Raw genomic sequence first — 57,671 nt, forward strand, 5'->3', positions numbered from 1 at the left:
CCGCCCGCAGGCCTCGAATCACGGGCGTCTCGGGCCAAGGGGGCTCGGAAGGAGAAGGAGGGGGGGAAGACGGGGAAGGTCGAGCCGAAAGGGGCGGCAGCGTTCGCCTCGGCGGGGGTGGTGAAGGGTATGGCAGGACAAGCGAGGGTGTTGCAGGGGCAGGCGGAGTTACCGCTGGCGGAGCGGCGAGAGGTGCGAGCAGGGGCGACGCTCGGAGAGATTTTGCGGGAGCGATTTGGTTTTTCTGGGTTTCGACCTTATCAAGAGGCGGTTTGTCGGGCCGTGACCGAGGGGCAGGATGTGCTGCTCGTGATGCCGACGGGGGCCGGGAAGTCGCTTTGTTATCAGTTGCCGGGGATTGCACGAAGGGGGACGACGCTCGTGGTGAGTCCCCTCATTGCTTTGATGGAAGATCAGGTGGGGAAGCTCCGGGCGCAAGGGTTTGCCGCGGAACGAATTCATTCGGGGCGGGATCGGCTGAGCTCACGGGCGGCTTGCGCGGAGTATTTGGCGGGGCGGCTGGATTTTCTATTTATCGCGCCGGAACGGCTCAGGGTGCCGGGGTTTCCCGAGATGCTGGCGAAGCGGAAGCCGACGCTGGTCGCCGTGGACGAGGCGCATTGCATTTCGCACTGGGGGCATGATTTCAGGCCAGAGTACCGGATGCTGGGGCAGCGGCTGCCTTCGCTCCGGCCGGCGCCGGTGGTGGCGCTGACGGCGACGGCGACGCCGATGGTGCAGGACGATATCGCGCGGGAGCTCGGGCTCTCGGAGGCGTCGCGGTTCATTCATGGGTTCCGGCGGACCAATATCGGGATCGAGGTGGTGGAGCTTTCGCCCGCGGCGAGGGTGGAGGCGGTGCGGAAGCTTTTGGAGCCGAAGGAGCGGCGGCCGGCGATCGTGTATGCGCCGACGCGGAAACACGCGGAGGAGACGGCAAAGGAGCTTTCGGAGCTCGGGGCGGCGGCGTACCACGCGGGGATGGAGACGGGGACGCGGGATCGGATCCAGTCGGCGTTCCTGGGCGGGGAGCTCGAGGTGGTGGTGGCGACAATCGCGTTCGGAATGGGGGTGGACAAACCGAACGTGCGGACCGTCGTTCATATGGCGCTGCCCGGGAGCGTGGAAGCGTATTACCAGGAGATCGGGCGCGCCGGGCGGGATGGTTTGCCTTCGCGGGCGATCATGATGCATTCGTTCACGGACCGGCGGACGCACGAGTTTTTCTTCGAGCGCGATTATCCCGATCCGGCGCTGCTCTCGGCGCTGTTCGGGGCGCTCGGGTCGCGGCCGCAGACGAAGGAGGCGCTCTCGCCGCGGGTGGAGTCCGATCCCGAGAAGTTCGAGAAGGTGCTGGAGAAGCTCTGGATCAGCGGCGGCGCGATCATCGACGCGGATGGGGGGATCCGGCGGGGGCGCGAAGATTTCCTCGGCGAGTACGTGGCGCAGCGCAAGCACAAGCAGGAGGACCTCGCCAAAATGGCCCGGTACGCCGAAGGGCACGGGTGCAGGATGCTGCACCTGGTGCGGCATTTCGGTGACCAGGAGGACGACGGGCGGCCCTGCGGGGTGTGCGACGTGTGCGCGCCCGATGCGTGCGTCGGGAGGAAGTTCCGCGAGCCGAGCCGCGCCGAGACGGCGGCGATCCAGAAGATTTTGGACGCGCTCGCCGAGGAGGACGGGCAGCCGATGGGGCGGCTGCATCGCGAGACGTTCGGCGACGCGCTCGATAGGCGGTCGTTCGAGCACCTCGTGAACGGGCTCGTGCGCGCGGGGCTCTGCGAGGTGCGGTCGGACTCGTTCCAGAAGGGCGGGGAGTGGATCGAGTTCCAGCGGGTGTCGCTGACCGAGGAGGGACAAACGCACGGCGGCGAGGCGCCCACGCGGTTCGTCACGCTCGACGAGGAGCCGAAGAAGAAGGCGCGCGGGAAGGCGAAGGGGAAGAGCCGCGGGAGCTCGAAGGCGTTTTGGGCCTGGAAGGCGCGACAGAAAAAGGGTGGGTAAGGATGTGGCCGCCAAAGGGCGCGGTCTGTTAGAGTGACACCGACCTCATGACAGGAGGGCACGCGGGCGCGCGCAAGGTCGGTCGGTACGCCCTCTACGGCGAGATCGCGTCGGGAGGCATGGCCACGGTCTATTTCGGGCGCCTGCTCGGGCCGTCGGGGTTCGCCCGGACCGTCGCGATCAAGCGGCTGCACCCGCAGTTTGCCAAGGACCCCGAGTTCTCGACGATGTTCCTCGACGAGGCCCGCCTCGCCGCGCGGATCAAGCACCCGAACGTGGTGCCGATCCTCGACGTGATCTTCGAAGGCGGCGAGCTGCTCCTCGTGATGGACTACGTGCACGGCGAGAGCCTCGCGCGCGTGCTCAAAAACTTGGAGCGCGAACGATCGCGGCCGCCGCTCCGGATCGTGTCGGGCGTGGTGGCGAGCGCGCTGCACGGGCTGCACGCCGCGCACGAGGCCGTGGACGAACGCGGCGCGCCGCTCGGGATCGTGCACCGCGACGTGTCGCCGCAGAACGTGCTCGTCGGCGCAGACGGGACGACACGCGTGCTCGACTTCGGCGTGGCGAAGGCGATGGGCCGCGCCCAGGTGACGCGCGAGGGCGAGCTCAAAGGAAAATACGCGTACATGGCGCCGGAGCAGATCCGCTCCGGGAGCACCGTGGATCGGCGCGTCGACGTGTTCGCCGCGGCCATCGTGCTCTGGGAGATGCTCGCCGTGCGCAGGCTGTTCAACGGCGACAGCGAGCTCGCGATCATCGCGCAGGTGACGATGAACGAGATCCCGCCGCTGAAGCAGATCGGCGTGGAGGTGCCGCCCGAGCTCGAAGCGGTGGTGATGCGAGGGCTGTCGCGTGATCCAGCCCATCGCTTCCAGACCGCGCGGGAGATGGCGATGGCGCTCGAAACCGCCGTGCCGCCGGCGCCCGCGTGGGAGGTCGGCGAGTGGCTCGCGCAGGTGGCGCCCGACGGGATCACGCGGCGCGCGCGCGAGGTGCAAGCGATCGAGAACGCGTCGATGTCGGACGCGGACGTGCCGCCGCTGTCTTCGCTCGACGGGAGCGTGGAAGCGGGGAGCGTGGCGGCGGCGATGCGATCCTCGCAGGTCTCGGGGATCGCCGTGTCCCATCGGCCGCAAGCGGTGGCGCTGCCCCGATCGGTCGTGGTGATCGCGGCCGCTGTGCTCGTCGCCGCGCTCGGAGGCGCGGCCCTGCTCTGGCTCGATCGAGGCCGCGAGGAGCAGGCGACGGGGATCCAGCCGGTCACGCCGACGGTCACGGCGACGACGGCGAACACGCCTGCAAAGCCGCCCGAGCCCACGGTCGCGCCCACGCCGCCGGAGACGAGCGCGGCGACCACGAGCACGCCCGTCGCGACGACGACGACGACGGCGGCGACGCCACGCCCGACGGCGAAGGGCGCGGCGACCGCGACGACGACGAGCGGTAAAACGGCGCCCCGCGCGGACGGCTGCAGCCCTCCGTACACCATCGACGCGAAGGGCATCCGCCGCATCAAGCCGGAGTGTTTGTGAAGACCCGAGCCCTTGTTTTCCTGGCCGCGGCGACGATCCCGCTCGCGGCCCCCGCCTCCGCCACGACGAAAAAAGAGTGCGTGGCCTCGTACGAGCAAACGCAGTCGCTGCGCAAGGAAGGCAAGCTCGCGTCGGCGCAGGAGGCGGCGCTCGTCTGCTCGCACAACGACTGCCCGCGCGTCGTGCGCAAGGACTGCACCGAGTGGCTCGCCGAGATCGAGAAGAGCCTGCCGACCGTGGTGCTCGTGGCGCGCGACGAGAAGGGCGACGAGACGGCCGACGTGCGTGTGTTCGAGGGTGACAAACTCGTGCGCGAGCGGCTCGACGGCAAGGCCATGCCGATGGATCCCGGCGAGCACGTGCTCCGGTTCGAGCGAGACGGCGCGGAGCCCGTGACCCGCAAGGTGATCGTGCACGAGGGCGATAAGCTCGTGCGGATCGAGGCGTCGTTCAAGAAGGAGCCGAAAGCCCCGGAAGAGAAGCCCGCCGAAAAGGGGAGCGGCGTGCCGATCGCACCGATCGTGATCGGCGGCGTGGGGATCCTCGGGCTCGGCGCGGCAGGCGTGATCGGCCTGCTCGGGCTCTCGGCGAAATCGGATCTCGAAGCGTCGTGCGCGCCGCGCTGCACGGACGCGGCGGTGGATCCCATTCGCACGAAATTCCTGGCCGCGGACATCACGGCGGCCGCGTCGGTCGTCCTCCTGGGAACGGCGGCGGTCGTGTATTTCACGTCGGGGTCACGCGACGAGCAGAAGAGCGCGATGCCCCGGATCGAGTTTGCCCCGACGATCGGCGGCGGATTCTTGAGCCTTCGAGGAGCCTTCTGATGAAGACGCACCTTTTCGCGGCGTTCTTCCCCCTCGCCTCCCTCACGCTGGGCTGCTCGGCGCTCGTCGATCTCGACGCGCTCTCGTCGGGTGGCGGAAGCGGAAGCGGGCCGATCGAGCTGCCGGACGGAACGTATGAATTCGTGGACGACGCGTTCGAAGGCGAATTCGAGCTCGGGTCGTTCACCGACATGGAGTGGGCCGGGGGGCGATTGCGGCTCGAGTCGGAGGCGTATGACGGCGTGTTCCGTTCGCGTGTCTTCGACGCGGGCGAGGCCGTCGACTGGACCACGTTCGCGTGGACCCCGGCGGGGCCGTACCTGAAAGCATTGCCGGATTCCCGGGGCAAGGAGACGGGGTATGCGGAGGGGTCGAGCGACATGTCCGCGAACGTCCTCTTGCTCCACCTCGACGGCACGGGCGCGCTGACCTCGGGGGCCGAGGCGATGGATACGTCCGGCGGGAAAAGCAACGCCGTCGTGAGCGCGCCCTCGGGTACGACGCTCTCGTTCGAGGAGGGTCCGATCGGGCAGGGCCTCGCGGACAAACTCAATACGCACGTCGCGATCGATACGATCATGGGTGATTACGATTTCGATTTCGACGAGGGCGATTTCACCTGGGCGCTCTGGGTCAAGACCTCCTCCAGCTGCGTGGTCAACCGGGTCTTCCTCGGCGTCGACACCGGGTTCGGCGGCCCGCACCTCTGGCTCGGCTGCGCGGACGGGGACGCATTCAACGCCTGTGGCTCGGGCTCGGCCGAGGGCCGCGCGGCGGGCACCTTCAAGTCGAACAGCGACGACGCGTCCGACGGCGTGCCATTCTGCGGCACGACCCAGATCAACGACGGGAACTGGCACCACCTCGCGGCCGTCAAAAAGGGCCACGCGCAGAGCCAGGTCATTCTCTACGTCGACGGGATCGCCGAGGCGACGCTCGGGACCACGTTCCACACGCCCATCTTCCTGACCGGCAGCGACTTCGCGCTCGGCGCTCTGCTCAACGGTGGCTATCAGGCCGAGGGGACGTACGACGAGGTCGCCGTGTGGAAACGCGCGCTCGAGCCGGACGAGGTCATGGCCATGTATCGGCGTGGCGGGGCGCGGCTCGCGTTGCGGGTGCGCACGTGCAGCGACCCGGCCTGCGCGGAGGGCGATCCCTCGTTCGTGGGCCCGGGCGGCGGCGACGGGTGGTTCGTCGATCCAACGGGCACGCTGGGCCCGCCCGGGGACATGCAGCTCGACGTGCCGAGGGCGCGTTACTTCCAGTACGAAGCGAACTTCGAGGGTCTCCGCGAGGGCGACGGCCCGGGCCTCTTCGCCGTGAAGGCCCGCGCGCAGCGCTGATTTTCCCTTTCGCCCGCCGGGGTGTCTAGAAGCGCGGACGAGGTGAGAGAACGCGCCGGAGGGGCGCGCGTCCCGCCCTCGTTCGAATGACGATCCTCCGCCCCGCGTGGAGGATCGAAGGGAGAGATCTCGGCATGAAATGGCTTCGTTACACGCTCTCGAGCCTCGTCTTTTCTTCGGCCCTCGCGCTCGCCGGCTGCGGCGGCAATCCCGAGCCCGAGCCCGTGAACTCGACCGATCCGATCGTCGACGAGGAGATCGTCGACCTCGGTGATCTCCTCGCGCAGGACCCGGACGCGGCCGCGGCCGCGGAGGTGATCGGCGATCCCGCGACGTTGCTCGCCGAGGGCAAGAAGCAGGGCGACAAGGCGCGCAGCGACGTCGCCGCGGTGATGAGCTTCATCAAGGAAGCGGCCCAGGGCGAGCCGGCCAGGAAGGGCGTAACGGCGGACGGCCGGGCGTATGCGCAATGGGTGAAGACGATCCAGGGCGTGGAGATTACGTTCTCCGCCGTGCGCATGACGCAGGATCGGCTGCGGTACCTGGTGCAGGGCAAGGCCACGGACGGCGCGAAGAAGCCGCTGCTCACGGGCATCTTCGTGAAGAAGGGCCCGAAGACGGGCGGCGGTCGGTTCCACGTGAACCTGACGAACGTGAGTGATCTCTACAATGCCCCGGGCGCGGACGGGTCGGTCCATTTCTGGTTCGCGAATCACAAGGGCGACAAGCGCGGCCGGCGTATCGCCTACGTGAACGTGGTTCGTCGGGACGACCCGCAGATGCAAAAGGTCAATTACGGCGCGGACCTCGTGCGGCTCGTGGGCGTGGGCGGCCGGTTCCGGGCCGTGGGCGTGGGCGACGTGAGCGCGGATCTGCCGGGCCAGGAGGCGATCGGCCTCAGGATCCTGTGGAAGGGCGGCGAAGGCGGGCGCGCCGCGGCGGCCGTGGCCTCGCTCGGGCCGAACCCGAAGCTGCTCGGCACGGCGCACGAGTGCTGGGACAAGGACGGCCTCCGCACGGCGTACAAGGATGACAACCCGAACAACAACGCGATGAACCCCGACGAGGGCGACCTCGCAATGTGCGCCGGTTTCGCGGAGGAAGCGCCGCCGGATCAGGGCAACGTGAGCGCGGACGGGCAGGATACGGACCCGGAGCTCGATGCGCTGCTCGAGGAATCGGGCGCGATGGACATCGACGTCGCCGAGGCGGACGCGGCCGACGCGATCGGCCAGTGACGGCATGATGTGGGCGCGCGCCGTGCTCGTGTTTGTCCGGGTATCCCTCGCGATGTTCGTGGCCCTTTCGTTCACGCCGGAAGCCTGGGGCTACGAGCACGGGCGATCCGAGTACGGCGCGCGCCTTCATTTGACTTCGCTTCCGGCACGGGTGCGTCTTGCCACACCCGTGCCGGGTTTGTCCGACGGGGGCCGGGGGGCGATGCTCCGGGCCATGGCGACGTGGTCGCGCGTGGTTTGCGGGGCGAGCGGGTTCTCGTTTGTCGAAGCGAACGCGGGGGAGGATGCGCCGATCGAGGTGCGGGCCGTGCTTTCGGGGTGGCGTCACGGCCCGGCGATTGGAGCACATACGGATGTCGAGAGTGACAAGTTCACCGGGAACATCCAGCGCGTGGTGATCGAGCTCGACGCGACGCGACGGTGGAGCGACGCGGAGAATGTTCCGGCGGATGCGCTCGATCTGGAGACGGTGCTGCTCCACGAGCTCGGGCACGCGGCGGGGCTCGCGCACAGCGGGCAAACCTCGGCCGTGATGCGCGCGGGGCTCAAGCCGGGGCATGCGCCGAGGCGCGCACTCGATCCGGATGACGTGGCGGGGATTTGCGCGTCGTATGCCGCTCCCTCATGGGTAAAGAAGGACGAACGGTTGGTCCCGACGATCCCGCGGGCCCTCGCCCTTTTCGCAGCGATCGGCGCGCTCGGCGCGGGGATCGCCGCATGGAAACGGGGGCGAAAAGCTCGTGTGCTCAGCCGTTCGGATCCGGAATCAGCCCGCGCAGACGCTTGATGCCGTGGTGAAAGTTCACCTTCGCGCTGTCCTCGCTGCAATCGGCGAGGACCGCGATCTCGCGGAAGCTGAGCTCGTGGAAGAGGCGTAGCTCCACGGTGAGGCGCTGCTTCGGCGGGAGCTCTTCGAGCCGTTGCGCGACGCGGCCCCAGACCTCGGCGGCGACGAGCCGGCTCGTTTCGAGGGAGTTCGTGAATGCGGGCAGATCGTCCATGTCGGCGAGCGGGCCTTCCCGCGAGGAGCCGCGGACGTGGTTCAGCGCGACGTGGACCGCGATCCGATACAGCCAGGTGCGGAAGCTCGATTCACGGCGAAAGTCAGCGAGTTTTTCGAACGCATTGAGGAACGCCCGCTGCGCGACGTCCTCGGCGTCCTCGGGGCGCCGGACGTAGCGGCGAACGAGGCGCAGGATCCCGGGTTGGTGCGCCTTCACGAGCGTATCCGCCGCGCTCCGATCCCCCGCGAGGACCCGCTCGACGAGCGAAACGTCGCCCTCTTCTGCCGCGTCGCTCATCGATGTCCTCCTCCGCGCCTGTTCGACGCTCGGGGCTCCGGGTCGCCTGACGGCGCCCTTCGCCCCGAACCCCACGACGCTTGTTCGTTCATGATCCCGCGCCGCAGAATAGCGGAATCGTGCCGCTTTGGCCACGCGAGCTCGACCAGGTCGCACGGGCGCTGCCGTCGAACGTGATGCGGATGTGGATGTCGAGAGCCTTCTTCTCGTGGACGATCTCGCCGCCGGCCGCGGGGCATTCGCCGGCGCAGCGTGCCAGGCCGCTCACCACGGTATGGAAAGCCCGCGCGCCGACGATGGTCTCCCAATCACCGTCGAACGTGACGCATTTCTCCGTGGCATTCCAGGTGACCGTGTAAGAGCCTGCGCGCTCGATTCGATGCCCGCGCGGGCCCACGCCCTCGCCACTCGCCTCGACCACGAGCCGCCGCGTCTCGCCGTCGGCGTCGAGCGAGTAAAACCCCTCGGAATCGATGTCGAGGATCGCCCGCGAAGCGTGCAGATCCCGCGCGGACGCGAGCGCGTGCAGACCACTCGCGCCGACCGAGAACACGACGTCGAACGTGCCGTCGAGATTCGCCGTCTTGAACGGGCCGATGCAACCCGAGAGCAGGTACTTCACCGTGTTGTCTTTGCGCGTCGCCGTGACGCAATCCGTGGGGCGGAAGACGAGGCCCGCCGTCGCCGCCGCTTTCACCGCGGCGAGGTCGGGATAGGCGCTCTTCGGATCGAGGCGCGCGATCGAGGCGACGACGAGCGCCGCTTCGTGCTGCGAAACGTCGAGCGCGTCGAGGGCCTGCTCGACATCGACGCTCTCGTCCTCGCTCTCGGCAGGGCCACACGCGGCTGCCGCGAGGAGGAGGGAGGCGATGGACACACGAGTCGCTCGAGAGGGAAAGACAGAATGTGTCATACCCCTGCTCCCCGCGCCGGGGCGAGTCTCGGCGCGCTCGGAAGGCGTGGTATCTTATCGCGGAATGCGCCTTCTCGCTCGCTTCGTTTCTCGAAAAAGTGCTGGCCTCGTCGTGTCCACGCTCGCGCTCGTCGTCGCGCCGGGACAGGCGGGGATCGCGGCGGCGCAAGCCGAGGAGCGCGCGGTCACGACGGAGGATCGCGCAGCCGCCACGCGCGCATTCGAGGAGGGCGAACGCGCGTATCGAGCCGGTGATTTTTCAAGAGCAGCCGAACGTTTCGAGGAGGCGTACCAAAAAGCCCCGCACCCGGCGCCGCTCTGGAACGCGGCGAGGTCGTGGGACAAGGCCGGCGAGGTCGCGCGCGCGGCGAACGCATACGCGCGGTATCTGCGCGAGGCGCCGGAACGCGCGCCGGATCGCGACGCGGCAGGCAAGGCGCTCGCCGAGCTCGCGACGAAGCTCGGGCGAATCGAGGTGTTCGCGCCCGAGGCCGAGGAGGTGCGGGTCGATGATCAGCCGCTCGAAGGGACGAGCGTGTACGTGCACCCCGGGACGCACGTGATCAAAGGTCGCGTGCGTGGGGTCTCGGTGCAGCGGACGGAGGCGCTCGAAGCGGGTGGCGTGCGCAGCGTGGCGCTCGTCGCGGAGAATATCGGTTCGGCGCCGAAGGAATCGCCGAAGGAGCCGCCGCGTCCGATCGCGAAAGCGCCGCGCCCGCCGGCCACGATCACGACGGCGCCGCGCGAAGGCAAACCCTGGCTCGTGCCGGCGCTCGTCGCGAGCGGGGCCGCGACGCTCGTGAGCACGGGGCTCATGGTGTGGTCGGGGGTCGATACGTTGAGCGCGCGATCGGATTTCGACGCGGCGCCGTCCTGGGACAAACTCGACGAAGGTCGGGACAAACAGTTCCGCACGAACGTGCTGATCGGTGTATCGCTCGGCCTCGGCGCGATCACGGGCGTACTCGGATCGATCTGGCTCGCGGGCCAGCGCGGCAAGGATGTGAAGGTGGGGTTTGGAGCGAAGGACGCCGTCAGGCGATCCGAAGCCCCAAGCGTCGAACTGAAGATCACGCCGCCCGTGCTCGGAGGCCCGGCGTTCGTCGGGGCCACGGGGAGTTTTTGAATGGCGCGATCGATCGAGCGGATCGGTCCGTACGAGGGGATCGCCGAGCTCGCGTCCGGCGGCATGGCGACGACGTACCTCGCGCGAAAGACGGGCGAGGTCGGCTTCGAGCGGCTCGTCGTGCTGAAGCGCGTGCATCCGCATCTGCTGAAGGAGCCGAACCTGAGGGACATGCTGGCCGACGAGGCGCGCGTGGCGGCGTCTATGCGGCATCCGAACGTGGTGCCGGTCGAGGACGTGGTCGACGCGTCGGGCGAGCTTTGCCTGGTGATGCCGTACGTCGAGTCGCTCTCGCTCGGCGCGCTGCTCGACGCGGCCCGGCGCGGAGGCGAGCGGCTGCCGCCCGCGGTGGCGAGCCGGATCCTGCTCGACGTGCTCGCCGGCCTCGACGCGGCGCACGAGGCGAAGGATCTGCGCGGCGAGCCACTCGAGATCGTGCACCGCGACGTGAGCCCGCGAAACGTGCTCGTCGGCACGGATGGGCAAGCACGGCTCATCGATTTCGGCGTGGCCAAAGCGGCGCGGCGAATCACGCAGACGAAGAGCGGGATCATGAAGGGGACGATCGCGTACATGGCGCCGGAGCAGCTCCGGCGTCGCGAGCTCGATCGGCGCGCGGACGTGTTCGCCGCAGGCGTGGTGCTCTACGAGGCGATCACGGGCGAGCGGCTCTTCGATGGGCGAGACGAGGCGGACGTGTTGATCGGCGTGCTCGCGGACGAGATTCCGCGGCTGTCGGAGACGGCGCTCGGCCTTTCGCCCGCGGTCGACGAGGTGCTCGAAGCGGCGCTTTGCCGCGATCCCGAGGAGCGCTTCGCGTCGGCCGCGGCGTTCGCGGAGGCGCTCGAACGCGCGCTCCCGCCGGCACCCGCGCGCGAGGTTGCGGCGATCCTCGCGCGGCTCGGAGCGGCGGAGATCGAACGGCGGCGGGAGGCGGTGCGGGTTTTTCTGGACCAACCGAGGATCGAAGGGGCCATGGAGAACGCGCCGCGGCGGCGATCGTCGTCGCGGGCGATCGTGGTGCTCGCTTCGGCGGCGGCACTCGCGGGAGGCGGTTTCCTCGCGGCTTCCGCGATGCGACGGGCGGCGCCGAGCCCGACGCGGGCGAACGCGGGCGTGGAGGCGCGCGTGGCGTGGGCGCGGGAGGTCGTGGTTGTCTCGACGAACACGGCGCTCACGGAGGCGCCGGGCGGGAGCGGGGCGGCGGCCGCGCCTTCGGCCGAGGCGAGGCCGGCGGCGGGCGCTGCGACCGGTTCGGCGCGGCCGAAGGCGCCCGCGTCGCGATGGGATCTGCACGCGAATCCGTATCGGGCGGGGGAGATCGGCGACAATCGCCGTTGATGCGTGGAAAACTTTTCGCTTGGCTCCTCCTCGGGCTCCTCGGATGTACCGTGTTCGATGGGCTCACGGTGCCCCCGGAAGCGAACGCGCTGCCCGGTTACCTCTCGATCGAGGAGGGCGCGCGGGCGTGTAGCCTGGTCTTTCGTTGTCCGAGGCTCTCCGAGGCCATCGCGCGGTCGATCGGTGTGCCTGCAAGCGCGACGCGGTTCTCGACGTGCCTCGGGTGGCTTTCGGGCCCGCTTCCGCCGAGCCGATTCGGGCTCTCCGCGCAGGCGAGCCTGCTCGGCTGCGTGAGCGAGGCCGGGGGATGCGAGGAGGCGCTCGCGTGCGCCTTCGTCGAGCCGCTGGGCGAGGACGATACGCGGTGCGTGGGCGTGGCGGGCGACGCGTGCGCGTCCGCGGGGATGCTCGTCGATTGCACGAGCCGGTACGCCGAGCGTTGCGTGACGCCGCACTGGGGCGCCGGAAGCGAGTGCAGGCTCGGGCTCGGGAGCGAGGGGCGATGCGCGCTGAGCGGGTGCCTGCCCGAGACCGCGGCGCCGCCGCGCTGCACGTCGGGGGTTTACGTGCGGTGTGATCCGGCGACGAACCTGAAGGTCGCGAAGGATTGCAATACGGTGGGGCTCACCTGCCCGGAAGGCGCCGAGGGCGCGGACGCGCAATGCGCGACCGAGGACGGGGTGTTTCCGTGCGACGAGCCGGGCGCGACGTCATGCGCGCCAAAGGAGGCGCGGGTGCGCGTCTGCGACGGCTCGCTCGCCTCGGAGTTCGATTGCGCGGCGATGGGCGCCGCGTGCATCGCGGAGGACGGGGGCGCGCGGTGCGCGCGGTCCGGGGAGGCGTGCTCGCCGCTCGATCCCGGGATCGACGAATGCAATGGGACGACGATCTCGGTCTGCGTGGCTGGATCGAGGGTCACGCTCGATTGCGCGACCCTCGGGCTCTCGTGCGTGCCGCCGGACGGGACGTCGAGCGGGCGTTGTGGATAGTCAAGGAATACGGAGAATGGCGGCGGCGCGGACGCGGGCCTCGTAGGTGACGAATTCGTCGAGCAGGCGCGAGGCATCGCCGCGGCCGATGAGGTTGGGGGAGAGAATTTCGAGCGCCCTGAGGCGCGAATCATCGAATGCGAGGCGCGCGATCAGATCGTGCGCTTGCCCGACGGTGACGGCGCGATTCCCGAAGACCTCGGCCAGGAACGCGAGGCGGCTGCGTTCGTCTTGCAAGGCCTCCATGTCGGCGATCGTGGTACGGAACTGGATGGCCGAGAGGGGCCGTTCGAGCTCGAACGCGGGCGGCGGATACGCGTTGTGCGAGGGCGGCGGCGGGACACGCTCGACGATCGGGGAGCCGTGGCGGTCGAGGGAGAGGGCCACGACGCCGGGCGTGGCCTGGACATGGCCCTGCCAAACCCTCCGGTCGCCGCGGGTCATGACGACGCCGTAGGCGCGCCCCTCGGGGACGAACATGACGCCGGGGCGCCCCTCGATCGAGCCGATGAGGGTGTTGCCGTCGTAGATCCAGGCGATCCCGCCGTAGGCCGGCGCGATGCGGAGCTCGGTGTAGCGGGGGTAGACGTTCGCGTAACGCCGCGGGGTGGGGGCGGGGCCATATTGCGGGCGCGGGATCGATCGAGGGCCGTAAGGCCGCTCCGCCGGGGGTGCCGTCTGGACTTGCGGCGGCATCTGGACGGGCGTCTGCCATTGCGCTTGCATCTGCGCAGGCGTCCTCATCTGGACCTTTCCGAAGAACGACGCATCGAGCGACGCGTCGATCCCGCCGTCCGCTCGCGCCTCCATCACAGGCCCGAGCAGAGGGGCGCAAAAAGCCAGGATCGTCGCGTACTTCTTCATTTCGAACCTCCACGCAGCCATCACGTCGGCAGCGATTCTTCGACGCGACGCAGCGCGGACGATTCACGCTCGGCAGGACGATTTCGACGTGGACACGCGGATCGTCTGGCGGGAAAAACGAGACCGAATCGAAAACGCGGAGAGGATGGAGAACGGCCGGGCGGGATCTACCGGGGAGGCCTTTGGGGTTGGTCCGCGATATCCACGGGCGGCTTGGGGATCGAGGGGCTCAGGCGCTCGATGTTTTTCATGACCTCTTTCGGGCTGGCAGGCTGGACGACCTGTTTGTCTTGTCGTTTCTGAGGCCATCCGTCGGCGCGGCACCAGTCGTAGTCGATCTCCATGCGAGAGCCGTCGCTGAGCTCGATCTTGGTAATGACGGTCGATTTGCAGGTGTTGACCGTGGCCGCGGCCTCGAACGAGGGCGCGCCGCCCCCGATGAGCTCGCTCTTCGAGATGTAGAAGACCGGATTCAGCTCGTACACCACGCGCTTGATCGAGTCCTTCTGTGCTTCGGGGACGTCGAGCGAGAGCAGGACGTCGAAGAGCGTGCCGCCGTGCGTGTCCGGGCGCTGCACGACCTTCGCGCGCGGCGTCGGGCGCAATCCCTCGGGGACCTTGCCTTCTTCGGCCAGCACGACGCTCTCGGGGGCCTCGGCGGCGGGGGGCGCCCCTGCCGCCGCCCCGGCGGTGGCGGGGGGCGCTGCTGTCCGCTGGCTGCGCAGGTATGCTTCGAGGTCCTTTTTCCGATCCTCGAGGCGGCGTGTCTCGTCTTCGAGCTTCTTCCGCGATTTCTCGACCGCGTCGAGCTTGGCCTGCCCCTCGTTGAGCCTCTGATCGAGCTCGTCCTTGGCCCTCCGCGTGTCGTAGATCTCCACGTTCTTCCGAGAAATGTCGATTGCGAAGTAAACGACGATGAGCGCCGTCAGGAGGACCGGGACGAGCGTCACGAGCATGCTCCTCTGACGCTGCGAGCGCGCGCGCTCCTCGAGCGCCGAGAGCTCTGCTTCCAACCTTTCTTTTTCATCCATGGTCATGGCTCGCCCTTCAAATGAGCCGGTGGAATCGCTCGTCGAGCACCCGCACGAGCTCGTCGTCGCGGTGCGACGCGCAACGCTGATAGCCGTCTTTCAAAAAATGGAGCCTGTCGATCGCCTCGCGATACGACGCGAGCCGCATCGGCAATCCGATCGAGCCCGCGAAGAGGAGCGCGAAGCCGCCCGATACGGAGAGGACCGGGGGCAGCGTGCGGTAGAGGTAGGCCGCGAGGGCCATGCCGAGGACGACGGCGGCGCCGACGCTCACGAGCTGCACGCGGAGCGTGGTGCGGTGCGAGTCGATCGCGCGTTCGAGGTGCTGGATCTTGACGGCGATGCGGCCCTTGCGGGTGAGGCTCGGCGGCGAGGGCTCCTCGGGCGGAGGTGTCTTCGGCAAGGGCTCGGGCCGCGCGCCCGAGGAGACGGCCGCATCCGCAGGGCCGAACCGAAGGGCCTGGGTGTCCTCGCCGCGGCCCGCGTCGGCCCATTCCATGGTTTGCGGGTCGTATTCACGGCGAATGCGGCGCCCGCGGGTCGGGCCCTCGACGACGAGGATCTGGTAAGCAATGGGGAGCGCCCATTCCTTGCGGCCATACTCGGCGACGCCCGCGCTCGCGCAGGCGGCGATGGCGAGGAACCAGCCGTCGAGCTCGCGTACGTCGTGCCAATCGACGTGCTGGTGGCCGTGGAGCGCGAGCTGGAATCGCTCACGCGCAAGCCAGCGCCGCATGCCGCCCGCGTCGGTCATGACGCTGTAATCGGTGCGTCCCACGCCCGCGGGGCTCTCCAGGTGGTGATGGACGACCGCGATCCGAAAGTGGCCCTTGCTCCGCGTGCGCCGAAGGAGCCCGTCCGCATGGTCGCGCTGGCCAATGCCCACGGACCCGTGCTCCTTCTGCGCGCTCGCTTCGAGCTCCTCGCAGGAGTTGAACGCGACGACCTCGACGTCGAGGTCCTCGAAGACGTGGTGATCGACGCGCTTGTGCGGCGGCGTGCCTGCCGCGAAGGGCGGGCGCGTATCGCCATAGAGGGCGCCGCGGATGCGATCGTACAGGGCGTAACGGTCCGCGGGATCACCGCCGCGCAGGACGTCGTGGTTTCCCGGGGCGATCACGATTCGCGCGGCAGGGAGGCCGAGGCCCTCGGCGAGGGTCTTCAGGAACGTGACGACGGGCTCGATGCCGGTCTCGCTGCCGCGGTCGAGGAGATCGCCCGAGACGACGACGAGGTCGGGCGTGAGGCCTTCGTTGCGCAGGTCGTAGAGCAGGCTGCCGAGGAGCCCGCGGCGGTTGTGGGGCGCGACGGCGAGCTCGGTGGCCTCGGTGTTCCAGTAGTGTCCACGCGCCTCGGGCGCGCAGAAATGCAGGTCCGAGATGTGGAGCACGCAGAGCCTCGGCCCACCCGACGGCATGATGCCCATGAAACGCGGGCGGCGGGCGGACGTCAAGGCCCCCCGCCCTGCTCAATCCGCGCAGCAGAGCACGCCGCCGCCCTCGGGGCCGAGCTTGACGACGGCGTGCGCCTCGTCGTACCCGTCATTGGGTCCGCCGCACCACCACGGACCGCCGATCGCGCTGCACACGTTGCCCGAGGTCATGGTGAGCACCCCGCAGTTGCCGTCGTTGGGAATGCCGAGTGTGCCGCAGCCGAAGAGGTCGTTCGCCGTGACGTCGCTCGGCGCGCAGTCCGCGACGCAACTTGCGGCCGTGCAGATGTTCGGATCGGTCTCGGTGCCGAGGGCGCATATCGCGCAGCCGGTCGAGCCCTGCCGTGTCGCAAAGAAGAGGTTCGGTTCGAGGCCCACGCCGGCGCAGCCCCCGGGCGCGTGGGCGGCGGCGTCGTCCGCCCCCTTGCAGACGTGGAAGCCCGGCGCGCAGAGATCTTCCGCGCGGCAGCCCTTGCCGGCCGGGTTCGCGCTCGTGTTCCCGGCGATGCGGTTGCACTCCGGGTCGAACGTATAGATCACGCCTGGGCGGTCCCATCCGCCGGAGCAGCCCGCGATTTGCGGAAATTGTTGCTCGTCGACGAACCCCTCGCGCGTGCCGTCGCTGCAGCCGTTCAGCTTGGCGCAGGCGTCGTCGATGATGCCATTGCAATCCTCGTCGATGCCGTTGCCGCAAATCTCGGGTTGCGGGGCCACGTCCGAGGCGCACGCGAGGGCGCCTCCGGTGCAGACGACGGTGCCGTCCTTGCAGATGCCGGGCAGATCCGTGATGCAATCGGCGCCCGCGTTCTGGCTGTCCTCGTCGATCTGACCGTCGCAATCGTCGTCGACGCCGTTGCAGAGCTCCACGGTGCAGACGGGAGGCCCGCCGCCCGTGGCGCCCGTGCCGCCGCCCGTGCCGCCGCCGCCGCCGCTCCCGAGATCGAACTCCGCGGGATCGGAGCGGGCGCCGCAGGCGAGGAGCAGGGCGGGCACGGCGACGACTGTGACGAAGAGGGACACGCGCATGGGGAAGGCTTGCAGGATGCCTGGATCGTGGGGGGGCCGCAAGAATGCGGGAACCTGGCGCGCGCGGCGGTGTCCACGATCGAGCCGCTCGCCCGAGGCCCACGCATGGACACCCCGCCGCCCCTCCCCCCCGTGAAGCCGTTCGTCCCCGTGCTCTGCCACGGCTTTTCCTTGGCCGCGCACGTGCTGCTGCTCGGCGGCGCGGCGTTCTTCGGGCCGAGGAATTCGTACACCGAGACGCGGATCGAGGAGCACGTCCCGCAGACGCGCATGCTGCTCGTGACCGCGGCGCCGGGGGAGACGGTAACGGAGGAGCGAGGCGGCGAGCGCAAGGTGAGCGGGCCTTGCGACGAGGGCACGATGGAGGCGGTGCGGGAGGATGCTGCGCCCGCAGCGTCCGCCGGGGAGCGCGCCGAGGCAGTCAAAACGGATCTGTTCGGAGACAATCTGCCGGCGGATATGTACGATCCCTACGCGGACACTCCGGGGATCACCCCGTCGAGCTGGTTCGGCGGAATCGGCGGCGGCACGGGAGGGAAATGGGACCACGTGAAGGTCGACCGCGGCAATCGTCTCGATCCAGCGCCGCCGGCCCAGCGTCGCGAGCGCGGGGAGGAGGCGGCCACGAGCCCCGCGGGCGAGCCGCCCAAAACGCGGTTTTGCCCGCCCTCGAAGCACGGCGAGAATGTGGTCTTCTGTCGCGCCACCCTCGCGACCGCGAAGACGCGCTGAGGCATCACGGATGCACGGAGACGTTCAGCCTGGCCCCTTTTCCTCCTCGCGAAGGGCGAGCACCACGCGGCCGTGGATCGTCCCTTCCGCCATGCGCGCGAACACGCTGTTGATCGCCTCGAGCGGCTGCACCTCGGTGGTGGGCCGGATCTTGTCGTGCGCGGCGATCTCCAGCGCTTCCTTCAGGTCCATGCGCGTGCCCACGATCGATCCGCGCAGCGTGAGGCGCTTGAGCACGACGTCGAAGATCGGCGTGGGGAAATCGCCGGGCGGCAGGCCGACGAGCACGCACGTCCCGCCGGAACGAAGGGTCCCGAGGGCCTGACGGAAGGCGCCCGGCGAGACCGCGGTGACGAGCGCCCCATGCGCGCCCCCGATCTGCTTTTGGACCTCGGCCGCCGGGTCGACGTGCAGCGCGTCAATGGCGATCTCCGCGCCGAGTTCGCGGGCCAGATCGAGTTTGTCAGCGCCCACGTCCACGGCCACGACGCGCAGGCCCATCGCCTTCGCATAAGGAATCGCGAGATGCCCGAGGCCGCCAATGCCCGAGACGACGACCCATTGCCCCGGGCGCGCCTCCGTTTCCTTGAGGCCCTTGTAGCTGGTCACGCCGGCGCAGAGGATCGGCGCGGCGTCGACGAAGCCGAGCGCGTCCGGAATCCGTCCCACGTACGCCGCAGGCGCGACGACGTATTCGGCATGCCCGCCGTTGACCGAATACCCCGTGTTTTGCTGCGACGGGCAGAGCGTCTCCCAGCCGGTGATGCAAGGGTCGCAGGCGCCGCACGCGTTGTGCAGCCAGGGGACGCCGACGCGGTCGCCCTCCTTCAGCGTGGTGACGCCGGCGCCGAGCGCGGCGACGTAACCGACGCCCTCGTGGCCGGGGATGAAGGGCAAGGCGGGTTTGACCGGCCAATCGCCGTTTGCCGCGTGGAGATCGGTATGACAAACCCCGCTCGCCACGACACGGACGAGGACCTCGCCCGCGCTCGGCACGGGGACGGGGACCTCTTCGATGGAAAGGGGCTGTCCAAACGCTCGAACGACCGCGGCCCTCATCGTACGTTGCATCATCGCTCTCCAGGTGCGGGTGCCTTTGGAACGATGATCTTGGCAAGGGCCATGCCATCCCCACGAATGCCTGGTTTCGTGGGGTGATGGCCGAGCCTGCGGTTCGGGACGTGCGCCTCTTGCGTGGCGGGCGCAGATGCTGCGTCTCCCGTGGAAGCGGGCTACTCGAAGTTCATCGAAGGCGCGGGGCGCAGGGTCTCCCGCTCCTTGAGCCAGCGTTCGGCGAGCTCGATCTCCTTCGCGCGCTGGTCATAGCCGTCCGGCGGCGTCGCATAACCGTACGCGAGGAAGCTCGCGACGATCTTGCCGAGGGAGGTGGTGAGCGGCTCGTGGCGGAAGCCGAGCTCGGCCTCGGCTTTCGAGGGATCGAGCATCGACATCCATTTGCTGCTGAACGGCGAGACGTCGCGGAGGTTGAGCCCCGCGGCGATGACGTCCGCGGACGGGACGGGTGCGAGCTTCGCCCGGGATCCGAGCATTCCTTGCAGGATCCCGAGAAGCTCCACGAGGGACGGCGTCTCCCGCTGGCAGACGTTGTACGCTTCGCCAAATGTTTGCTGGCGACCGAGGATTTCCACGAGGAACCGCGCGACCTCGCCCGCATAGACGTGACGAACCGGGTGCGTCCCGCCATCCGGGACGATGACCGGACCGCCGTCGACGAGGCGGAGAAGATAACGGTCGAGGCGGCGATAATGGTCGCGCTCGCCGTTCACGATGGGGATACGAACACGCGTGGAGGGGAAGCGCGATTTCTGGAAGGCTTCGACGAGCGCGTCCTCGCAGTCGCGTTTGCCCATGCCGTATTCCCAGTTCGCAAGCTCGTCCTCGTCCGTGGGGCGGGGCATGACCGGGCCGGCATAATCGATTTCCCGCGAAGGCCGCGGGGCGCCGTCGCGCACGAGGTAGACCTGGCCCGTGCTGATGAAAACGTAGTGCCCCACGCGGCCGCCGAGCGCATCCACCGCGCCGCGCGTGTCCTCCCAGCGATAGGCGGCGAAGTCGACGGCCGCGTCGAAGGTGCGGTTTTGCATGAGCCGGGCCAGATCGGCTGTCGTTCGATCGCCCTGCAGCCGCTCGATCCGCGCGCCGAAGGGATCCGGCAGGGTCCCGCGATTGAACAAGGTGACCTGGTGCCCCGCCGCGAGGAGGCGGTGCACGAGGAGCGGCCCGACGAACCGCGTCCCGCCGATGACGAGAACGTGCATGGCCCCCCTTCTAGCAGCGAAACCGAAGACGAGACAACGGAACGGCGGTCGAGAGGTGGATCATCGGTGATCCACCCTGCCACAATTTCGTCGAATTCATTCCACGACTCCTCCGCGGCGACGGCAGAGGTGCGCCAAACCGGCGCGATACGGAAAGGAGGTCTGGCGCGGCCCGTGGCCGCCACACCGGAGGAAAGATGGAAGCCCACGCCTCGTACGTCGATGCCCTCGCGGGCGACGCCCCGCCCGAACCCCAAGGGACCACGCCCCCGCCGCCCTCGTCCCACGCCGCCCCGGAGATGCCCGCAGACGAGGGCGCGCCGTCATTCGCGAAATCGCTGCTCGGCGACGGGCCGGAAGGCGCCGCGGGCGCGCTGCGCGACGATGCGCGGAGGTTCGCCACGGCGCTCGCGCTGTCGGCGCTGTATGGACTCTCGATCGGGACGCGGGACGGCGGGCTTTCGATTTTGAAGCACGCGGCCGCGGTGCCGCTCGCGCCGCTCGCCGTGGCAGGGCTCGGCGTGCCCGCGCTGTTCATCGTACTCACCCTGTTCGATGCGCCGGTCGATCCTCCGGCCGCGGTGAAAGCCGCGGCGCGCGGAGCGGCGACGACAGGCCTCGTGCTCGGCGGGCTCGCGCCCGCGATGGCGCTCTTCGTGACGACGTCGAGCTCGCGCATCGGCGCCGCGTTTTCCGCGGGGCTCGGTTTGATCCTCGCGGGGGCCTTCGGGCTGCGCGCGTTTCTCGGGGCGATCGGGACGCCGCTCGGGCGCGCGCCTGCGGGCGTGCGGACGATGAGCGGGTTCGCGCTCGCCGGCTTCGCGATCTTCGCGACGGCGCTGTCGGCGCGGGTCTGGTGGAGCACGCTGCCGATCTTCGGAGGTGGCCAATGAGCGCCACCGTCCTCGCCCGTTTGCTCCGCGCGCCCGGAGAGATCGCCCGCTCTTGTCGCGACGACGATCCGGAGGTGCGCGCCATCGGCGCGACCTCGCTCGCCTCGATCGCGCTCGGCGCGGCCGCATTCGGTGGCGTGCTCGGGAGCTTCCGCGGCGGCATGCAGATCCTCTACGGAGCCGCGAAGGTGCCGCTTGCCGTGCTCGCGACGCTCGCGCTCGCGGCGCCGGCGTTCCACGCGCTCGCCGCGGTGCTCGGCAGGCCCTGGCCGATGCGATCGATCGTGGCGCTCGCGCTCGCGTCGGCGGGTCGATCGTCGCTCGTGCTGCTCGCATTCGCGCCCGCGCTCTGGCTGATGCTCGATCTCGGCATGGGCTATCACACGGCGGCGATCGTCGCGTCGGGCGCGTACGGCGTGGCCGGGTTCGCCGCGCTGTCCTTGCTCGTGCGGGGGCTCGGCGAAGGGAAAGGGCGGATCACGACGGCGATTGCGTTCATCAGCGTGTTCATCGCGGTCGGCGGACAAACCGCGTGGATCCTGCGTCCGTACCTGGTGCGTCCGCGCGCGATCAACGTGCCGTTCCTGCGAGACCGCGAGGGCAGTTTTGCAGAGGCCGTGCTGACGAGCCTGACGTCGGCCGCGATTTACAGCGATCGGCCGTATCGGATCGATGCGCCCGCGGAGTCCGACGCGTGGGAGCGCGGCAGGAGCACGCGGTCACGCGAGGTCGAGGAGGATTTCGAGGAGGAGGGCGGGCAATGAGCCTGCGGGATCTGTCGGTGCTCTACCTCGTCGCGGGTATTTGCTGCGCGGTGGCGATCTACCGATCGTCGCCCGCGGGAGGCTCGCGCGCGGCGATGTCGGCCGCGCTGGCCGTGCCGCTCTGGCCGCTCTGGGCGCCGATCGCGCTGACCGCGAAGCGCGCTGCGGAGGCGCCGAAGGGCGCGGCGGGCAGTGCGCTCGCGAGGGTGAAAGCCGCGCTCGCGGAGGCGGTCGCGGCGTCGCGGGGGACGCCGCTCGCGAGTGTGCTGCCGGCGGAGGCCGCGGCGCGGATCGAGGCGGAGGTCGAGCGGCGCGTCGAGCGGCACGCAGAGCTCGAAGCGCTCCTCCGCAAGGACGCGTTTGATCTCGGGCGGGCCGAGGCGCGCGTGCGCGAGCTCGAGCACGCCTCGGGATCGAGCCGGGCCCTCGCGACGGCGCGGCTCGACCTCGACAACGTCCGCCGTCTGTCGTCGCTGCGCGACCGGGACGCGCGCGCCCTGGAGGAGCTCTGCGCGCTCGCCGAGGCGCTGCGCACGCAGGTCACGGTGGCGCGCTTCAGCGGATCCTCCGCGGCGGACATCGGTGGTATCGTCTCGGAGGTGCAGGCGCGGGTCGAGGGCCTCGGCGCTGCCCTCGAAGCCGAAGAGAGCCTCCGCGCCGAGGAGCCGATCGAGACGTGAGCAAGCACATCCTGGTCGTCGACGACGAGGCGCGCATCCGCGAGGTCCTGCAGTACGCGCTTCGCAAAGAGGGCTACGAGGTCTCCGTGGTGACCGACGGCCGCGAGGCCATCGAGGCCGTCGCGAAGGGCGGCATCGACCTCGTCATCCTCGACGTGATGCTCCCCGAGGTCGACGGCCTCTCCGCGTGCCGCCACATCCGCACCGAGAGCCGCGTGCCGATCCTCTTCCTGTCCGCGCGCAGCGACGAGATCGATCGTGTGCTCGGCCTCGACCTCGGCGGCGACGACTACCTCACGAAGCCGTTTTCCGTGCGCGAGCTCGTGGCGCGCGTAAAAGCCCTCTTCCGCAGGCTCGAAGCGCCGGGCGAGGCCGCGCGCAAGGTACTCACGCACGGGCGGATCGAGGTCGACGTGGAGCGGCACGAGGCGCGGCTCGACGGCGCGCCCGTGACGCTCACGGCGACGGAGCTCGGCTTGCTCGGCGCGCTGCTCGAACGACCTGGCATCGTGCTCTCGCGCAGCCAGCTCATGACGCGCGCGTACCGCTACGACAACCTCATCACCGAGCGCACGATCGACACGCACGTCCGCAGGATCCGCGCGAAGTTCCGCGCCGCGGGCGGCGAGGACCCGATCGCGACGGTGCACGGCGTCGGGTACAAGGTCGCCGGTGCGTAGGCTGCTCGTCCTGCTCGGCCGCATCCGCGTGCGGCTGCTCGTCGTGAACCTGCTCGTGCTGTTCGTCCCCGCGATCGGGCTCGAATTCGCGCGGATCCACGAGCGAGAGCTGCTCGACGCGCTCGAACGCGACATGTCGAACCAGGCGATCCTCGTGCGCTCGCTCGTCGAGCACAACCTCGGCGCGGGCCGCGCGCTCGGGGATCCGGAGCACGAGAAGATCCTCGCGACGGCGGCCAAGCGGACGCGGACGCGGATCCGGCTCGTGGACAAGGCCGGCGAGGTGGTGGCCGACTCGCACGCGGACGGGCCGCCCGAGGGGCCGGAGCCGCCGCCGCCGCTCCGGCTGCCGCGCGCGCGGGATGTGCGGTGGGCGCTCGACATGCGCGCGGCGGAGAAGTGGCCCTTGCTCGCGGAACGCTTCGAGGTGCGCTCGGCGCTCGCGGGCACGAAGGCGACACGCACGCGCGTACGCGACCGCGACCCGGGCGTGATCCTCTTCCTCGCGGAGCCCATCCGCACGGGCGGCGTGGTGACGGGCGTGGTGTACGTGGCGCGATCGACGCAACCCGTCCTCTTCGAGCTCTACCGCATCCGCTCGGGCCTCGGGCGTGTGCTCGCGGTCGCGCTCCTCGGCACGGGCCTCGTGACGCTCGTGCTCGCGTGGAGCATCTCGCGGCCCCTCGGACGGCTCTCGCGCGCGGCCAAGCGCATCGCGGCGGGCGAGCGGGACGTGGTCGTGCCCATCGGCGGCGGCGGCGAGATCCGCGAGCTCGGCGAGTCGTTCGCGTCGATGAAGGAGCGGCTCGACGCGCGCATGCGGTACATCTCGGAGTTCGCCGCGGACGTGGCGCACGAGTTCAAGTCGCCGCTCACCTCGATCCGCGGCGCGGCGGAGCTGCTCGGCGAAGGCGCGCACGACGATCCGGAGGCGCGCGTTCGTTTCTTGCGGAACATCGAGCTCGACGTCGAGCGGCTCGATCGACTGGTCTCGCGCCTGCTCCAGCTTTCGCGCATCGAGGCCTCGGCCGAGCCGATGCGCGTGTGTGACCTTTCGGCGCTCGCGCTCGCGGCGAAGGAGCGCGCTTCGGCGCCGGATCAGCCGGTGATCCTCGAATACTTGGCGAGCGAACGAGATGTGTTCTGCCGGCCCGTGGACGTCGAGACGGCGCTCGGCAACTTGCTCGACAACGCCGTTCGATTCTCGCCGCCGGGAGAGCCGGTGCGGATCCGCGTCGAGGGGGGTCCGCCCGAGGCCGTGATTCGTATCGCCGTGAAAGATCGAGGTCCGGGCGTGCCGCCCGCGATCTTGCCGCGCATCTTCGACAGGTTCTTCACGACCGACGCGGATCGCGACGGCACGGGGCTCGGGCTCGCGATCGTGAAGAGCGTGGCGGAGGCGCACGGCGGGCGGGTGATCGTGGACAATCGACCGGGGGAAGGTGCCACCTTCACCCTGGAGATCCCTCATCGAAGGCGCGCGGCACCTATTCCTTGACGCCGGCCCGTCGATTCATTGAGGTATGCCCGCTCTTCGCTTGCAGAGGCCCTCGGGTACGCGTCTCGGCGCAGGCGTCGGGCGAGACATCGCTAACCATTGGGAGCGAAGAATCGCGCATGACGAGGCTAACGAGGCACGTTGGTATGGCGCTCGTGATCGGCCTGGGATCGTTCGGATCCATGGGCTGCGAGCTGATCGCAGCGGTCGATCGGAGTGATATTCCGCAAGGACAAGGCGGGTCCGGTGGCACCGGAGGCCAAGGCGGCCAGGGCGGCGTAGGCGGCCAGGGCGGCGTGGGGGGCGAAGGCGGCCAAGGCGGCCAAGGCGGCCAAGGCGGCCAAGGCGGCCAAGGCGGCCAAGGCGGCCAAGGCGGCATGGGCGGCCAAGGCGGCATGGGCGGCCAAGGCGGCATGGGCGGCGCGGGCGGCCAGGGCGGCGCGGGCGGCTCGATGGACGTGTGCGGCGACGGCGCGATCACCGGCGCCGAGGCCTGCGACGACGGCAACACGACGGCTGGCGACGGCTGCGACGCCACGTGCGCGCAGGAAGCAGGCTTCATGTGCACCGGCGAGCCCAGCGTGTGCACGACGACCTGCGGCGACGGCATCCCCGCGGGCGCCGAGGCCTGCGACGACGGCAACACGACGGCCGGCGACGGCTGCGACGCCTGCGCCCCGGAGCTCGGCTACACGTGCACGGGCGCGCCGAGCGTCTGCGCGACGACCTGCGGCGACGGCATCAAAGCCGGCACGGAGCAGTGCGACGACGGCAACACGAAGGACCTCGACGGCTGCAGCTCGACCTGCGTCGTCGACACGTTCTCGGAGACCGAGCCGAACAACGGGTCCGCCACGGCGAACGGCCCGTACACGGCGCCCGTCCTCGTGAGCGGCTCGATCAACCCCGGTAGCGACGCCGATTGGTACGAGATCGTCGTGCCCAAGACGGTCGACCTGCACATCGAGACGTACGACGGCTCCGGCCCGTCGAGCTGCTTGAACATCGACACGCTCGTCACGCTCTACGCGCCCGACGGCACCACGGTGATCGGCTCCGACGACGATGGCGGCACGAACGCGTGCTCGCGCCTCGACGGCACGACGAACGCGGCGCTCAGGCACCTCGCGGCGGGCATCTACTACGTGAAGGTCGAGGAGGCCGGAAACGACAAAGCAATCCCGAGCTACAAGCTCGTCGTGACGTACGACGCGGTCTGCGGCGACGGCAAGGTCGAGGGCACCGAGGAGTGCGACGGCGGCGCGGGCTGCGATTTCACCTGCGATCGCATCCCGGTCTGCGGCGACGGCAACGTCGACGCGCCCGAGACGTGCGACGACGGCAACACGATGGACGGCGACACGTGCAGCGCGACCTGCGAGACGTCGATCCTCATGGAGACGGAGCCGAACGAGACGAGCGCGCAGGCCTCGGGTGGCTTCGCTCCGCCGGCGCTCTACCAGGGCGCGATCAGCCCGGCCACGGACGTCGACTACTACGCGATCAAGCTCGACCAGACGAGCGACCTCACGGTCGAGTCGTTCGACGCGAACGGCCCCGGCTCGTGCGTCGGCGTCGACACGTTGCTCCGCCTCTACGGCACCGACGGCACCACGCTCCTGCTCGAGCGTGACCTCGGCGGCCTCGGCGCTTGCGGCAAGATCGACGCGAAGAAGCCCGGCGACGGCGCGGCCCGGCACCTGCCGGCGGGCACGTATTACGTCTCCGTCGAGGACTTCCTCAACAACACGGAGATCCCCGGCTATCGCCTGCAAATCACGCTCGACGCGACCTGCGGCAACGGCAAGGTCGAGGGTGCCGAGGAGTGCGACGGCGGCGCGGGCTGCTCGATGACGTGCGATCGCAACGCGGTCTGCGGCGACGGCAAGATCGACGCGCCCGAGACCTGCGACGACGGCAACACGACGCCGGGCGACGGCTGCGATGCTACGTGCACGAAGGAATCGACGCCGGAGACGGAGCCGAACGACACGAGCGCGACGGCGGGCGGCCCCTTCACGCCGTACACGATCGTGAGCGGCGCGATCACGCCGGGCAGCGACCTCGACTTCTACAGCTTCACGCTGAGCGCGACCTCGGACGTCCGCCTCCAGACGCACGACGCGAACGGCCCCGGGACCTGCGCGCTGCCGCTGGACACGGTGATCACGCTGTACGGCACGGACGGCACGACCGAGCTCGCGCAAGCGGACGACGGCGGCGTCAACATCTGCTCGCGCATCTCGGGCAAGACGCACGCGGGCGCGCGGCACCTCGCCCCGGGCACGTACTTCGTCAAGGTCGAGGACTACGAGAACAACACCGTCATCCCCGGCTATCTGCTCGAGATCGCCGTCGAAGCCGTCTGCGGCAACGGCGTGGTCGAGGGCAGCGAGGAGTGCGACGGCGGCGCCGGCTGCGAGGCGACCTGCGATCGCATCCCGGTCTGCGGCGATGGCTTCCTCGACGGCGCGGAGACCTGCGACGACGGCAACACGAGCGCGGGCGACGGCTGCAGCGACGTGTGCGCGCTGGAGACGGGCGCCGAGGTCGAGCCGAACAACACGACGGCCGAGGCGGACGCCGCCGGCGTGACGCTCACGGGCAGCGCCAACGTGACGGGCTCGATCGCCGCGGCGGGCGACGTCGACCTCTTCCGCTTCGACCTCGCGTCGGACGCGGTGCTCGTGCTCGAGACGCTGAACGCCACGGGCATCGGCTGCGGCTTCACGTCCACGCTGCGCCTGCTCGATTCGACCGGGCAGCTCCTCGAAACGGACAACGTGAGCGGCGAGGGCTCTTGCTCGGCGCTGACGATGAACCTCGCCGCGGGCACGTATTACGTCGGCGTCGAGGAGGCGAACAACGACGGGACCATCGCCTCGTACATGCTGCGGGCGAAGGTGCTCACGGAGAGCGGCCCGGAGAACGAGCCGAACAACCTGGTGGCCGACGCCCACCCGACGGCGGGCTGGGACACGGTCGTCACGGCCTTGCACATGTCCTACGACGATGACGATTACTTCGAGATCACGGTCCCGGCGGGCAAGTCGCTGCGGGCCGAGATCATCGAGGGAACGGCGGCGGAGTCGTGCGCGAACGGGGCGGATCCCATCGATAGCTACCTGACGCTGTACGACGCGGCGGGCGTGGAGCTCGGCGCGGACGACGACGGCGGCCGTGGTTATTGCTCGGCGATCGACGGCCTCGGCGCGACGGCGCCGCACGCGTTCGCAAAGAACCTCGCGGGCGGCACGTACTACCTGCTCGTGCAGGCCTCGCCGTTCTCGGCGATGCCGGGCAACCCCATCGCGGTCTTCGATTACAAGCTCGCGGTGACGGTGCGATAGTCTCCCCAGGTGGGGGGCGAAGGCCCCCCACTCCCTCCCCGTCGGATTCACGCGCGTCCTTCCTTTCCGCCACTTGCACGCCCCCGCATGCGGGGGGGTCGAGCGTGGTCATGGCCGCATGGCATTGCGCCTGCTCTGTCACGGACGTGTGCGTCGTGGGCACAATCGACGATTGGCCCGAGGCAGGAAGGACGAAGATCCATGTACCGATCCACCACTCTCGCCGCCGTTGCGATCACGACCCTCATGGGGGTCCAAGGCTGCGCCCCTGCAGACGAAGCGGGTGTGGATTCAGCCGAAGGTCCGGAAAACACAATCGAGGTCGAGCAGGCATTCCGCGAGGGTCGTGAATCCGCCAGATTCGTCAATGGATACAAGCTACGTTACAAGCACAACTCGTGTCTTTCATCGCACCGCGAGCACCACCTGCTGCATATCGAGCACTATTCGCTTCATGATTGGGCTGGCGATTACAGCCTCTACGACTCCAAAGCCCTCATGCCGGAAGAAAGCGTCGAATCCTGCGACGAGCATGCACTACGGACCAAGGTCGTGATTTCTGCCGCTTTCTCACCAAACTGCTACGATTACGAATTTGAATTCTGGGATTGTTCGTAGCGTGAAAATGACAGGGCGTGAGACGCGGTCACCCTCCGGTGAGCCGCCGGGATGGGGGCGGCAGCCCGCCCCCATCCGTCCCGCCTCTCTCCTTCCTCCAAGCTTGACGCCATCACGAAGTACGTGACAACTGGGGCATGCTTCCCCGGTTCGTCGCGCTCTCCGCGTTCGTCCCGCTTTTCGGCTGCGCGCAAGGCACCGAGCCGCCCGATTTCACGTCCGGGGCAGGCGCCTCGCTCGCCGCGAGCAGCTCGTCCTCGTCGTCGTCGTCGTCCGCGAGCAGCAGCTCCGGGACGGGCGGCACGGGCGGCACGGGCGGCGTCGGCGGTATGGGCGGAAGCGGTGGCGCGGGCGGTAGCGGAGGCATCGGCGGAAGCGGAGGCACGGGCGGAAGCGGTGGCGCCGGCGGAATGGGCGGCGCGGGTGGAATGGGCGGTTCCGGTGGAATGGGCGGCTCCGGCGGGGGCAATCCCACGGGCACGCTGCTCGTGCTCGCGGGCCCGGACGCAGGGGAAGCCCATTACGATCCGGCTGCGGGCTGGGGCACGGGCTCGCTCAACCTCCAGTTTTCCGCGGCCGGGCTCGCGCCGAAGCCGGAGGGCGTGGTCGCGGTCTTGCGCCGCCAGAGCGCGAATGCAGCCGAGAACAACGAGCTCTTCTGGGCGACGTGGACGAAGGCCGGGGGCTTTGGGGCCGTGCAGAAGGTCGGCAGCTTCGGATTCGCGAAGGACGGCCCGACCGCGTCGCCGCTCGGCGTGGCCACGCTGATGACGTTCCTCGGCACGGACAACAAGCATTATTTCTCGCAATACGAGGCCGGCGCGTTCAGCCCGTTCAGCCCGATGCCCGCCGGCATGGCGCAGTTCCAGGCGTTCGGCCCGAGTGCCACGGCGCTCGCGAGGGACGGCGCGGCGGGGGCGTATGCGGTGTACGCGGGCGATGATGCGCACATCTATTACCTCGCGAAGAGCGGACCCGGGAGCGCGTGGACGCTTTCTGCACAGGCGCCGACCTCGCTCGTCGCGAACTGGCTCAGGCCGTTTGCGCTCGTCGACGCGGATCAGGATTTGCGTGTTTTCTACGTGCGGCAAGCCGACAATCGGATCTGCACGGTCAAGCTGATCACGCCGCAGAACTCGTGGACCGCGGAGGAAACCGTAGGCACGGCGACGACGGGGCTTTCGCCGTCGGTGGCTGCGACGGCGGCGGGGGATTTCGTCGTCGCGTATCGAGGCGTGCTGAACGAGGGGATCTATTTCGTGCGAGGGAAGGACGGGGCGTGGGGCGCGGCCACGACGGTCGAGGTCCCGCAAACGACGTCGTCGACGCCGGTCGCGCTTCCGGGATTGTCAGGGGCCGAGGCGGAGATCGTGTATGCGACGGGGGGGACGCTGAAGCATGCGCGCGTGAATGGGGCGCAGGCGACGGTGGCGACTGTGCCCGGGGTGGCGAATGTGACGAATGTGGCGGCGGCGATCGTGCCTTGATCAGGCAGGGGTGCCGAGGGCGCGAAGTACGATGAACGGGGGGTGCTGCGACTCCCAGGCTCGTATGGAAGCGTAGAGCTGTGTCGTCACGAAAAGCCCCTCGTCGTACGCGAGCACCAGCATCCGCTCGACCATCGGCCCGTCGAACGCGCCAGCGTCGTTCGTTCCCCATGCCTTACGCAGGGCGAACGCGAGGATCTCGGTCAGGTGATGCCCGCAGCAGACGTGCAAGGGATCATGGCCGTCGTCGTACAGGGCCGCGAGTCGGGTGAGGAGAACGTCGTTCTTGAGGTCCGGACGCTGCGAGTGATTCGCGACGACCTTGACCATCTCGGCCGGGTCGAGGAGGAGCGTCTTCTCATCGACGAATTTGCCGAATTTGAGCTCTTCGAACTTGAGATTGAGCCTGTCCTTCCGCGAGAGCCAGAGCATGTAACCGAGATGTTTTGCGCATCGGAGAAGACATGCGCGAAGGTCACCATACTGCCCACGAAACTTGTCTACCTTCTCCTCGCTCCCAACCTGCAACAGCACTTTCTCGAATGCAGGCGAGGCGAGAAGCATGGTCTCGAGGTCGTGCGTGTCCGTGAAAATGACGCTGATGGAGGGCGGCTTCCGACCTTCTATGGCATCAAAATCGGCATCGATGACGAAGAGGACGCCATCGAAGGATGGAACCTGCAAGCGATGAAACGCGTCGAGCGCCTTGTCGCGGCCATATGCCACGACGATCTTGCACTTGTTCTTGTCGATGAGCCAGTCGAAGAACCGCTTGTCGCTTACCCCCTCCACGACGAGGAAGGAGCCCGCGTGCTGGGAGCGCTCCATCCGGATCTTGTTGGCGATGTGCGCGCCATTGATGGCATCGAGCATCGCGTTTTTCATTCGGCGGCCTTTGCGGGTAGCTCCGGGCCCTTCAGCTCGACGGTCAGGTCCCAGCGATCATCGATGATGGATGGTGAGTGGGTCGCGACGAGCACGTCGTAGCCTCCAAGCTCGACCATTTGCAGAAGATCGCCAAGGAACTGGTTTTGCCAGGCTAAATGGAGGGAGATCTCGGGCTCGTCGATGAGGACCAGAGAGCCAGGCTTCACATGGAACAGAAGCTCATAAAGCAGGACGACCTCGTGTTGCTCGCCGGAGGAGAGCCGGTCCGAGGGGACGCTCCGACCGTCGACCAAGGAACGGAAGACGAACCCTTCTCCCCTAGATACGCTCATCCGCTTGTAGACAAAGCGCCTGTTGACGGCCTCTGTGAGGAGCTCGATGCGCCACGCGAGGTCCTCGAGCATACCGAGCTTGCTTTCCGTGTCCTCGATGTACACCGTGAGCACATCGCGTTTTGATTCTTCGAGCCGTGGGGTTTTCTTGTGCGACTCGCGCTCTGGGTCGAGTACGCCCAGCTGGACGAGCCTTGCTCGCTTGTCATCGAGCCCGCGCAGCCTCACCTCGATCTCTTCGATGGGCAACTCCGTTTGCGGAGTCTGCCGGAAGAGACGATCAAGGAATGTGCTATCAAGCTCCTGCGCGCGGCTGGCATACCTCGCAAGCGTCGCCTCGATTGCCTGCACCAATTCATCCGAATATGTCAAGACGGCGGACCGGTTCCCCAAAAACTGACTGTGACGCGAAACTTCATGAACGAGCCGGTGGGTCTCGATCATCCGTGGCTGCAATTCTCCGCAACTCGCTGCCAACCAGCCAATCAGCCGCTGTGTGACCGTCGCCTTGATCCCATCCAAGTGAAAGAGGATCGATGTTATCTGGTCCCTCTGTGAGTCCCACGAAAAAACGGCGGGGTCGTGGAGCGGCGAACCATGGCAAAAGAACACAAGGCCCTTGAGCGCTTCCAAGAATGGAGACGGCACGTCGCCCTCGGGCTCACGTTTAACGCCGAGGACCATTCCGTTTTCGAATTCGACCGAAAAGCTATCGAAGGGGACCGCGCCGATGGTCTCCCACTGCCCCCTGAACAACGCATCCAGCATCCGCAGAACGATCGTCTTCCCATACCCATTCGGCCCATGCAGGATCGTGATCCGCTCATCCATGTTGAGCGGAATCTCATGGTCGAAGATCCCGAACAGACCCTTCACCTTGATCCGCCGTACCCGCGGGCTGGTCGTCATGGTGGACGCCAGCCTACCCGGATCATCCCCCCACCGCTACCTTGCGCCGCTTTCGCCTCGCCTCCCCTCCCCCGACCTCTACATCGACGCCCCCGACCTCCTTCGAGACGCCCCCTCGCCGTACATCGACGCCCCGAACCTCCTTCGAGACGCCCCCTCGCCGTACATCGACGCCCCGAACCTCCTTCGAGACGCCCCCTCGCCGTACATCGACGCCCCGAACCTCCTTCGAGACGCCCCCCTCGCCGTACATCGACGCCCCGAACCTCCTTCGAGACGCCCCTCCGCCGTACATCGACGCCCCGAGCCTCCTTCGAGACGCCCCTCCGCCGTACATCGACGCCCCGAACCTCCTTCGAGACGCCTCCCAGCCGCTTCGAGACGTTCCCCAGCGTTCCAGAGCACGAATCCGCCCTTTCCGAGACGTCCTGAAACGTTACCGTCCCGACCGATCGGCCCACCTCGCCTTCCGTCCACGGAAATCGTGCCTTCGAGGGTGTTCGGCCAAAGGAGCAGGTGGTACGCAATGAATTCGCCGATTCGTCTCTGGGTTCGCCCGCTGAGCGCGCTGGGTCTCCCGCCGGGCGTTGAATCAACCCCCCCCGGCAGTTCCACCAGTATGACAGATTCGCGCGGGAGCTCTCCGACGCGCTCGGGGCCGTTGTCGAGGTCGTGGAGCGGTCACCCGAGGAAGCGACCGAGACAGGGATCGTCTTCGCGGACCACGATATGAGGCTCGTTACCCACCTGATGGGCCGCGCATCCGAGGGCAGCCCACGGGGGATCCGTCATCGGATGTTCTTGTTGAACGTGTCACCGAGCGATGGCCTGGAAATGGACAAAATGGCCCCTCTGGGGGCCGTATCCGCCCATCATCACTTTCGATGGAAATGTCAGCACCCTCGGCTCCCCGGCGATATTTACGGGCCAAAATCATTCGCGTCCACCCTGGCAGCGCATTTTCCGACCCATCTGGGACCATACGGACGATTACGTATTCTATCAGTGCGAGCCGCGCCTCGACCTGCCGATGGCGATCGCACTGTACCTTTCGTTGGTGCTTCCCGCAGGCGTGTAACCTCGCGCTCTCGGGCAGCGCGTCGCTGCTGCCGCCCTCCGGGGGCGGATCGTCAACCGAATCGCGTTCTTCACGGCCCCACGCGGCTGCGTCGGAAGCATCGCCCGTGCCGCTGGCGCGCCCCCCGCGTGCTTTGGTGTGAGGGGCCTGCTCTGCCTGCGTGGTCACTCGACCTCCCACCCCATCTCATCCTTTTTTTTTCTTTCCTATTCCTTCACGGCCCGGTCCTCGCATGTCACTGCTCCGCACTCGATGTCTGGGGGGACACCTGGCATGGGAAGGATGCATTCGCGCGTGACGCTCGAGAGTTTGTGCACGGAGGAGAGGCTCTCCCTCACCGGGACGTGGTCCGACCCGGTGGGCAAGGCGCTGGTGATGACGAGCCTCGGCGAGGCGGGGGCGCGCGGAGCCACGAGCCCACCCCCGGGAGGAGCGGAGGCGGCCACCGTCTTCTTGGTGCACCGGGACCCCTCCTGGCGCGGGACCGCTGCCGCGCGGCTCCGGGAGGCGGGGCACGCCGTGCAGGTGTTCGCGTCGTCGCTCGCCTTCCTGGAGGCGGCGCGCGCGGCGGGGGTGGGCTGTATGGTGATCGACGCCCAGCTCCCCGATCCGAACGGCCTGAAGGTGAAGGCCCTTCTGCGCGAGAGCGGGTGCGAGCTGCCCGTGGTCTTCACCAGCGGCGATGGAGACGTGCGTTTGGCCGTGGAGGCGATGAAGGCGGGCGCCGTGGACTTCCTCCCCGAGCCGGTCGACGAGGAGGCGCTGCTCGCCGCCGTGGAACACGCCCTTGCCCGCAACGCGGCGGCACGGGCGGCGCGGGCCCAGGTGGAGGCACTCGCCGCCCGGCTCGCGACGCTCTCGCTGCGCCAGCGCGAGGTGTGCGAACGGGTGGCGCGGGGGATGCTGAACAAGCAGATCGCGGCGGATCTCGCGATCTCCGCGTCGGCCGTGCGGCTCTACCGGGCGGAGGGGATGGAGAAGCTCGAGGTCGCGTCGGCCGCCGAGCTCGCGAGCCTGTTCACCAGGCTCGATCGAGGCACGGCGGCAGGCGGGGGGTAGGCGCGCCTGGAGCGTAGGAGATGGAGGCTCAGTTGCAGGTGGTGTTCTGGGCCGCCGCGAAGTTCGCGATCTCGGCCCTGCACGTCGCGACCTCCGCCGCGGTGATGGAGAAATTCATGACGGGGAAGGCACCCCCGCTGCAGTTGCCGGCGAATTGGTCGCTCACCTGCATCACCTGCACACCGCAGTAGCTGAAGGACTCCCCGTCCACAGAGTCCGTTCCGGCCATGAGCTCCACGACCGACGTGCCCTGATCGGAGACGGCCCAGGAGTTGTTGCCCGAAGTATGGCAGGGGGCGGGGAAGGAGTAATTCGTGCACCGCCCATCGTTCACGATCGTCCCGGCCAGCGCGGCCTGCCAGGCCGGGTTCGCGGCGCAGGGGCAGGCGGGGCCGCACGGCCCGCCACAGGTGAGCGTGCCGCCGCAGCCGTCGGGGATGGTGCCGCAGGTCGCTCCCTGCGCGGCGCAGGTGGTGGGGACGCAGGCGGGCGTCTCGCAGTTCGGCCCCGTGAACTCCGCGGGGCATGTGCAGGTGTAGGGCTCCGCGGGGTTGCAGGTGCCGCCGTTCTGGCACGGATTGCCGCTGCCGGTGCAGGTACCGGCGCCGCAGCTATCCGTGACGGTGCAGCCGTTGCCGTCGTCGCAGGCCGTGCCGTCGGCGGCGACGGGGTTCGAGCAGGCCCCGGTGGCCGGGTCGCAGGTGCCGGCGACGTGACACGCGTCGGAGGCGGTGCAGGTCACGCCGGCGCAGAGGTCGACGCACGTACCGTTCTGGCAGGTGAGCCCGTCGCAACACGGCAGGGTGGCGTCGCAGGGCGCGGTCGCCGGCAGGCAGCCGCCGCCCTGGCAGGTCGGGTCGCCCACGGCGATGTAGTCGTTGGCGTGGATGGCGTGACCGTTGATGCAGCCCTGCTCGCTGGTCTTGATGATGGTGTAGGGGTGGTTCGCCGAGCCCGTGTAGTGGCAGATCTGGTTCTTGCCGTTGACGTCGAAGAACGAGCACTGCGCGTCGGTGAGGTGCTCTTCCGCCGCGCCGAGGTGCTCGGCGTCCTGCGTGTCCGTGCTGGAGCACGCGCCGCCGAGGAACGCAAAGCTGCTCAGGCCGAGGACGGTGACCATCGCACGGAGAGGACGAAGGGAGGTGAAATGCGTCATGACTCTTCTCCTTCATGGGCGGGGCGCGTGGTGGATGTCCACGGGTCGCCCGCAGGCGAGGCACCCTAAGCAGGCAGGTCCAAAGGTCGCGACCTGGATCTTGATCCAGCTATCGGAAGGGCAGGCTCTTGCGGTAACATGAAGGGTTTTGCGGTGCGCCACGCCGCCTCCCGACGAGGTCGACATCTGCGGTCTCTCGTCCTCATCTGCGGTGTCGGGTCCTCACCTCGACGGGAATGTCGGTTTCCGTCTCCCCCGTCGCAGCCTCGGTGCATGGAACGTCGAATGGAACGCGCAGCGGCCCCCTTGCCTCGCCGCCCGTCCCTTCTGCCTTGACGCGCCCCCCAGCCGTTTCGAGACGCCTCCCAGCCGTTTCGAGACGCCCCCCTCCCGCTTCGAGACACTCCCCAGCGTTCCAGAGCACGAATCCGCCCCTTTCCGAGACGTCCTGGAGCGTTACCGTCCCGACCGATCATTCCACCTCGCCTTCCGTCCACGGAAAGGAACCATCATGCCCCTCGACACAGCCACCATCGCCCCCAAAGCCCGCCAGGAGTACCTCCGCATCGGCAAGCAGTTCGGCTCCACCGATACCCTGAACCAGGCCAACAAGACCCTCGAAGCCCTCCACAAGTACGCCCCCGCCCTCCAGAAGCACGGCTTCAATACCGCCGACGGCGCGCGGCTCTCGGATGCGCGCGACGCGCTCATCGCCGCCGGTATCGGGCGCGTCGGGGTCGCAGGCCAGCGCAAGCTCACGAACAAGGGATTCGTCACGGCGCTGAAGGAAGGAAAAAGCGCCCGCGAGACCGCCCGCAGCGTCCTCCACGCCGGGCGAAACGACCTCGAAGAGAAGGGCGACGAGGCCAGCGCGGATGTGATCGCCGTCGCGCTCGATCAGACACGCGCCGCGCAGGACGACGCCGAAAAGCTCGCCGTGCAGCTCGATACCCTGCGTGATGTATTGAAGCGGGAAGACGTGACCGCCGTGGTGCACGACCGTGGCGGCCCGGACGCCATCACGCGCCTCGGGATCGCCGCCGACGCCTTGCGCGCCGCTGCCAAGGAGCGCGAGGGACAGGGCACCATGGCCGCGACCGAGCACCTCGACCTGATCGATGGAATCGTCGTCACCCTCGCCCGCTCCGCGCGCAAAGCCGCACGCGCGGCGGCCCGCGAGACGAAACAACCCGCGCTCGCCGCCGCATTCGAGCTGACGCACCTCTACGGCACGCGCGGCGAGCGCAGCCAGGCGCCTGAAGAGCCCTCGAGCGCGCCCGGCTGACGAATCGGTCAATCCCGAATTCGCACCGCCCCGAGCCGCGCTCCCGCCTCGACCACCCTCCTCGCAATCGCCATCCCCTCCCCGCGCCGATCCAGGTGCTCCGGGATGAGCCCGGAATCCAGCGCCTCCCGTAGCTCCGCATGCGTCTCCGCGTGCTCCCTTCGCGCCATGAGCTCGGCCATCGAGACATCCACCGGCGGCAGCTCCACGGGCGGCCGCGGGTCCGATAGATAGGCCGGTTGAAGACACGACGAGAGATCGTTCGCCGCGGCGATACGCGTGTTCCACGCCGGCAACCCGAACCGCCGGCACAACGTGCGGATCACCGAGACGTGCTCGAACTGCGTGCCCACCACGCACCCCTTCCGCGCGAACGGCCCCGCCACGATCGACGGCACACGGAAGCCGAGCTGCTCGAATGCGGCCTCGTCGTCTTCCGTCGTCGGCGGCGCCACGTGGTCGAAGAATCCGCCGTGTTCGTCGTACGTCAGGACGAACATCGAGCGGCCCCATTGCGGGCTCTTGGCGAGCGCCGTGTACACGCTCGCGATGAGCGCCTGCCCGAGCCGGATGTCGTGATCCGGATGGTCGTCGTTCGCGCCCCCGCCGAAGAACTGCGGGTCGATGAACACCACATTCGGCAGCGTGCCCGCCTCCGCGTCCGCAAAGAATTGCTCGATTCCCGCGAGCCCGGTCGTCTTCAAATACGCGCCCGAGCACCACGCGATGTCGTGGTAATACACCTTGTGGCTGACCTTGGCTTCGTTCAGGTAATTGAAGATGCTGTCGAAGCCGAGGACGGGGAGGTTCCCCTTTTGCCCCTTGCTCGTCCCGCCGTGCAGGTAAAACCGGTTCGGCCACGTCGGTCCCATGACCGAGGCAAACCACCGGTCGCAAACCGCGTGCGCGTCCGCGAGCGCATACAGGACCGGGATCTGCTCGCGGACGTGATACCCCATCACGTCCGCCTGGGCCGATCCCGCGTGGGCCAGGACGAACCCGTCGTTCTTGCCGCCGTTCCACTGCGCATGCGCGGCGTCCCAGTTGTGCGGCGGATCCTCCGGCGTGTAATCGTCGAGCTTCGAGACCGTGATCCACGTTCCGTCCGGCGCCGGGTTCTTTTCCGTACCGTCGAGGCCGATCACGTCGCGGCCCTCGATCAAGCGCAAGCTCCCGAGGTAATGGTCGAACGAACGATTCTCCATCATCAGGATGACGAACGTGTCGATCGGCGCGAGCAGCTCCTCGGGGGAGAGGCCGCCCGAATCCGTGCAGCTCTCGCCCGGATCGCCGCCGCCCGCGCCCCCTTCGCCGCCCATTCCGCCCATTCCGCCCGCGCCGCCCGCGCCCCCGGCGCCGCCCGCGCCCGACGCGCCCACGCCCGCGCCTGCGCCCGCGACGTCCGTCGCCGAACCCGCGCCGCCGCAACCCACGGCGGCCGCCGAGAGCGCGGCGCCGAGGCCGAGGAGCACCCGCCGGCGCGCGGCCGCATGATCGTCACCCATTCGTCCGGACATGAAGAACCTCTCCGATAAAAAGCCAAAAACACGATAGACGAATCCCCCGTCGATGTGCGCCGAAAGCGCCCCCGCGAAGCGCCTTTCTCGGCGCCGCGCGCGCCCCGGACGCGCCGACGTGGGCACGGCCCGCGCACAAGCGCGTGGTACGGACCCTGCTCTCGCGCGATTCGTGTTCCCGCCGGCCAGCCTCTTCGCGCGGCCCCCTGCCAAAGGGCTGCGTTTATCTTATTTTCCAGAAGCTTTTGGTTCGTCCACCACGCCCTTTCGGGCCCCGCGCGGCGGTGGGCCATGAAGCTCGATCCGATGCGAAGGACGCTCTCCGTCGCGAACGCCGCCGTCGGTGAAGGCGACGCCGAACGCGCGATTGCGCGGCGCAAGCTCGAACAGACGATCGGCGCGGCGTACCTCGTCGCCATCCTCGCCGCGCTCGTCATCGGCGGCGTCGCGAGTTTCGCGCTGCAATCGGTGATCGCGAGCCAGGACCGCGTCGAGCAGATCTACGACGCGGAGTTCATCGAAGTGGAGCGTCTACGCGCCGGCGCGCTGCAGAAATCGTCGCAGGGCCGGGCGTACCTGCTCACCGGCGATCCGGAGATGCTCGAGGAGAGCTACGCCGCGCGTCAAGCCTTCGAGGCCCGGCTCAAGGCGCTCTTCGCGCGCACGGAGGATCCCGCCGAGCGCGCGCGGCTCGAGCGCATCACGACCGCGCAGAAGGCGCACCAGGAGGCGCTCGCGCGGGCGTTCGCGCTGCATCGCGCAGGCGGCACGCACGAGGACGTGGGGCGCGTCGTCGGGGCCGAGGTGATCCCCAAGCTCGGGGCGCTCGAGGTGGCGATCGGCGACTACGCGCTCTTCGTGGACTCGCGCCTCGAAGTCGCCCGCGACAGCGCCCGGCTCGCCGCAACCCGCGCGTCGAGGCTCGTCGTGATCGTGGCGTGTGGCGCCGTCCTGCTCGCGGCGGGCCTCGGCGTCTTGCTCACGCGCACGATGCATCGGCTCTACCGCGCGGCCGAGGAGCGGCTCGCGCTGTTCACGCGCGAGGAGCGCGCCCGCGCAGAGGCCGAAGCGGCGCGGCGGGATCTCGCGGAGACCGTCGAGCGGCTCTCGCAGGTCAACGCGGATCTCGACGCGTTCGCGGGCCGCATCGCCCACGATCTCCGGAACCTGCTCACGCCGATCGCGCTCGTGCCGGCCCGCCTCCGGCGCGCGGAGGGCAAGGAGGCCACGGAGCGGATCGCGACCTCGCTCGAACGATCGGTCACGCGGGCGAACGCGGTGCTCGAAGGCCTGCTCGCGTTCTCGCGGTCGAGCCGCCCGGACGACACGAGCCAGAAGGCCTCGGTGCGCGAGGTGGTCGCGCAGGTGGCGGAGGAGCTCGCGCAGACGGCCACCGAGGTGCGCGCCGAGGTCACGGTCCACGTGGAGGACACGCGCGTCGCCTGCTCGCCCGAGCTCCTGCACGTGGTGGTGCTCAACCTGCTCGGCAACGCGCTCAAGTACATCGCGGGCAGCAACGAGCGGCGCGTCTCGATCCACGCCGCGCGGGCCGACGGAGGCTTCGTCGAGCTCGCCGTCGAGGACACCGGGCCGGGCATCCCCGACGGCGCGAAGGACCGCATCTTCGAGCCGTTCTACCGCGTGCCCGGCGTGCGCGCGCCGGGCACGGGCATCGGCCTCGCAACGGTGCGGCGCATCGTGACCGCGCACGAGGGTCGCATCACGTGCGACTCGACCCTCGGTCGAGGGACGACGTTCCGCGTGTGGATCCCGTGCGCGGCGGAGCCCCGGAGCGCGGTCGTGCGGGACGACGAGCGCGCCGAGGCGGCTGGGCGGGATCTCGGGGTCTAATTGGTCTCATCTGGGAGGCGCTGCGCTGGGGCGTTGCCCCAGGCCCCAGCAGGGGCTGTCCGCCCCTGCACCCGGACCAGCGCAAGCGCTGGACCCAGGGTCGATGAACTGCGCGATGCGCAGTTCATCGAACAGGCCGAGGAACGACCCCTGCCAACCAAGACAGCCGCGCTGCCCTTTCGATCAGCAACGCTGTCTCTGGTCTTGCCACCGGCCTGTGGAAGAACTGCGCATCGCGCAGTTCTTCCCAAATGGTCCAGGGCTTGCCCTGGTTCGGGTCGAGGGGCGAACAGCCCCCGCGGGGTCCGGGGCGGCGCCCCGGCGCGGCGTCCACACGTGTCAGGTGGTGGTCCTGTGCCGGCACGGAGCCTGGCACGTGTGTCGGTCGTGATGGCTGTTCGGGTCGTGCAGATGACACATGTGGCAGCGGGTGGAGCCGTGCTCGTCGCTGCATGGACGCACGTGGCAGGCGCGTCCCGGCGCTCGGAGAGGACGACGGACACGTGTCACAGGTGCCGCGCGGGTAGGGCTCGGGGAGGTGACACCTGTGGAAGGTGGCGATCCCGGTCCGCGGCAGCGGACGCCACGCAGGACGGGCGCGCGGGGAGGGCGGGGAGGGCGGGTGACCGGTGTGGGGGCGGTGTTACGACACCTCTCCCTCGATGTAGCGTCTCAGCCCCTCCGCCACCGCCTCGAAGGCGACGCGGCAACGCGGACTGTCCCGCAGGTCCACGTGCATCGCCACCCAGGTGTCGAGCGGCAACGAGAGGTCCTTGGGCAGCACACGGATCAGGCGCGCGTCACGCCGGGCGAGCCCGACCTGGCAGATGCCGATGCCGTAGCCGGCGCGGATCGCGGCGAGCTGAGCAAGGTCGCTGTCGGCCCTCAGCGCGAAGGCGTCGCGCCGCAGCGGACCGAGCTCTTTTCGCAGGCCGCGGAGGAACGCCGTCTCGCGGTCGAACCCGATGATCGCGTGGCCGTTCATCAGCTCGCGAAGGCTACGCGGCGTACCGTGGCGGCCGAGGTAGTCCTCGTGCGCGTGCAACCCGAGCTCGATGGTGCCCACGCGGCGGGCCAAGAGCACGTCCTGGCTCGGACGCACCATGCGCACGGCGATGTCGGCCTCGCGCTTGAGCAGGTCTTCCACTCGGCTCGTGAGCGCGAGCTCGACCATCAGCCCGGGATGCTGCTCGCGCAGCGCTGCCAGGATCGGCGGTAGCACCTCGACGCCGACGACCTCGCTGGCCGTGATGCGCACGGTGCCGCGCACCCCGTCGCCTTGGCTTTGCGCCACGCGCAGCAGGGCCGCCGCGGTCGCGGCCAGGGTCTCGGCGTAGGGCTCGAGCGCGAGCGCTGCCTCGGTCGGCGCGAGGCCGAGCTGCGAGCGCGTGAACAAGGCCAGGCCGAGCGCCTGCTCCAGCGCTTCCACGTGCCGGCCCACCGTCGGCTGGGTCAGCCCGAGCGAGCGCGCCGCGCCGGACAAGCTGCCTTCCTTCAAGACGCCGAGAAACGAGCGATAGAGCTCCCAGCCGGGTTCCGCATCCGTCATACGAAAACGTATAGCTGATGCAATATCTTGTGCAATTTCAATTGCAGCAGTTCCGGCCCACACTGCCGTCACCGAAACCAAGGAGCAACGTGATGGCGAGCAAGAAGACGGTCCTCGTTCTGGGCGCAACCGGCGGCATCGGCGGCGAGGTGGCGCGGCAACTGCGCGACGCGGGGTGGACAGTGCGGGCGCTACATCGGGATTCGGCCCGCGTGGCGGCGCGGGCCGATGGTCTTTCATGGATGCAAGGCGACGCGATGTGCCGCGACGACGTGCGGAGGGCGGCGGAGGGCGCGTCGATCCTCGTGCACGCGGTCAACCCACCGGGCTACCGGAACTGGAGCGAGCTCGTGCTGCCGATGCTGGAGAGCAGCATCGCAGCCGCCCGCGCCGCCGGCGCGCGTATCGTGCTGCCAGGGACCATTTACAACTACGGGCCCGATGCCTTCCCGGTGCTCCACGAGGATTCGCCCCAGCACCCGCGCACGCGCAAGGGAGCGATTCGCGTCGAACTGGAGCGCCGCCTGCGCGCCGCCGCCGCCTCCGGCGTGCGCAGCCTGATCGTGCGCGCCGGCGACTTCTTCGGCCCGCGAGCAGGCAACAACTGGTTCTCGCAAGGCCTGATCAAGCCCGGTCAGCCTGTCAAAACGGTCAGCGATCCCGGCCGCCCCGGCGTCGGCCATCAATGGTCCTACCTGCCCGACGTGGCGAAGACGATGGTAGAACTCGTCGAGCGCGAGGAGGGGCTCGAGGATTTCGCGACGTTCCACATGGCCGGCCATTGGGACGAGGACGGCAGCCGCATGGTGAATACGATCCGCCGCGTGGTGGCCGGTGCGACGGGCGGCGCGGAGCCCAAGGTCCGCGCTTTCCCGTGGTGGGCGCTCGGGATCGCCGCGCCGTTCGTGCCGCTGTTCCGCGAGATGAAGGAGATGCGTTATCTGTGGCAGGAGCCGATCCGCATGGATAACCGGCGGCTCGTCGGGGTGCTCGGCAGCGAGCCGCACACGCCGCTGGAGGAGGCCGTGAGGACGACGCTGTCGGGGCTCGGTTGCATCGAGCCTTTGGAATGAATTGCGTCATGACCTTGACGAACGCTCCAGAGAGAATTGCGCCAACGGTGCACGACGTGACGTGAACCACTGCTCCACGGCGCCGAACACGGCGCGGACGCCGCTTTCGTTCTTGACGACGCGCGGAGGCGCGCTTCTGATCCGAGCTTCGCAGGTACCGCGAGCAGAGGAGCAATGGGAAGCACGCCGAATACACTCATGCTCGATTCGACCTTCGAGGCCATCGAGGAAATCACGTCGGACAACGATCACGTTTGGGTCCGGGCCCGGCGAAAGGACGACGGGACGCCCTGGATCCTCGAAATGACGGGCCGCGAGCTGCCGAGCTCGCGCGAGATTGCGCTCCTCCGTCACGAGCACGAGATCCTCGAAGAGCTCGCAGCGGTCCCCGGCGTCCTGCACAGCCAAGGCCTCGTGCGGGTCGGGCGACGCTGGGCGCTCGCATTCCCGTCTGTCGCGGGTCATCCGCTGCGTGACGCCCTCCGTCGAGGCCGGTTGTCTCTGAAAACGGCGATCCGGGTGGTCGTATCGGTGTGCGAGATCCTCGCCGCCGTCCACGAAAAAGGCGTCGTCCACAAGGACATCCATCCGGATCACATCCTCTACGATCCGACGACGGGCTCTGTGCATCTCTTCCATTTCGGGCTCGCGGGGCGCATCGGGGCGAAGCTCGCCGACGGGGTCGCGGCACAGTCGCTCGAAGGCACACTCGCCTATGTCTCGCCCGAGCAGACGGGGCGCACCGGGCGTCCCATCGGCCGCACGAGTGATCTGTATTCGCTCGGGGTCACGATGTACGAGCTCCTGACCGGAACGCTGCCGTTCACGAGCGCCGATCCCCTCCACCTCGTGCATAGCCATATCGCGCGGACCCCGACGCCGCCGCACGAGCTCGACACCGATATCCCCAAGGTGGTCTCGGCCATCGTTTCGAAGCTGCTCGCAAAGGAGGCCGACGCCCGTTACCAGAGCGCGTCCGGGCTCGCGGCCGACCTCGTCGAATGCTTGCTGGAGCTCGACGAGCGGGGCGAGATCCAGCCGTTCCCGCTCGGCCAGCACGATCGGCGCCGCACCTGGACCGGGGCCCAGCGGCTCTACGGGCGCGCGCGCGAGATCGAGGCCTTGCGCGAGGCGTTCGGGCGGGCGAGCCGCAAAGGCGCCGAGCTCGTGCTCGTGGCGGGATATGCGGGCATCGGCAAATCGGCGCTCGTGCAGGAGCTCTACCCGGAGGTCGCCCTCGCGCACGGCTATTTCGTCGCGGGAAAGTGCGACCAGTACAACCGCAATCAACCGTTCAGCGCGGTATCGCAGGCGCTCCGGGATCTCTTGCGCCAGGTGATGGCCGAGCGGCCCGCGGAGGTCGAAGCGCTCGGGCAGTCGCTCGCCGCCGTGCTCGGCGCGAATGCGGCCCTCGTGGTCCCGCTTTTGCCCGAGCTCGAGGGCATCCTCGGGCCGCAGCCGGCGGTCCTCGAGCTCGGGCCGTCCGAGTCGCAGAACCGCTTCGATCAGGTGCTGCAGGCGCTCCTCTCCGTCTTCTGCCGGCCCGAGCACCCGGTCTCCATCTTCCTCGACGATCTGCAATGGGCCGACGCGGCCTCCATTCGGCTGCTTCGGCTCTGGCTCACGGATCCGGGGCGCTCGCATCTGCTCCTCATGGGCGCGTATCGGGAGCAAGAGGTCGACGCGGCGCATCCGCTCAGGCAAACCCTCGACGCGCTCCGGCGCGACGGCGCCCGCGTGACCGAGATCCACCTCGGGTCGCTCTCCTCTGCGGACGTGACGTCGCTGCTCGCCGACGGGCTCGAATGCTCGCCCGACGCCGTTTCGAGACTCGCCGAGCACGTCACGCAAAAGACGCTCGGAAACCCGTTTTTCGTGAATCAGCTCGTGGTCGCCATGATCCACGACCAAGACCTCGCCTGGAACGAGGCCGCGGGGGCATGGCAATGGGACCTCGAGAAGATCAGCGCGCGGGGCGTGAGCGACGACGTGGCCGTGCTCGTGGCGGCCGAGCTCGGGCGCTTGCCGCGCGAGACCTTGCGCGTGCTCCGACTCGCGGCCTGCATCGGCCACCAGTTCGACCTCGGCGCGCTCTCGCTCGTGGCCGAGCTTTCGCCGGCCGAGCTCGCCGTCGCCCTCCGGAGCGCGGTGCAGGCGGGGTTCGTCCAGACGCTCGATTCCAGGGACACGAGCGCCCACGAGGAATCGCGGTACCGCTTCCTGCACGACCGCATTCAGCAGGGCGCATACCTGCTGATCCCCGCGTCGGACCGGCCGCGCACACATCTCGATATCGGCCGAGCGCTCCGCGGGCGCGGGGGGCTCGACGCGAAAGGAGCGCTCTTTTCGGTGGTCGGCCATCTGAACCGAGCGGCGACGCTCCTCGAATCGGCCGAGGAGAAGGTCGACCTCGCGCGGCTCGACCTCGCGGCCGGGCGGAATGCAAAAGCGTCGACGGCATATGCGTACGCCGTCGAGCTTCTGCGCGCGGGGCTCGGCCTTTTGCCGGAGGACGCGTGGGGGACGGAGTACACACTCACGCGAGATCTGCACGCGGAGTGCGCCGAGAGTGAGTACCTCGCGGGGCATTTCGACGCGGCCGAGGCGCTCTTCGCCGAATGCCTGCGGCGCGCGCAGGACGACGTCGAGCGCGCGGGCCTCGAGAGCGTCCGCCTCAAGCTGTATCAGGTCGCGGGGCGGTATGCGGAGGGCGTGACGCTCGCGACGGCAGCGCTGCGCAGGTTCGGCGTCGATTTGCCCGAGACGGCCGAGGACGCGAACGCGCAGATCGCGGGGGAGATCGAGCAAATCCATACTGGAATGGCGGGCCGCAGCATCGAGGATCTCCTCTCGGCGCCGCGCATGGTCGATCCGAGGGATCGCGCGGTGCTCACGTTGCTCGCCGATTGCGCGCCTTGTGCTTACATCGGCCGCCCGGCGCTTTTCCCGCTCGTCACGCTGCGCATGCTGAATTTCTCGCTCCGGCATGGCAACGCGGAGCCGTCCTGCTTCGCCTACAGCGTCTACGGCCTCATGCTCGTCGCGGTGTTCGGCGACACCCCGTCCGGCGTCCGTTTCTCGGAGATGTCGCTGCGCCTGAACGAGAAGATGGGCGACAAGAGGCTCCGCGGGACGCTCCTTCATCTGCACGGCGATCACATCCAGTTCTGGCAGCGCCACATGCGCGAGGACCTGCCCGTGCTGGAGAGCGCGTTCACGGCGTGCCAGGAGGTCGGCGACGCGGTGTATGCAGGGTTCCTCGCATTCGAGGCCCCCTGGCAGCATTACGAGATTGGTACGCCGCTGCCCGACCTCTTCCGCATTTGCGAGGGGTTCGTCACGTTCGCGAAGCGGACCAACAACCGGCCCATCGAGCTGACGATCAAGCTGGAAGAGCAATATTTCCGTGCGCTCATCGGATCCGACGTGACGTCGATGAGCCCCGCATTCGACGAGGCGAACGCCCTCGCACAGATCCACGCGGCGAGCTTCGGCTGCGGCATCGCATTCCACCACATCCTGCGGCTCTTTCAGCTCTACACGTTCGGCCGTCCCGCCGAGGCGCTCGCCGAGCTCGAGCACATCCGGCCCGTCCTCGGCGCGGTCATGGCCATGCCGATCGAGGCGACGCTCGCGCTTTACGTGGCGCTCGCGCACCTCGCGCTGGGAGGGGAAGAGCACCTCGAAGCCGCGCGCAAGGAGGAGGAGCGGCTCGCCGCATGGGCGACGCACGGCCGCGATAATTTCCGGCACAAATGGCTGCTCGTCCGCGCCGAGCGCGCGCGCGTCGAGGGGCGCCGAGAGGACGCGATCGCCCTTTTCGACGAGGCGATCGACGAGGCGCAGCGCGGCGCGTTCTTGCAATACGAGGCGCTCGGGCACGAGCTCGCGGCGGGTTGTCTCACGCAGCTCGGCTCGGGCCGCGCGGCGTCCGTGTACGTGGCCGAAGCCATCGACGCCTACGAGCGATGGGGGGCCAACGCCAAAGTCGCGGAGCTTCGGGCCCGGTTTGGCGAGGTCGCACGGTGGCAAAGGAGCTCGCAGCCCGCCGGCAGCCTGCGTTTCCCGAGCGACACAGGCGGGCTCGACATCCAGGCGCTCCTGCGCGCCTCCAGCGCCATTTCGAGTGAGCTCCACCTCGAACACGCCCTCGATCGCGTGATGCGCACGATCCTCGCCTGCGCGGGGGCGCAACGCGGCGCGCTGGTGCTCGAACGAGAGGGCGCGTTACGCCTCGAAGCCCTGGCGTCCCTCGAGCCCGACGAGGTCCGCGTCAAGCTCGAGGCCCCGCTCGAAACGCGTAACGATTTGCCGCAATCCATCATCCGGTACACGGTGCGCCTCGGCGAGCTCTTGTTGCTCACGGATCCGGCAATCGATCCACGGTTTTGCGACGACCCCTACCTCCGCCGCCGCGCGCCTCGTTCGCTTCTTTGTCTCGTGCTGAAGCAACGCGGCCGCCGGTTCGGCGTGCTCGTGCTCGAACATTTCGAGGCCCGCGACGCATTCCCCGCGGAGCGCGCGGAGCTCGTCCAGATCCTGAGCGCGCAGGCAGCCGGCGCCCTCGAAAATGCGTTGCTTTACGCAACGCTGGAGGACAAGACGCGTGAGCTCGCCGCGCACGGAAAACTGCTCGCGCGCGAGGTCGAGGAGCGTACCGCAGAGCTCCGCGCAGCCAATGCGCGCACGGTGGAGCAGGCGGAGGTCTTGCGCGCGCAAAGCGAGCGGCTCGAACGCGAGCTCGCAGAGCGCGCCGAGGCCGAGCGGGCCCGCGAGGCGCTGCATCTGAAGATCCTGCGCGCCCAGGAAGACCGGCTCGCGGAGCTGTCAACGCCGCTCATTCCGCTGACGAAAGGTGTGCTCGTCATGCCAATCATCGGGAGCGTGGATGCGGCGCGCGCCCAGCAGATCCTGGAAGCCGCGCTGGCCGGCGCGCACGCGTCCTCCGCGCGCCTGGTGCTCCTCGATCTGACGGGGCTGCGCTGCGTCGACGCGTCTGTGGTGAGCACGGTCGTGGAGACGGCGCGCGCGCTCGCATTGCTCGGCACCGAGACAGTGCTCACGGGGATCCGCGGCGAGGTCGCCAAGGTGCTCGTCGGACTCGACGCAGATTTCCGCGGCATCACGACGCGCTCGTCGCTCGAAAGCGGCATCGAGCACGCATTGCGACGCACGGGCGCGACGTTCGGGCGCTGAATCCCCGAGCGGAGAGCGCGAGGAAACCGCCGCGCCGGGGCGCTGCCCCGGACCCCGCGGGGGCTGTTCGCCCCTCGACCCGAACCAGGGCAAGCCCTGGACCATTTGTGGAAGAACTGCGCGATGCGCAGTTCTTCCAACAGGCCGGTGTGATGGGCAGGGTCGTCGTTGGTCTTGACCTGGCCTGTTCGATGAACTGCGCATCGCGCAGTTCATCGACCCCGGGTCCAGCGCTTGCGCTGGTCCAGGTCCAGGGGCGGATAGCCCCGGTGGGGCCTGGGGCAAAGCCCCAGCGCTGCGCCTCCCAGATGAGGACTTCCCTCCGCATATCCTCGCGGAGTAGGATGCTGGCCCGAATCACGTGCCGGGTCGAACATGCGTTTCTCGCTCGTCCTGATCGTCCTCGTATCGTGCGGCGCTCCGAAACACGCGGCGGCGCCGCAGCCCGATGCCGTGAGGCTCGCCGAGGTGACGACGCCATCGGAAGGCGAACCGAACGACGTCGTCGTGCTCGCGACCTGGGTGCGCCCCGCACCCGCCGTCGGCGAGCGATGGTCGCTCGTCGATCGTGAAGGCTTTCTTGGCGAGGTGGTGGTCCGCGGCGCGCTCGAGGCGCGATGCGATCACTGCCCGCAGCACCGGGCGACGGCGGCGCCGGACGGCGCGTGGGGGCGGCCGATCGCCGATGCGATCGCCGTCGGTCCGGCCTTCGGGCCGCTTACGAAAGCGCGCATCACCTTCCGCGATGACAACTGGATCGACGCCTGGAAGAAAGGGTCGAAAGACACCTTCGTGCGCGAGCTCGACATCGATCTCGACGGCGACGGCATCGCCGATATCGCGCGCTGGGCGTCGGGCCCGCAGGTCACGTACGAGCTCCGGGCGCGCGTCGGCATGACGTGGACGGTGCGGAAACGCTGGGTCACGCCGCATCTCCTTGACGTCGAGGATGTGTCTCCCGCCGCGACGCGCGGGCCATGACAATGCGGAGGGGCACTTCCACTCCGCATGAGACGGCCGCGAGAAATCTCAGTTTTCGTCGAGCTTGTAAACGCCGTCTTCCTGCGTGACTCCGATCTTCTGGAACTTCTCCGGAGGCCCCTTGTCGGCGGCCGCCTTCCACACCGCGTACCACGTGTCGAACTGGTCGTTTTGCCTCTCCAGCACGCGCTTGGAGACGCATCGTTTGAACGCTTCTTTGTCGTCTCGGCGTAGCACCTCGTAGATCGTCGCGCGCGCCTTCTCGGGGGTGCTGAGATCGAGGGCCGGTGCAGCGCTCGCGCTCGGCGCATCTTGCGCGGGGGCGGGCGGCGGCGGCGGTTGCGGTTCCGGGGTGCTGGTGGTGCAGGCGGAGGCCAGGGCCGAAATGGTGAAGGCCACGATTCTGAACGTCGACATGGGCTCAGCTTTCGCTCCGGTGGGAGGTTTGTCAAGCCGCCCCCGAGAGCGGCTCGAGCGTTCCTGGGTTCAGCGCCCGAACACGCGCAGCGATTTGCAGGCGGCGAGCTCGGTTGCGTGCGAAGCGGCCATCGCTCGCGGGTCGTCCTGAGGCTCCAGGTTGACCGTCACCACGCACCGGACGACCATCGTCTCCCCTTCGACGACAGCCAGACCGCGGACGCTCGGGATCTTCGCGACCTCTGCCGTGTCGTGCTGGGTCGCATCGTAGATGAGGAAATACGTGCCACCGGGTATCGGCTCGGTCGTCCAGATCTCGAAGGGGCCGTGGTGGTGGTCGAGCACCTTCGGGGTCTTCCATTCGGCGACCGCCGCCGCGTTCGATTTCGGCGTCCAGGTGAAGATGACGTCCGGAAAGGCCACGCCATTTTCGATCACCATCGGCGCCTTGCCGCGCGCGGAGGCCGGCAGCTCTGCGCAGAAGTCGGGGCCTTCGTGCCGATAAGCGTCTGGACCGCAGGGCGCCACGGCGATCGGCGCGGAAGCGCTGCCTGCGCTCGTGATCGCCGAGTGCGCCGGCCGATCCTGGCCCGCCTCCCCGGCGGAGCGGGTGCAGCCGTTCACGAGGGCGAGTCCAAACCATAACAACCAGCCTGCTTTCATGAGGTGTTCCTTCCCGGGCTCACAGGGATGACGCGCGGGGAGGGAACCTGTCGCACGGCGCTGACACAAAAATCGACACCCCCCGTTCGGTCCGGATGCGACAGGCGAGCTCGAGCCGCGTCATCGGGATGCAGTGGCAGCTTTCGCGGCTGTCGCTTCTGCTGGTATGTTCCGCGACGCGAGCTTCCCATGCCCCACCTCACGCTCCCCACGATCTTCACCATCGGTTCGACACTCGCGTTCCTCGTGCTCGAGCGCGTGCGGCCAGGCCGCGCGTTGCCGCACGTCGCCGGCTGGCACGTCCGCGCGCTCCTCCTGAACCTCGCGCAGCTCGGCATCACGCTCGCGCTGAACCGCGTCTGGGCGCGGCTGTTCCAGGGCGCCTCGCTCTTCACGATCTCCGCGCTCGAACGCCCGTGGCTCGAGGGGCTCGTGGCGTGGTTCGTGGGTACGTTCTTTTACTACTGGTGGCACCGCTGGCGCCATGCCGACGGCTTCTGGCGCGTCTTCCACCAGATCCACCACTCGCCCGCGCGCATCGAGATTCTCACGTCCTTCTACAAGCACCCCGTCGAGATGTTCTCCGACGCGCTGCTCAGCGCGGCGATCGCGTACCTCCTGCTCGGCATCTCGCTCGAGGGCGCGTTCTGGTTCAACTTCTTCGCCGCGACCGGGGAGTATTTCTATCACGGCAACTTCAAGAGCCCTCGCTGGCTGAAATGGTTCATCCAGACGCCCGAGCTACATTCCGTGCACCATCAGCTCGACGTCCATCGTTACAATTTCTCCGATTTGCCGCTGTGGGATCGGCTCTTCGGCACGTACAAGGACGCGGACGAGTTCGCCCCGGCGTGCGGGTTCCCGCGCGACAACGAGCGTAAGCTCGGCGCGATGCTCGTGTTCCGGGACGTTTATCACGACGCTGCCTGAGGGCTACATGCCACCGGGGAGCTCGACCACGAACGTGGATCCCATCCCCTGCGCACTCTCGACCCGGATCGAACCGCCGTGCGCCTCGGCGATCCTGCGGCAGATGTACAGGCCGAGCCCCAGTCCGCCGTAATGGCGCGCCGAGACGGCACGCCCGAAGCGCTCGAAGATTCGGGTTTGCTGGTCCGGTGCAATCCCGATTCCCTGGTCCGAGACCATGAGGCTCGTGCTGCCCGCTTCCTTGCGGACGACGATTGTAATGGGTTTGCCACCGCCGAACTTGATGGCATTGCCAAGGAGGTTCGTGACGACCTGTTCGAGGCGGGACCGATCCCACACACCGATGACGGGTGCGTCGCCGTGGATGGTGACCGGACATCGGGATCGCTGCAGATCGAGCTCGAACCGCGCGACCACCTCCTTGACGAGGGCGCTGAGATCGACCTCCGTGGTCTCGAGCGCGACCTGTCCGGAATCGAACCGCGAGACGTCGAGCAGCTCGTCGATGAGCCTGTTCATTCGATCGCTCTGGCGACAGGCGCGCTGGATGAGGTCCTCGGTCGCCTTGCGATCGGTGGGCTTGTCCGACTGGATCGACCGGAGGAGCGATTGAAGGGAGAGCCCCAGCGACGTCATGGGGGTGCGCAGCTCGTGGGAGGCGACCGCGAGGAACTCGTCGCGCATACGAACGGCTTCCTGCGTCGCGCGGTAGAGCCGCGCGTTGTCCATGGCGATCGCGGCGCGGTGCGAAAGCTCCTCGGCCATGCCGAGATCGGCGGCCCCGTAGGGTCGGGCGGGATCGGCAGAGACGAGGGTCACGGCTCCGGCGATCTGCCCCCTCGCCACGAGCGGCACGTGCATTCCACTCTTGGGCCCTAGCGCGCGGAGGATCCTGAAATGCTCCGCATCCACGGTGCTTGCGCGTAACGTCGCGTCGGTGATCTTGGAAAAGAGGAGCGGCGCACCACTCCGTATCACCCGCGCCGCGGGGTGGGGCGATCCAGGAAATGGCGGATAGCGCCTCTGGAGTTCCTCGAGCAGCGGTTGTTTTGCTGGGTCTCGGTGAATCCCCGATACCCGCCGGATTCGTCCGTTGTCGATGATGTCGATCACGCACCAGTCGGCGAGACCGCGGACGCAGAGCTCCGCGAGGCAGCGGAGGACCTGCTCGTACTCGAGCGACGCGCCGAGGCTCTCGCTTGCCTCCGCAAAAAATGCCGAGCGGCGTTCGTGCTGCTCGGCCGCCTGCCGCGCAGTTTGCTCGCTGGAGAGCAGCCGGGCGTTTTCCAGGGAGATGGCGGCCTGCGAAGCCACGAGCTCGAGGGCGCAGAGCCGCTCGGCCGTGAAGGCCCCCGGGACGAGGTTGTTCTCGAGATAAAGCAGGCCGAACACCTCGCCCGTCCGGAGAATCGGCAAGCACAGGATCGACCTCGGCGCGCGCCGCACGATGTATTCGTCCGAGGAAAACCTGCCCGCCTCGGCGCTGGCGTCGTCGAGGATCCGACGCTCCTTCGTGCGACGTACGTACTGCACGATGGACGCGGGGACGAGCTCCGAGGATTCGGCCAGGAGGGGCGATAACATCCGCGCGCGCGCCCCCCCGGCGTCGAGCGTGGCCTCCGCTTCGATCCACAAGGCTCCGCCTCGGGAGATGAGCAGATAGGCTTTTTGCGCCCCGCCCAGCTCGAGGACGACCCGGAGCAGCGTGTCGATGAGCTTCTCCTGCACGATCTCGCCCGAGATGGTCTGCGACGCCTTGACCACCGCGAGGAGGTCGATCTGCTCGGCCCGCACAGCCAAGGTGGCCGTCGGCGCAATGGACCTGCTCTCGGGCAGGTGCGGATACGACCGGTCGAGGCTCCGCACCTTGCCCTCGGCCCCCCAGCGGATGTAACACGAGCGCGCCTCGCGAAGGTAGGTGTCGGCGATGACGAACCCCCGATCGCGATAAAATCGCGCGGCGAGCTCCCAGGAGATCCCTTCGTTTTGAACGAAGCCATTCTCCCGCGCCGCGCGAATGGCCTGCTCGTAGAGCCGCATCGCTTCTTGATCCTGGCCTTCGACCCGCGCGATTTCGGCCGAGACGAGCGCATGTTTGTGCAAGAAGCTCTCGGGGCAGTTGTCCGCCCAAACCCGGAACCGCTCCTGGTCGGCGCGCAGGGTCGCCATGGCTTCCGCCTGCTCCGCGGGGGTCGTCTCGTGATAACGGGCCGCGAGGGAGAGCGCACCATAATAATGACATTCCGAGGCCTCTTCGAACGAAGGACCCGACCAGAGGAGCGCGCGGGCCTTCCGCGCTGCCAGGGCGGCGCCTTCGTCATCGCCGGCCATGAAGCGCGCTTGGGTCTTCCAGACGTAATACCAGCAGGCGACGATCGCCATGGTCGTCTCGTGCTCGCCGAGGAAAGCCTCGTACGCCACCTCGTCGAACCCCGCGCCGTTGAACGACCCGAAGTGATCGGTGCGGCCGCGCAGGTTCTCGATGAGCCGCTGCCTCACGACGACGTCGCCCCCTTCGAACTTCGCCTTCCGCGCGAACGAGAGCGCCCGCTCGCATTCGCGGGAAACATCCTCCAAAGGCTCGCCCTTGACGAGGAGGAACGTGACGAGGGCCCGGGCAGCATACCAGGCGAACGTCAGATCGCCGACCTCCAGCGCCGTGGCGAACGCACGGTCGGCCAAGGCCCGGCGCGTGGCGGCCGGTTGCGCCCAGTACGAAAGGAGGAAGCATTCGAGGAGCACGGGCGCCTCGTAGCCCGTCGAGCCCCGCTTCTGGACCAGATCATAAGCCAGTTTTCCGAAGCGAAACCCGAGGCGATACTGGCCAAACTCGGGTCCGAGGAGCATGCCGAAGAACCCGTACGCGAAGCTCGATCCCGCCGCATTGCCATGCTGGAGGCTCACGTTCACGGCATGGCACGCCGTCAAGCAAACGAGATTGTTGTCGGTGTTGAGCGCCGGCGAATTGATGGCCACGAGGATGTCGAGGGCCGCGCTCGCGTCGGCGTCGGTCATGGGGGGCAGGTCGATCAGGTCCTCGATCTGCCGTTCGCCGAGCCGTTGCCAGATCCTTCCATACGCCTGGTCGACCTGGTCTCGGCTGGGATGCGGCACGAGCTCGATCCCGAAGGGGCCGAGGCCCGCGATCGCCGCTGCCACGGCCTTCCCGTGCTGATTCTGGGCCGCGTGCAGGTACACCTTCACGGACGTGGCCGCGGCGCGGTCCCGGTTTGTCCTGGCGTGCCCGAGGATCACCGAGAGCAAGCCCTCCGCCGCGGCGAACCCACCGCTCACGAACTCGCATTCGGCGCGCTCCAGATGAAGGCGGAAGGTGAGCTCGTATTGGGTCTCCCAGCCATCGGGCGCGAGCAGCGCGATCCCAGCCGAGAGGTATTTGATGGCCGAGAGGTAGGCCGTGGATGCCTTCGCCTTCCTTCCAGCAATCAAATTGAGCTGTGCGACCCGGTCTTTTTCGTCGCGGGACGCGAGCAACGACGCGCCGAGGTTCAACTGGTTCGTGATGTCGAAAATCCTCCCCTCGAGCTCCTCCTTGGATACGTGCGCGACGAGCAGCCTTCCGATCCGGAGGTGCACGAGGGCCCGCTCTTCCTCGGGGATGAGCGAGTAGGCCGCCTCCTGCACCCGATCGTGAAGAAACTCGTACGTATCGTCACGGCGGAGGACGAGGCCCTCGTGCACCGCCTCCCAGAGCGCGCCGTGGAGTTCGCTCTCGGAGCGTCCGTCGATCATCGAAAGGACGCGGGTCTCCGCGATGTTCCCGACGCAGGCGGCGAGCTTCATGGCGTCCTGCGTGGTCGCCGCGAGGCGCCTCAATTTTCCCACCATCAGGTCGACGACGCCGTCGGAGAAATTCTTGGCCTGGATCTTGTGGACGTCCCAGCTCCAGGATGCCAATCGCGGATCGAACGTGATCAGGTGCTCCTGGTGCAGCGTCGTGAGAAACTGTATCGCGAAAAATGGATTGCCGCCGGTCTTCTCGTGCACGAGCCGCGCGAGGGACGCGACCTCCTCGGGGCGGCGGTGGACGATGTCGGCGACGAGATCGGCCATATGCGCCTCCGAAAGGGGCGCGAGGACGAGGTCACGTACGGCGACGCCGCTCCTCCGCACCTCGCCCTGCATGCGCATGAGCGGATGCGACGGGTCGACCTCGTTGTCGCGATACGCACCTATCAGAAGAAAATACCTCGTATCGGGGTGCGTGACGAGGTGCGTGAGGAGGTCGAGGCTCGCCGAATCCGCCCACTGGAGATCGTCGAGAAAAACCACCACGGGGTGATCTGCCCGGGCAAACACGGAGACGAGCTTCTGGAACACCATGTGGAAGCGGTTCTGCGCCTCGACGAGGGGCAAAACCGGGACGGGTGGCTGCCGGCCGATGACGAGCTCGATCTGGGGAATCACATCGACGATGAGCTGACCGTTCACCCCGAGCGCGGCGCGGAGTCGCTGCCGAAAGGCTTCGATCTGCTCGTCGGTCTGGGCGAGGAGCTCGCTCACGAGGTCCCGGAAGGCCTGCGCGATCGTGGCGTAGGGGATGTCGCGCTTGTATTGGTCGAACTTCCCCGAGACGAGCATGCCCTGCTCCCGGAAGACCGGCTTGTCGAGCTCGTGCACCAGCGACGATTTGCCGACGCCGGCGTAGCCGGAGACCAGCACGAATTCGGGGGTTCCCTCGGCGACGACCCGCCTGAATGCCCCGAGGAGCGCGGCGAGCTCCTCGTCACGACCATGGAGTTTTTCGGGGATCCGAAATCGATCCCCCATGTCTCGCTGGCCCAGGGGAAAGGGCTCGAGCCGGCTCGTCGATTGCCACGAGGCGAGGCAACGCGCGAGGTCGTGCCGGAGACCGGCCGCGCTCTGGTAGCGCTCCTCCGCTCCCTTGGCGAGCAGCTTCATGACGATACGAGAGAGCACCTCCGGCACGGACGGCACGAGCTCCGCGGGGGGTGCGGGTGACCGAGCGATGTGGCAATGCACCCACTCCAGGGAATCCGTCGCCTGGAAGGGCAGCCGGCCCGTCAACATCTGGTAAAACGTGACGCCGAGGGAATAGAGATCGGAGCGATTGTCGATGGCGCGGTTCATCCGGCCCGTCTGCTCCGGCGACAGGTACGGCAAGGAGCCTTCGATGAGGCGAAGGGGCTGCGCGGACCGGAGCTCGCGGGGAAGCCGGGAAGCGATTCCCAGGTCGGCGATCTGGACCGCGCCGGTCGCGGGATGGACGAGGATGTTCGCCGGCTTGAGATCCTTGTGAATGATGCTCTGGGCGTGAATCTCCGCGACGGCCTGCGCGATGGCCACCGCGAGAGGGAGAAACCTGGGAACGCCCATCGGCGCCCCGAGGAGGTGGAGAAGCGAGACGCTGCCCGCGTCCTCCGTGACCAGGGCCGGCGAACCCTCGAGCGATTCGAGCGCGAGCGGCTTCGCGACCGCGGGGATGTCGAGCGTCCTGCCGATCTCGTACTCGTTCTTCAGGCGCTCGAGATCCCTGGGCCGGCACCGCCGCGGATCGAGCATCTTGATGACCACCGGACGTTGATCGGCGTCCCTGCGTCCACGATAAACGGCGACACCGTCATGATCGGAGAGCGTCTCTGTCAGCGTGTACATGAAAGGCACCGGCACCTGGTCCTCCGGGCCCCCGGTTCCATAGGCCTCCGCCTGCGCTTCCGCTAGCGCCGCTTTCCCGCGAGTTTTTCGGGGTCGAGATCGTTCGTTCGCGAAAGCGGCGCCACGCATACGAGCGTCCGCGCACGGCAGGCTCGCGCCTCACGGGCGCTTGTAGACGGCCCCGCCCTTCATCACGAACCGGACATTACGCAGCGCCGCGATCTCCCGCGTGGGATCCCCTTCGACCGCGATCAGATCAGCCAGCTTGCCGGCCGCGACCGAGCCGATCGCCGCATCGAGGTGCAGCACCTTCGCCCCGCCGGAGGTCGCCACGCGCAGCGCATCGACAGGCGTCGTGCCGTATTCCACGAGCAACTCGATCTCGCGGACATTGTCTCCGTGGGCGAACACGCCGGCGTCGCTCCCGTTCACGAGGGTCACCCCTGCATCGAGGGCCGCCTTGAAGGCCTTGCGCTTCTTCGTGAGGCTCTCGGGCTCGGGCGTGCTGCCCTTCTTCCAGCCCCGATAACGCGCGATGGCGTCGGTTGCCGCGAGCGTCGGGCAAAACGCGACGTGATTCTTCGCCATGAGCTTGAAGACCTCCGACGTCCCCTCATCTCCATGCTCGATCGTATCGACGCCGGCGAGGGCCGCGCGCTGCATCCCTTCGGCCGAGCTCGCGTGCGCCGCGACGCTCCGGCCACTCGAATGCGCGGTCTCGACGATGAGTCGGAGTTCCTCGACCGAGAACGTCGGCCGTACCGCGCCGCCGGGTCCCCAGTAATAGTCCGCATAGACCTTGATCCAATCGGCGCCGTGCCCGATCTGATCACGCACGACACGCAGGAGCTGATCGTGCCCATCGGCTTCTTCTGCGCCCTGCGGCACGTGGAAGCCGGGATCGAAGCCCTTGGGACCATAACTCCCCGTGGCGACGATGGCCTTTGTCGTGACGAGCATCCGAGGCCCGGGGATGATTCCCTGGTCGATGGCCTGCTTGAGCCCGACATCGGCGTACCCCGCGCCCTCCGTCCCGAGATCACGGACCGTGGTGAAGCCGGCGAGCAGGGTATTCCGCGCGTGATTCGTCGCGCGGGCGACGCGGAGGGCGAGCGGCTCCCGGGCCACCTGCGCATCCCAGGATGCTTCGTCGTACGGATGCAGGAAAAAATGCGAATGCCCCTCGATGAGCCCGGGCA

Annotated in this window: 42 protein-coding genes (1 of these 42 running past the window's edge); 25 read left to right on the forward strand and 17 right to left on the reverse strand. The window is 68.5% G+C overall.

Features of this window, described 5'->3' with window-relative positions:
• The 6 genes from KEG57_RS38130 to KEG57_RS38155 all read left to right on the forward strand — a co-directional run.
• A partial coding sequence (locus KEG57_RS38130; protein ID WP_272459415.1) for a RecQ family ATP-dependent DNA helicase occupies window positions 1–2,004 on the forward strand: 2,004 nt, incomplete at its 5' end.
• 47 nt (window positions 2,005–2,051) lie between these two features.
• The gene (locus KEG57_RS38135; protein WP_272421159.1) at window positions 2,052–3,539 is read left to right on the forward strand and encodes a serine/threonine-protein kinase; all 1,488 of its coding nucleotides are present in this window, start codon (window positions 2,052–2,054) and stop codon (window positions 3,537–3,539) included.
• Window positions 3,536–4,366 carry a hypothetical protein gene (locus tag KEG57_RS38140; RefSeq protein ID WP_272421160.1) on the forward strand — a complete coding sequence of 277 codons (831 nt, stop codon included), beginning with the start codon at window positions 3,536–3,538 and terminating at the stop codon, window positions 4,364–4,366. Before KEG57_RS38135 ends, KEG57_RS38140 begins: the two co-directional genes overlap by 4 nt.
• The gene (locus KEG57_RS38145) at window positions 4,366–5,712 is read left to right on the forward strand and encodes a LamG domain-containing protein (RefSeq protein WP_272421161.1); all 1,347 of its coding nucleotides are present in this window, start codon (window positions 4,366–4,368) and stop codon (window positions 5,710–5,712) included. The genes KEG57_RS38140 and KEG57_RS38145 overlap by 1 nt, the downstream gene beginning before the upstream one ends.
• Window positions 5,713–5,846: 134 nt before the next feature.
• Entirely contained in the window at window positions 5,847–6,950 is a 1,104-nt protein-coding gene (locus tag KEG57_RS38150) for a hypothetical protein (protein ID WP_272421162.1), read from the forward strand.
• Window positions 6,951–6,954: 4 nt separating this feature from the next.
• A complete protein-coding gene (locus KEG57_RS38155; RefSeq protein ID WP_272421163.1) occupies window positions 6,955–7,737 on the forward strand; it encodes a matrixin family metalloprotease in 783 nt (260 codons plus the stop codon).
• On the opposite strand, the gene KEG57_RS38160 is transcribed toward KEG57_RS38155, so the two are convergent.
• Together KEG57_RS38160 and KEG57_RS38165 are read right to left on the reverse strand one after the other, a co-directional pair.
• Window positions 7,697–8,251 (reverse strand): RNA polymerase sigma factor, encoded by a 555-nt coding sequence (locus tag KEG57_RS38160; RefSeq protein ID WP_272421164.1) that lies wholly within the window; start codon window positions 8,249–8,251, stop codon window positions 7,697–7,699. The genes KEG57_RS38155 and KEG57_RS38160 overlap by 41 nt on opposite strands.
• Before the next feature lie 88 nt (window positions 8,252–8,339).
• Complete coding sequence (locus KEG57_RS38165; RefSeq protein ID WP_272421165.1) at window positions 8,340–9,128, reverse strand: hypothetical protein; 789 nt, start codon at window positions 9,126–9,128, stop codon at window positions 8,340–8,342.
• 100 nt (window positions 9,129–9,228) lie between these two features.
• Here KEG57_RS38165 and KEG57_RS38170 point away from each other — a divergent pair, with 100 nt between their 5' ends.
• From KEG57_RS38170 to KEG57_RS38180, 3 genes are read left to right on the forward strand one after another with little or no spacing between them, the layout of a single operon-like run.
• A complete protein-coding gene (locus KEG57_RS38170; RefSeq protein WP_272421166.1) occupies window positions 9,229–10,290 on the forward strand; it encodes a tetratricopeptide repeat protein in 1,062 nt (353 codons plus the stop codon).
• Window positions 10,291–11,631 (forward strand): serine/threonine-protein kinase, encoded by a 1,341-nt coding sequence (locus KEG57_RS38175; protein WP_272421167.1) that lies wholly within the window; start codon window positions 10,291–10,293, stop codon window positions 11,629–11,631. It begins immediately after the preceding gene.
• Complete coding sequence (locus tag KEG57_RS38180) at window positions 11,631–12,620, forward strand: hypothetical protein (RefSeq protein WP_272421168.1); 990 nt, start codon at window positions 11,631–11,633, stop codon at window positions 12,618–12,620. Before KEG57_RS38175 ends, KEG57_RS38180 begins: the two co-directional genes overlap by 1 nt.
• On the opposite strand, the gene KEG57_RS38185 is transcribed toward KEG57_RS38180, so the two are convergent.
• From KEG57_RS38185 to KEG57_RS38200, 4 genes are all read right to left on the reverse strand, one after another.
• Window positions 12,621–13,484, reverse strand: a complete 864-nt coding sequence (locus KEG57_RS38185) for a DUF4476 domain-containing protein (RefSeq protein ID WP_272421169.1) — start codon at window positions 13,482–13,484, stop codon at window positions 12,621–12,623. It abuts the gene before it with no gap.
• 167 nt (window positions 13,485–13,651) lie between these two features.
• Complete coding sequence (locus KEG57_RS38190; RefSeq protein WP_272421170.1) at window positions 13,652–14,521, reverse strand: coiled-coil domain-containing protein; 870 nt, start codon at window positions 14,519–14,521, stop codon at window positions 13,652–13,654.
• A 10-nt stretch (window positions 14,522–14,531) separates the two neighbouring features.
• The gene (locus KEG57_RS38195; protein WP_272421171.1) at window positions 14,532–15,968 is read right to left on the reverse strand and encodes a metallophosphoesterase family protein; all 1,437 of its coding nucleotides are present in this window, start codon (window positions 15,966–15,968) and stop codon (window positions 14,532–14,534) included.
• Window positions 15,969–15,983: 15 nt separating this feature from the next.
• Complete coding sequence (locus tag KEG57_RS38200) at window positions 15,984–16,973, reverse strand: MopE-related protein (protein WP_272421172.1); 990 nt, start codon at window positions 16,971–16,973, stop codon at window positions 15,984–15,986.
• Between the two features lie 132 nt (window positions 16,974–17,105).
• Between KEG57_RS38200 and KEG57_RS38205 the strand changes: the two genes are divergently transcribed.
• The gene (locus KEG57_RS38205) at window positions 17,106–17,705 is read left to right on the forward strand and encodes a hypothetical protein (protein ID WP_272421173.1); all 600 of its coding nucleotides are present in this window, start codon (window positions 17,106–17,108) and stop codon (window positions 17,703–17,705) included.
• 24 nt (window positions 17,706–17,729) lie between these two features.
• On the opposite strand, the gene adhP is transcribed toward KEG57_RS38205, so the two are convergent.
• Window positions 17,730–18,779, reverse strand: a complete 1,050-nt coding sequence (adhP, locus tag KEG57_RS38210) for an alcohol dehydrogenase AdhP (RefSeq protein ID WP_272459416.1) — start codon at window positions 18,777–18,779, stop codon at window positions 17,730–17,732.
• 158 nt (window positions 18,780–18,937) lie between these two features.
• The gene (locus KEG57_RS38215) at window positions 18,938–19,984 is read right to left on the reverse strand and encodes an NAD-dependent epimerase/dehydratase family protein (RefSeq protein ID WP_272421175.1); all 1,047 of its coding nucleotides are present in this window, start codon (window positions 19,982–19,984) and stop codon (window positions 18,938–18,940) included.
• A gap of 197 nt (window positions 19,985–20,181) precedes the next feature.
• Between KEG57_RS38215 and KEG57_RS38220 the strand changes: the two genes are divergently transcribed.
• From KEG57_RS38220 to KEG57_RS38255, 8 genes are all read left to right on the forward strand, one after another.
• Complete coding sequence (locus KEG57_RS38220; RefSeq protein ID WP_272421176.1) at window positions 20,182–20,877, forward strand: hypothetical protein; 696 nt, start codon at window positions 20,182–20,184, stop codon at window positions 20,875–20,877.
• Complete coding sequence (locus KEG57_RS38225) at window positions 20,874–21,641, forward strand: hypothetical protein (protein WP_272421177.1); 768 nt, start codon at window positions 20,874–20,876, stop codon at window positions 21,639–21,641. The genes KEG57_RS38220 and KEG57_RS38225 overlap by 4 nt, the downstream gene beginning before the upstream one ends.
• A complete protein-coding gene (locus KEG57_RS38230; protein WP_272421178.1) occupies window positions 21,638–22,321 on the forward strand; it encodes a hypothetical protein in 684 nt (227 codons plus the stop codon). Before KEG57_RS38225 ends, KEG57_RS38230 begins: the two co-directional genes overlap by 4 nt.
• Window positions 22,318–23,001, forward strand: a complete 684-nt coding sequence (locus KEG57_RS38235) for a response regulator transcription factor (RefSeq protein WP_272421179.1) — start codon at window positions 22,318–22,320, stop codon at window positions 22,999–23,001. The genes KEG57_RS38230 and KEG57_RS38235 overlap by 4 nt, the downstream gene beginning before the upstream one ends.
• Window positions 22,994–24,499, forward strand: coding sequence for an ATP-binding protein (locus KEG57_RS38240; RefSeq protein WP_272421180.1), 1,506 nt, complete (start codon window positions 22,994–22,996; stop codon window positions 24,497–24,499). The genes KEG57_RS38235 and KEG57_RS38240 overlap by 8 nt, the downstream gene beginning before the upstream one ends.
• Window positions 24,500–24,618: 119 nt before the next feature.
• Window positions 24,619–27,849 (forward strand): DVUA0089 family protein, encoded by a 3,231-nt coding sequence (locus KEG57_RS38245; protein WP_272421181.1) that lies wholly within the window; start codon window positions 24,619–24,621, stop codon window positions 27,847–27,849.
• Window positions 27,850–28,050: 201 nt separating this feature from the next.
• Window positions 28,051–28,467: a hypothetical protein gene (locus tag KEG57_RS38250; protein WP_272421182.1), complete on the forward strand. Its 417-nt coding sequence runs from the start codon at window positions 28,051–28,053 to the stop codon at window positions 28,465–28,467.
• A gap of 137 nt (window positions 28,468–28,604) precedes the next feature.
• Entirely contained in the window at window positions 28,605–29,954 is a 1,350-nt protein-coding gene (locus KEG57_RS38255; RefSeq protein WP_272421183.1) for a hypothetical protein, read from the forward strand.
• On the opposite strand, the gene KEG57_RS38260 is transcribed toward KEG57_RS38255, so the two are convergent.
• Together KEG57_RS38260 and KEG57_RS38265 are read right to left on the reverse strand one after the other, a co-directional pair.
• Window positions 29,955–30,839 carry a DUF4435 domain-containing protein gene (locus tag KEG57_RS38260; RefSeq protein ID WP_272421184.1) on the reverse strand — a complete coding sequence of 295 codons (885 nt, stop codon included), beginning with the start codon at window positions 30,837–30,839 and terminating at the stop codon, window positions 29,955–29,957.
• Window positions 30,836–32,083 (reverse strand): AAA family ATPase, encoded by a 1,248-nt coding sequence (locus KEG57_RS38265; protein ID WP_272421185.1) that lies wholly within the window; start codon window positions 32,081–32,083, stop codon window positions 30,836–30,838. The genes KEG57_RS38260 and KEG57_RS38265 overlap by 4 nt, the downstream gene beginning before the upstream one ends.
• 1,372 nt (window positions 32,084–33,455) lie before the next feature.
• On the opposite strand from KEG57_RS38265, the gene KEG57_RS38270 reads away from it, so the two are divergent.
• Window positions 33,456–34,220, forward strand: coding sequence for a response regulator transcription factor (locus KEG57_RS38270; RefSeq protein WP_272421186.1), 765 nt, complete (start codon window positions 33,456–33,458; stop codon window positions 34,218–34,220).
• Between the two features lie 28 nt (window positions 34,221–34,248).
• On the opposite strand, the gene KEG57_RS38275 is transcribed toward KEG57_RS38270, so the two are convergent.
• The gene (locus tag KEG57_RS38275) at window positions 34,249–35,376 is read right to left on the reverse strand and encodes a calcium-binding EGF-like domain-containing protein (protein WP_272421187.1); all 1,128 of its coding nucleotides are present in this window, start codon (window positions 35,374–35,376) and stop codon (window positions 34,249–34,251) included.
• Window positions 35,377–35,887: 511 nt separating this feature from the next.
• Between KEG57_RS38275 and KEG57_RS38280 the strand changes: the two genes are divergently transcribed.
• Window positions 35,888–36,661 carry a hypothetical protein gene (locus KEG57_RS38280; protein ID WP_272421188.1) on the forward strand — a complete coding sequence of 258 codons (774 nt, stop codon included), beginning with the start codon at window positions 35,888–35,890 and terminating at the stop codon, window positions 36,659–36,661.
• An 8-nt stretch (window positions 36,662–36,669) separates the two neighbouring features.
• Here KEG57_RS38280 and KEG57_RS38285 read toward each other — a convergent pair whose 3' ends face one another.
• Window positions 36,670–38,178: an alkaline phosphatase family protein gene (locus KEG57_RS38285; RefSeq protein ID WP_272421189.1), complete on the reverse strand. Its 1,509-nt coding sequence runs from the start codon at window positions 38,176–38,178 to the stop codon at window positions 36,670–36,672.
• Window positions 38,179–38,469: 291 nt separating this feature from the next.
• On the opposite strand from KEG57_RS38285, the gene KEG57_RS38290 reads away from it, so the two are divergent.
• Window positions 38,470–40,029 (forward strand): sensor histidine kinase, encoded by a 1,560-nt coding sequence (locus tag KEG57_RS38290; protein ID WP_272421190.1) that lies wholly within the window; start codon window positions 38,470–38,472, stop codon window positions 40,027–40,029.
• Window positions 40,030–40,672: 643 nt separating this feature from the next.
• On the opposite strand, the gene KEG57_RS38295 is transcribed toward KEG57_RS38290, so the two are convergent.
• Window positions 40,673–41,578: a LysR family transcriptional regulator gene (locus KEG57_RS38295; protein ID WP_272424539.1), complete on the reverse strand. Its 906-nt coding sequence runs from the start codon at window positions 41,576–41,578 to the stop codon at window positions 40,673–40,675.
• 92 nt (window positions 41,579–41,670) lie between these two features.
• On the opposite strand from KEG57_RS38295, the gene KEG57_RS38300 reads away from it, so the two are divergent.
• From KEG57_RS38300 to KEG57_RS38310, 3 genes are all read left to right on the forward strand, one after another.
• Window positions 41,671–42,651 carry an SDR family oxidoreductase gene (locus KEG57_RS38300; RefSeq protein WP_272424481.1) on the forward strand — a complete coding sequence of 327 codons (981 nt, stop codon included), beginning with the start codon at window positions 41,671–41,673 and terminating at the stop codon, window positions 42,649–42,651.
• A 174-nt stretch (window positions 42,652–42,825) separates the two neighbouring features.
• Complete coding sequence (locus tag KEG57_RS38305) at window positions 42,826–47,847, forward strand: AAA family ATPase (protein ID WP_272424480.1); 5,022 nt, start codon at window positions 42,826–42,828, stop codon at window positions 47,845–47,847.
• 375 nt (window positions 47,848–48,222) lie between these two features.
• The gene (locus tag KEG57_RS38310) at window positions 48,223–48,828 is read left to right on the forward strand and encodes a hypothetical protein (RefSeq protein ID WP_272424479.1); all 606 of its coding nucleotides are present in this window, start codon (window positions 48,223–48,225) and stop codon (window positions 48,826–48,828) included.
• Between the two features lie 48 nt (window positions 48,829–48,876).
• Here KEG57_RS38310 and KEG57_RS38315 read toward each other — a convergent pair whose 3' ends face one another.
• The gene (locus tag KEG57_RS38315) at window positions 48,877–49,245 is read right to left on the reverse strand and encodes a hypothetical protein (RefSeq protein WP_272424478.1); all 369 of its coding nucleotides are present in this window, start codon (window positions 49,243–49,245) and stop codon (window positions 48,877–48,879) included.
• Window positions 49,246–49,314: 69 nt separating this feature from the next.
• Window positions 49,315–49,908 carry a hypothetical protein gene (locus tag KEG57_RS38320; protein WP_272424477.1) on the reverse strand — a complete coding sequence of 198 codons (594 nt, stop codon included), beginning with the start codon at window positions 49,906–49,908 and terminating at the stop codon, window positions 49,315–49,317.
• Between the two features lie 189 nt (window positions 49,909–50,097).
• Here KEG57_RS38320 and KEG57_RS38325 point away from each other — a divergent pair, with 189 nt between their 5' ends.
• Complete coding sequence (locus KEG57_RS38325) at window positions 50,098–50,838, forward strand: sterol desaturase family protein (RefSeq protein ID WP_272424475.1); 741 nt, start codon at window positions 50,098–50,100, stop codon at window positions 50,836–50,838.
• 3 nt (window positions 50,839–50,841) lie between these two features.
• Here KEG57_RS38325 and KEG57_RS38330 read toward each other — a convergent pair whose 3' ends face one another.
• Both KEG57_RS38330 and KEG57_RS38335 read right to left on the reverse strand, forming a co-directional pair.
• Window positions 50,842–56,472 (reverse strand): sensor histidine kinase, encoded by a 5,631-nt coding sequence (locus KEG57_RS38330; protein ID WP_272424473.1) that lies wholly within the window; start codon window positions 56,470–56,472, stop codon window positions 50,842–50,844.
• Window positions 56,473–56,631: 159 nt separating this feature from the next.
• Window positions 56,632–57,671: the 3' portion of an amidohydrolase family protein gene (locus KEG57_RS38335; protein ID WP_272424472.1), read on the reverse strand. Its footprint extends 406 nt past the window's final position; only the last 1,040 of its 1,446 coding nucleotides appear in the window; its start codon lies off the right edge, out of view; its stop codon occupies window positions 56,632–56,634.

It is taken from the genome of Polyangium jinanense, from assembly GCF_028435365.1.

What these genes read in the sequence shown, in the direction of transcription:
- KEG57_RS38285 (WP_272421189.1), bottom strand. Translation starts at nt 38,178, where the DNA reads ATGTCCGGACGAATGGGTGACGATCATGCGGCCGCGCGCCGGCGGGTG.
- KEG57_RS38225 (WP_272421177.1), top strand. Translation starts at nt 20,874, where the DNA reads ATGAGCGCCACCGTCCTCGCCCGTTTGCTCCGCGCGCCCGGAGAGATC.
- KEG57_RS38175 (WP_272421167.1), top strand. Translation starts at nt 10,291, where the DNA reads ATGGCGCGATCGATCGAGCGGATCGGTCCGTACGAGGGGATCGCCGAG.
- KEG57_RS38305 (WP_272424480.1), top strand. Translation starts at nt 42,826, where the DNA reads ATGGGAAGCACGCCGAATACACTCATGCTCGATTCGACCTTCGAGGCC.
- KEG57_RS38255 (WP_272421183.1), top strand. Translation starts at nt 28,605, where the DNA reads ATGCTTCCCCGGTTCGTCGCGCTCTCCGCGTTCGTCCCGCTTTTCGGC.
- KEG57_RS38315 (WP_272424478.1), bottom strand. Translation starts at nt 49,245, where the DNA reads ATGTCGACGTTCAGAATCGTGGCCTTCACCATTTCGGCCCTGGCCTCC.
- KEG57_RS38170 (WP_272421166.1), top strand. Translation starts at nt 9,229, where the DNA reads ATGCGCCTTCTCGCTCGCTTCGTTTCTCGAAAAAGTGCTGGCCTCGTC.
- KEG57_RS38330 (WP_272424473.1), bottom strand. Translation starts at nt 56,472, where the DNA reads ATGTACACGCTGACAGAGACGCTCTCCGATCATGACGGTGTCGCCGTT.
- KEG57_RS38145 (WP_272421161.1), top strand. Translation starts at nt 4,366, where the DNA reads ATGAAGACGCACCTTTTCGCGGCGTTCTTCCCCCTCGCCTCCCTCACG.
- KEG57_RS38310 (WP_272424479.1), top strand. Translation starts at nt 48,223, where the DNA reads ATGCGTTTCTCGCTCGTCCTGATCGTCCTCGTATCGTGCGGCGCTCCG.
- KEG57_RS38150 (WP_272421162.1), top strand. Translation starts at nt 5,847, where the DNA reads ATGAAATGGCTTCGTTACACGCTCTCGAGCCTCGTCTTTTCTTCGGCC.
- KEG57_RS38180 (WP_272421168.1), top strand. Translation starts at nt 11,631, where the DNA reads ATGCGTGGAAAACTTTTCGCTTGGCTCCTCCTCGGGCTCCTCGGATGT.
- KEG57_RS38135 (WP_272421159.1), top strand. Translation starts at nt 2,052, where the DNA reads ATGACAGGAGGGCACGCGGGCGCGCGCAAGGTCGGTCGGTACGCCCTC.
- KEG57_RS38200 (WP_272421172.1), bottom strand. Translation starts at nt 16,973, where the DNA reads ATGCGCGTGTCCCTCTTCGTCACAGTCGTCGCCGTGCCCGCCCTGCTC.
- KEG57_RS38245 (WP_272421181.1), top strand. Translation starts at nt 24,619, where the DNA reads ATGACGAGGCTAACGAGGCACGTTGGTATGGCGCTCGTGATCGGCCTG.
- KEG57_RS38190 (WP_272421170.1), bottom strand. Translation starts at nt 14,521, where the DNA reads ATGACCATGGATGAAAAAGAAAGGTTGGAAGCAGAGCTCTCGGCGCTC.
- KEG57_RS38220 (WP_272421176.1), top strand. Translation starts at nt 20,182, where the DNA reads ATGGAAGCCCACGCCTCGTACGTCGATGCCCTCGCGGGCGACGCCCCG.
- KEG57_RS38280 (WP_272421188.1), top strand. Translation starts at nt 35,888, where the DNA reads ATGCCCCTCGACACAGCCACCATCGCCCCCAAAGCCCGCCAGGAGTAC.
- KEG57_RS38260 (WP_272421184.1), bottom strand. Translation starts at nt 30,839, where the DNA reads ATGAAAAACGCGATGCTCGATGCCATCAATGGCGCGCACATCGCCAAC.
- KEG57_RS38265 (WP_272421185.1), bottom strand. Translation starts at nt 32,083, where the DNA reads ATGACGACCAGCCCGCGGGTACGGCGGATCAAGGTGAAGGGTCTGTTC.
- KEG57_RS38320 (WP_272424477.1), bottom strand. Translation starts at nt 49,908, where the DNA reads ATGAAAGCAGGCTGGTTGTTATGGTTTGGACTCGCCCTCGTGAACGGC.
- KEG57_RS38275 (WP_272421187.1), bottom strand. Translation starts at nt 35,376, where the DNA reads ATGACGCATTTCACCTCCCTTCGTCCTCTCCGTGCGATGGTCACCGTC.
- KEG57_RS38185 (WP_272421169.1), bottom strand. Translation starts at nt 13,484, where the DNA reads ATGAAGAAGTACGCGACGATCCTGGCTTTTTGCGCCCCTCTGCTCGGG.
- KEG57_RS38290 (WP_272421190.1), top strand. Translation starts at nt 38,470, where the DNA reads ATGAAGCTCGATCCGATGCGAAGGACGCTCTCCGTCGCGAACGCCGCC.
- KEG57_RS38250 (WP_272421182.1), top strand. Translation starts at nt 28,051, where the DNA reads ATGTACCGATCCACCACTCTCGCCGCCGTTGCGATCACGACCCTCATG.
- KEG57_RS38155 (WP_272421163.1), top strand. Translation starts at nt 6,955, where the DNA reads ATGATGTGGGCGCGCGCCGTGCTCGTGTTTGTCCGGGTATCCCTCGCG.
- KEG57_RS38215 (WP_272421175.1), bottom strand. Translation starts at nt 19,984, where the DNA reads ATGCACGTTCTCGTCATCGGCGGGACGCGGTTCGTCGGGCCGCTCCTC.
- KEG57_RS38325 (WP_272424475.1), top strand. Translation starts at nt 50,098, where the DNA reads ATGCCCCACCTCACGCTCCCCACGATCTTCACCATCGGTTCGACACTC.
- KEG57_RS38230 (WP_272421178.1), top strand. Translation starts at nt 21,638, where the DNA reads ATGAGCCTGCGGGATCTGTCGGTGCTCTACCTCGTCGCGGGTATTTGC.
- KEG57_RS38160 (WP_272421164.1), bottom strand. Translation starts at nt 8,251, where the DNA reads ATGAGCGACGCGGCAGAAGAGGGCGACGTTTCGCTCGTCGAGCGGGTC.
- KEG57_RS38295 (WP_272424539.1), bottom strand. Translation starts at nt 41,578, where the DNA reads ATGACGGATGCGGAACCCGGCTGGGAGCTCTATCGCTCGTTTCTCGGC.
- KEG57_RS38300 (WP_272424481.1), top strand. Translation starts at nt 41,671, where the DNA reads ATGGCGAGCAAGAAGACGGTCCTCGTTCTGGGCGCAACCGGCGGCATC.
- adhP (WP_272459416.1), bottom strand. Translation starts at nt 18,779, where the DNA reads ATGATGCAACGTACGATGAGGGCCGCGGTCGTTCGAGCGTTTGGACAG.